The following is a 56149-nucleotide window of genomic DNA, read 5'->3' on the forward strand; positions in this document are numbered from 1 at the left end:
CGCGCCCGCCCCGGGCGGCCGGGCCGAGCGCCGGCGCGCCGCTCAGGGCCGTGGCCGGCGCCGCACGGGCGGCCGGGCCGCGGCCGGTCCCCGGCCCAAGGAACCGGCGGCGGTGGTCCTCGCCCGGTTCCTCGGCGAGCTGTGCATCACCCTCGGCCTGGTGATGCTGCTCTTCGTCTCGTACCAGCTCTGGTGGACCAACGTGCAGGCCGACGCGGCCGCGAACGGGGCCCGCAACCAGCTGGAGGAGCAGTTCGACGCCGGTGCGGCCCCGGGTGCCCCGGCGCCGGGACAGCCGGCGCCGGATCCGGCCAAACCGGAGGTCTTCGAGCCCGGCAAGGGCTTCGCGATCATCTACCTGCCGAAGCTCGGCCAGAAGTTCCCGATCGCCGAGGGCACCGCGAAGGGCCCGGTGCTCGACAAGGGCCTGGTCGGGCACTACACCGGCAGCGGCATGCCGGCCGACAAGGCGGGCAACTTCGCGCTGGCCGCGCACCGCAACACCCACGGCGAGCCGTTCCGGCGGATCAACCAGCTCGGCAAGGGCGACAAGATCGTGGTGGAGACGGCGACCGCGTACTACACCTACGAGATCACCGGGGGCATCCCGGAGACCCCGCCGTCCAACGTGAGCGTGATCAAGCCCGTCCCGAACGGCGCCGGGTTCGGCGCGCCCGGTCGGTACATCACGCTGACCACCTGCACACCGGAGTTCAGCTCCAAGTACCGGCTGATCGTGTTTGGCAAGATGATCGAGGAACGGCCGCGCAGCCAGGGCAAGCCGGCCGCCCTCACGGGAGGCTGACCGCGGACCGGGGACCGACGACAAGGGGAGAGACGTGACCCAGGGGACCGAGCCGGCGGCCGGGGAGGCCGTCCCGTCGTCCGAGCCGGAGCCCGGCGGCGGACCCGGACCGGGCCGTCGGCGCGGTGGCCGGGGGCTGGCCGTCCTGGGCGTCGTCGGCGAGCTGCTGATCACCCTGGGGCTGGTGCTCGGCCTGTTCGTCGCGTACTCGCTCTGGTGGACCGACGTGCTGGCGAACCGCTCCGCCACCGCGGCCTCCGACCAGCTGCGCGAGTCCTGGGCGTCCGGCGCTCCGGCCGCTCCCCCGTCCGCCGGCGCGGCGGCCCCGGGCGGCGTACCGTCCGCCGCGGCCGGGACGGGCTTCGCGGCGGGGGACGGCATCGGCTTCCTGCACGTCCCGGCGATGGGCCGGGACTACCAGGTGCTGATCCGGATGGGCACCGACACGGCCACCCTCGCCGAGGGCGTCGCCGGGGTGTACGAGCAGCCGTACCGCTCGGCGATGCCCTGGGACGCGTCCGGCAACTTCGCGCTGGCCGCGCACCGGGACGGGCACGGGGCGAAGTTCCACGAGCTCGACGCCGTCGGCAAGGGCGACGCGATCGTCGTCGAGACCCGCGACAAGTGGTACGTCTACCGGGTCGACAGCACCCTGCCGGAGACGTCCAAGTACGACACCGGCATCGTCGCGCCGGTGCCGAAGGGCTCCGGCTACACCGCGCCGGGCCGGTACATCACGCTGACCACCTGCACCCCGGTCTACACCTCGCGCTACCGGATGGCGGTCTGGGGGAGCCTGGTGCGGGTGGACGACATGGACGCCGCGCGCACCCCGCCCGCCGAGCTGCGGAAGCACTGAGGCCACCCGGGGCGTGTCGGGGCGCCCTGGCGGGCCCGTGGGGGCCCGTGGGGCCTCAGGAACCCCCAGGGGCACCCCAGAGCACCCCAGGAGCCCGCGCGGTGCCGCGAGAACACCAGAGGGCCCGTCGACGTGTCGTCGACGGCCCCTCTGGCGTTGTGCCGGGAACAACTCAGCCGGGCGGTCCGGTCGGTCCGGCCCCGAGGGGCTCAGAACCAGGGGAACCAGGGCGGCCTAGTTGTTGTTGGGCCCCCCTTTGGTGTTGGTGGGGGTGGGGGGAAAGCCGGGGAAGCCGGGGGGTGGCTCGCTCCCTTTGGGCGGATCCGCCGGCCTGGTCATCAGCCCGACCGAGGTGTTCGGGTCCACCTGGGCCCCGGCCTGCGGGTTGGAGGCGACCACCGTGGCGTTCGGGTCCTGCGGACCCTGGACGACGGTGTACTGCAGGCCCATGCCCTGGAGGGTCTTGATGGCCTCCTTGAGCTGGACGTTCTGCAGCGGCGGGACGGAGACCTTGTCCGGCGCCTTGAAGACGGTCAGCACGATCTTGGTGCCGGCCGGCTGCTTGCCGCCGGCCGGGTTCTGCGAGGCGACCGTGTTGATCTTGGAGGGATCGTTGGTCGGCTGGGTCTTCGAGGAGTCCACCTGGAAGCCCGCGCCGGCCAGCGCGGCCTCTGCGGCCTCCTTCTGCTGGCCGACCACGCTCGGCACGTTGATCTTGGCCTTGCCCTGGGAGACGGTCAGCTTGACCGGGGCGGTCGGGTCGGCGCCGCCGGAGGCCGGGTCCTGGGCGGTGACCTGGTCCAGCGGGGCGTTGTCGTCGTCCTTGTACTCGGTCGTGACGTTGGTGAAGCCGGCGTCGGTGAGCGCCTTGACGGCCTGCTCCTTGGACTTGCCGACCACGCTGGGCACGTTGGACTTGGCCGGGCCGGAGGACAGCTGCACGGTGATCGTGGCGGTCTCGGCGACCTGGCTGCTGGCGGCCGGGGTCTGCGTGCAGACCTGGTCCTTCTTCACGTTGGCGTCCGGGCAGGCGAGCTTCTCGCCCTCGGTGACCACCAGCTTGGGGCCGACCTGGGCGAGGGCGGCCTTCGCCTCGGCCAGGGTCTTGCCGACCAGGTTGGGCGCCGTGACCTTCGGGGGCTCCTTCTTGGCGTCGCCCTTGCCGTTGAACATCGCCTGGGCGACGAAGAAGGTGCCGACCAGGACCAGCACGGCGGCGACCGCCAGCACGATCCAGGAGGTGCTGCTCTTCTTCGGCGGCTCCTCGCCGCGCCGGCCGCCACCGCGGCCGTAGCCGTCGTCGTAGCCGTCGTTGCCACCGCCGCCGGGGGCACCGGCGTAGGTCTGGCCGTAGCCGTCGTCGTAGCCGGGCTGCGGCTGGCCGGGGTAACCGCCCGGGGCGGCCTGCGGCAGGACGGTGGTCGGACCGCCGGGGCCCTGCTGCGGCAGCAGGTTGGTCTGGCCGTACGGGTCGTGCTGCGGGTAGCCGTTCTGGTCGTAGCCGTACCCGGCGGCGCCCATGCCGTAGGCGGCGGCCTGCTGGGCGGCGGCCACCGGCAGTCCGTCGAGGAAGCGCTCGATGTCGTCGCGCATCTCGTCGGCGCTCTGGTAGCGGTAGTCGCGGTCCTTGGCGAGCGCCTTGAGCACGATCGCGTCGACCTCGGGGCGCACCTCGGGGTCGAAGACGGACGGCGGCTGCGCCTCCTCCCGCACGTGCTGGTAGGCGACCGCGACGGGGGAGTCGCCGATGAACGGCGGCCGGACGGTGAGCAGCTCGTAGAGCAGGCAGCCGGTGGAGTAGAGGTCGGAGCGGGCGTCCACCTGCTCGCCCTTGGCCTGCTCCGGGGAGAGGTACTGGGCGGTGCCGATGACGGCGGAGGTCTGCGTCATCGTCATGCCGGAGTCGCCCATCGCCCGGGCGATGCCGAAGTCCATCACCTTGACGTTGCCCTGGCGGGTGAGCATGACGTTGGCGGGCTTGATGTCGCGGTGCACGATGCCGGCCCGGTGCGAGTACTCCAGGGCCTGCAGGATGCCGATGGTCATCTCCAGCGCCCGCTCCGGCAGCAGCCGGCGGCCGGAGTGCAGCAGCTCGCGCAGCGTGGACCCCTCGACGTACTCCATCACGATGTACGGGATGGAGATGCCGTCGATGTAGTCCTCGCCGGTGTCGTACACGGCGACGATCGCGGGGTGGTTCAGGGACGCCGCGGACTGTGCCTCGCGACGGAAGCGGGCCTGGAAGGACGGATCACGGGCCATGTCGGCCCGGAGCGTCTTCACAGCGACGGAGCGGCCGAGTCGGGTGTCATGGGCGAGGTACACCTCGGCCATGCCGCCGCGTCCGAGGACGCCGCCGAGCTCGTACCTGCCGCCGAGGCGACGAGGCTCTTCCATAGTTCCGACCCTCTCCCTCACACGCCGGTGAGGTTGTGACGTAGGTGTCCCCGCACGCTCCGTGTGACGCCGTCCGGGCCCCGGGTGGTTCTGCGGTCAGGACCGGTTCGGCATCGCGCGGACGGCAGCGGGTACACCCGCTGCTGCGGACACGCTACCGGTCGGACCGCACCGGACCCGAGTCGACCGCAGGCCGATATCAGACCGGTATCCGGACGTGGCTCCCGATCGTGACATTTCCCTCACCCGCGGGCCCCGCCGTCACTTCCCGAGGACGGCCTGCATCACCGACTTGGCGATCGGCGCGGCGAGCCGGCCGCCGCTGATGCCGTCGCGGTTGTTGGAGCCGTCCTCGACGACCACCGCGACCGCGACCGTGCGGCCGTCGGGGGCCTTGGCGTACGAGGTGAACCAGGCGAACGGCAGGCCCGCGTTGCCCTCGCCGTGCTGGGCGGTACCGGTCTTGCCGCCGACGGAGAGGCCCGGGATCTTGGCGTTCTTGCCGGTGCCGTTCTCGACCACCGAGACCATCAGGTCCTGCAGCTTCTGCGCGGTGGCCGGGCTGATCGGCTGGGAGAACTGCTTCTCGGTGTGCTTGGAGATGGTGGTCAGCGAGGCCGAGCGCTCCTCGGCGACCAGGTACGGCTGCATCAGCGAGCCGTTGTTGGCGATCGCCGCGGAGACCATCGCCATCTGCAGCGGGGTGGCCTGGGTGTCGTGCTGGCCGATGGCGTCCTGGGCGGTGCCGTCCGGGGTCGAGTTGGACGGGTAGACGCTCTTCTCGGAGCGGATCGGGGTGTCCACGGTGCTGTTGAAGCCGAACTTCTCGGCCTGCACCCGCATCTTGTCCCTGCCGAGGTCGGCGCCGATCTTGGCGAAGACCGTGTTGCAGGACTGGTCCATGCCGGACTTCAGCGTGGCGTTGGCGCACTGCTCCCGGTCGGACTCGTTCTTCAGCACGAAGTTGGTGCCCGGCAGGGTGTACGGCTCCGGGGTCGAGGTCTGGTCGTCGATGTTCTGGTAGAGGCCGTTCTCGAACGCCGCCGACGCGGTGACCAGCTTGAAGGTGGAGCCGGGCGGATAGGTCTCGCGCAGCGCCCGGTTGAGCATCGGCTTGTTCGGGTCGGCGAGGAGGTCGGTCCAGGCCTTGGTGTCCGAGGACTCGTTGCCGGCGAAGGAGGCCGGGTCGTAGGACGGCGTGGAGACCAGGGCGAGGATCGCGCCGGTCTTCGGGTCGAGCGCGACGACCGCGCCCTTCTTGTTGCCGAGCCCCTCGAAGGCCGCCTTCTGGGCCTTGGAGTTGATCGTGGTGACGACGTCGCCGCCGCGCTTCTGCTCGCCGGTCAGCATGTCCAGGGTGTTGCGGAAGAACAGCCGGTCGTCGCTGCCGGAGAGGATGCCGTCCTCCAGTTGCTCCAGCTGGGTGGCGCCGAAGGCCTGCGAGGAGTAGCCGGTCACCGGGGCGTACATCTGGGGGTCGGTCCAGGAGCGCTTGTACTTGTAGCGCAGGCCGTTCACGAAGGTGGACTGGGTGATCGGCTGGCCGTCGACGATGATGTTGCCGCGCGGGTAGGCGTAGCGGTCGTAGACCTGGCGCTTGTTGTACTTGTTGCTCGCCCAGGCGTCGGCCTGGACGCCCTGGACCCAGTTGGTGCGCACCATGAGGGCCAGGATCAGCACGAGGCAGAAGATCGAGACCCGGCGGATCGGCTTGTTCACGAGGCGGTGCCCCCCTGGATCTCGGGTGTCGGGGTGGGTTCCACCCCGGGTCGGCGGGCGTTGTCGCTGATCTTCAGCAGGATCGCGACCAGCGCCCAGTTGGCCACCACCGACGAGCCGCCCTGGGCGAGGAACGGCATGGTCATACCGGTCAGCGGGATCAGGCCGGTGACACCGCCGGCGACCACGAAGACCTGCAGCGCCATCGCCGAGGAGAGGCCGACGGCGAAGAGCTTGCCGAACGGGTCGCGGGCGGCGACGGCGGTGCGCAGGCCGCGCTGGATCAGCAGGGCGTAGAGCATGAAGATCGCCATCATGCCGGTGAGGCCGAGCTCCTCGCCGAAGGAGCCGAGGATGAAGTCGCTCTTGGCGGCGAAGTCGATCAGCCAGGAGCGGCCCTGGCCGAGGCCGGAGCCGGTCACCCCGCCGGAGCCGAACGACATCAGCGCCTGGCCGATCTGCTCGGTGGCCCCCACCGGGTGCTTCGGCTCGAAGGCGGCCATCGGGTTGAGCCAGGCGTCGATGCGGACCTTGACGTGGCTGGCGGTGGAGGCCACCGCGACCGCGCCGCCGACCGACATCAGCAGACCGAAGACGATCCAGCTGGTCCGCTCGGTGGCGACGTAGAGCATCACCACGAAGAGGCCGAAGTACAGGAAGGACGAGCCGAGGTCGTTCTCGAAGATCAGGATCAGCAGGCTGAGCAGCCAGATCACGATGATCGGGCCGAGGTCGCGGCCGCGCGGCAGGTACAGGCCCATGAAGCGGCGGCTGGCCAGCGCCAGGGCGTCCCGCTTGACCATCAGGTAGCCGGCGAAGAACACCGTCAGGATGATCTTGGCGAACTCGCCGGGCTGGATCGAGAAGGCGCCCATCCGGATCCAGATCTTGGCGCCGAGGTCCTCCTTGCGCTCCGGGAAGAACGCCGGGGCGGCGAGCAGCACCAGGGCCACCGCCATCGAGATGTAGGTGTAGCGCTGGAGGACCCGGTGGTCCTTCAGGAAGACCATCACCACGATGAAGAACGCGATGCCGAGACCCGACCACATCAGCTGGTTGGCGGCGGCCGGGAAGTTGTTGTGCAGCAGCGGACCGGCCTTGTCGAGCCGCCAGATCATCACCACGCCGAGCCCGTTCAGCAGGGTGGCGATGGGCAGCATCAGCGGGTCCGCGTACGGCGCGAACTTCCGCATCAGCAGGTGCGCGATCAGCGCGAGGGCGCCCATGCCCAGGCCGTAGCCGAGCATGCCGGCGGGCAGCGAGCCGTCCATCGACAGGCCCACGTTGGCGTACGCCAGGACCGGCAGCAGCACCGCGAAGGCCAGCATCGCCAGCTCGGTGTTGCGCCGGTTCGGCGTCGCCTGCGGCGAGATGGTGGTGTTGCGGCGGCGCCGGGCCGACGCGCGGTCGGCCGGCACGCCGGCCGACCGGCTGTTCGGGTCGCTGCTCACATCGAAGGTACTCATGCTCCCGCCTCGCTCCGCTCGGCAGGGGCGTACGCCCGTACGCGCCTCTCGACAGTCTGTTCGCTTCGCTCTCTCACGTGGTAGCCGCTCCCTGACGGCCGGCGGACCCGCGCCGGGCGGGTCTCTGTCGGGTCGCGTCCGTCACTTCGGACAGGAGTCGGCGCGCTGCCGCTCGTCGTCGGTCAGACCGGGCAGGTCGCTCTGCGGGGCGGCCGGGGCCGCGGCGCCCTGGCTGGGCACGACGGGGGCCGGGGTGGTGCTCGGCGTGCTCGGGGTCGGGGTGCCGCCGGGGACGCCGGCCGCCGGGCCCCGGCCGGTCGCGGACGGGCTGGGCATCGTGGTGGCCGCCACGAACCCGGCGTGGGTGGCCACCGTTCCGGCGGCCGACTGGGTCGGCTGGGTCGGTTGGGCCGACTGGCCGGTCGCCGGGGCGCCGCCCTGGGCGGGCGGGTTGGCGGCGGAGGCCCGGACGTCGGAGACCTTCCGGCAGAACGCGGCCTGCTCGCCCAGCTTCTTCACCTTGTCGTCGGCGTCGCCGAGGCTGCTCGCCGCGATGGTGTTGGCGACGAGGGTGCGCTGGTCCTGCGGGAGGAACTTGAGTTCGATGTCCTTGTGCGGGGTGTGCACCGAGGACAGGCTCAGGCCCGCCAGGCTCTGGTTCACGCCCTGGTAGACCGCGACGTGGTCGCCCTCGGCGCCGACGTAGTACTGGCTCTGGGTCCACTGGTAGCCGAAGAAGCCGCCCGCGCCGAGCAGGCCCACGGTGACCAGGCCGATCAGCGAGAAGGTCAGCGCCCGGTTCCGCCGCTTGGGCCGGGGCGCCTCGTCGTCGTAGTCCTCGGTCCCGTAGACCGAGGGCTCGGCGCCGCCCTCCGGGTAGCCGCCGCCGTAGCCCTTGGCCGGGCCGAAGCCGCCGTCGGGGTGACCGGCGCCGTAGCCCTCGGCGGGGCCGAAGGCGCCCTGCGGGCCGCGGCCCAGGCCGGCGGCGCGGCCGGCCGGGGTGTCGCGGATCGACTGGTCGGCGGCGGCCGAGGACGGCGGGGTCTCGGCGACCGCGCCGACCACCACCGGCACGTCGTTGAACTGGCCGCTCAGGGTGTCCGTGGCGCCGACGTCGAGGACGTCAGCGACGATGCAGGTGATGTTGTCCGGGCCACCGCCGCGCAGCGCGAGCTGGATCAGCTCCTGCACGGTCTGCTCGGGCGCGTAGTAGCTGCCCAGGGTGTCCTGGAGGGTCTGATGGCTGACCGGCCCGGAGAGGCCGTCGGAGCAGATCAGGTAGCGGTCGCCGGCCCGGACCTCGCGGATCGACAGGTCGGGCTCGACCTGGCCGCGGCCGTCCAGCGCGCGCATCAGCAGCGAGCGCTGCGGGTGCGTCTCGGCCTCCTCGGGCGTGATCCGGCCCTCGTCGACCAGCCGCTGCACCCAGGTGTGGTCCTGGGTGATCTGCACCAGGGCGCCGTCCCGCAGCAGGTAGGCGCGGGAGTCGCCGACGTGGACCAGGCCCATCCGCTGGCCGGTCCAGAGCATCGCGGTGAGGGTGCAGCCCATGCCTTCGAGCTGCGGGTCCTCCTCGACCATCTGCCGGAGCCGGTCATTGGCGCCCTGGACCGCGTCGCCGAGCAGGGTCAGCAGATCGGCGCCCGGCACGTCCTCGTCCAGTCGGACGATCGAGCCGAGCACCTCGGAGGACGCGACCTCGCCGGCCGCCGCGCCGCCCATGCCGTCGGCCACGGCCAGCAGCCGCGGGCCGGCATAGCCGGAGTCCTCGTTCCCCTCCCGGATCAGTCCCTTGTGGGAGCCGGCGGCGAAGCGCAGCACCAGGGTCATGCGAGCTGCGCCCCCCTCTGGGTCATGGACGGGATGCTGTCCCTCATGCGCTACTACTTCCGCAGTTCGATGACGGTCCTGCCGATACGGATCGGCATGCCCGGCTGGAGCGGGGTCGGCGCGGTCAGGCGCTGACGGTCCAGATAGGTGCCGTTGGTGGAGCCTAGATCCTCCACCGTCCACTGCCCAGTCTGGTCGGGATAGATCCTGGCATGCCGGGAGGACGCGTAGTCGTCGTCCAGCACGATGGTGGAGTCGTGCGCGCGGCCCAGCGTGATGGTCTGGCCCTGCAGCGCGACGGTGGTGCCGGCCAGCGAGCCCTGCACGACGACCAGTTGGGTCGGGGCGCCGCGGCGGCGCCCGCCGCCCTGGGTCGGCGGACCGCCGGCCGGCGGCTGGCCCTGCGGGGCGCGCCCGGCGGGCCCGGCCGCGGGCGCCGCCGGGGTGGCGGCACCGCCCCGGCGGGAGGCCCGGGGGTTCACCCTGGTTCCGAAGAGGTCGCTGCGGATCACCTGGACCGCGACGATCACGAACAGCCACAGCACGGCCAGGAATCCCAGCCGCATGACCGTGAGGGTCAGTTCTGACATAACCGCGCCCGCTCTACCCTTCGACCTGTCGGTAGACGATGGTGGTGGAGCCCACGACGATTCGAGAGCCGTCGCGGAGCGTAGCGCGCTGGGTGTGCTGTCCGTCCACCACGATGCCGTTGGTCGACCCCAGGTCCAGCACCATCGAGGGCGTACCGGGGCGGATCTCGGCGTGCTTGCGGGAGACCCCGGGGTCGTCGATGCGGACGTCAGCCTCGGTGGAACGGCCGAGCACACAGGCGTTCCCGGAGATCTGGTGGCGGGCGCCGTTCACCTCGATCCAGCGCCGGACCGCGGTGCCGTGGCCGGCGCCCGGGAAGGGGCGCACATTGCCGGCGGCGGTCGCGGGCGGCCCGGCCGGAACGGCGGGGGGCGCGGCCGGCGGCGGCGGGGGCGGGGCGTACTGGGCGGCGCCGCCCTGCTGCCAGGGCGCGCCGGGGGCCGGGGCGGCCGGCGGGCGGCCGTAGCCGGGCTGGGTCGGCTGCGCGGGGGCCTGCTGCTGCGGCTCCTCCGCGGCGAGGGTGCGGCTGCGCACCCGGTACAGGCCGGTGTCGAGGTCGTCGGCCTTCTCCAGGTTCACCTGGAGCGGGCCCATGAAGGTGTACCGCTGGGCCTCCGCGTACTCGCGGACCATGCCGGCGAGTTCGGTGCCCAACTGCCCGGAGTAGGGGCTCAGCCGCTCGTGGTCGTGCGGGCTGAGCTCGACGATGAAGTCGTTGGGCACGACGGTCCGGTCGCGGTTCCAGATGCTCGCGTTGTTGTCGCACTCGCGCTGCAGCGCGCCGGCGATCTCCACGGGCTGGACCTCGGACTTGAACACCTTCGCGAAGGTGCCGTTGACGAGACCCTCGAGTCGCTGCTCGAACTTCTTCAGCACTCCCATGGGGCACCCCCTTCCAGGGTTCGTTCGCCTGCCTGCCGACCGGATTCCGGGCGGAGCCGGTCACGCCTACTTGCGGTACTTCCGTACTGATCGTATCCACGCCGGGGCCATCCGTACGGTTCCCGGACCACGTGGTGCCCGGGGGTGGGCTCGGACACACAGGGTGACGCATACGGGAGGCGGCATGCCAGGGTTACCCGCCCGGCGGGCCCGCCATCCCTCGCTCGCCTGTTCGCCGGGCATCCGTTCGGATGCGCTCCGCCTCCTCGGGGAACGGATTCGGAGGTGACCCGCAGGTCGTGCTACTGTTTTCCATGTCGGAAGGGGCGCCCACCGGGTGGCCCGATCGAAGAACCGCGAAGGCCACATGGTACCGAGCGGATCGGCTGGTCGACCGGCAAGCGGTGAAAACACCCATGCGCGGGTGGCGGAATAGGCAGACGCGCTGGATTCAGGTTCCAGTGCCCGAAAGGGCGTGGGGGTTCAACTCCCCCCTCGCGCACAGCGAAGCCCCGCAGATCTTCGGATCTGCGGGGCTTTCTCGTTCTCCGGTACGCCTCGCGGCGCCGGTGCGGCTCTCGGCGCTCCCGGGGCCCGCCGGGTCAGGAGGACGGGGCCGGGAGGTCGGCGCGGACCTCGAAGCCGCCGTCCGCGGTCGGGCCGGCGGTGAGCGAGCCGCCGAGCAACTGTGCGCGTTCGCGCAGGCCGACCAGGCCGTGGCCGCCGCCCGGCAGGATCTGGGCGGGGCCGACCGGCGGGGCGTCGTTGCGCACCTCGACCCGCAGCCGCCGGCCCCGGGCCCGGATCCGGACGTGCACGGCGGCCTGCGGCGCGTACTTGCTGATGTTGGTGAGCGCCTCCTGGACGGTGCGGTACGCGGCCCGCTCGACCGCCTCCGGCCAGGGGCGGTCGCCCGGGAGGAGTTCGGTGTCGGCGGCCAGCCCGCTCTCCTCGATCAGCCGGGGCAGATCGGCCAGCCGCGGCTGCGGGGCCAGCGGGGTGCCGGTCCGCGGCCCGCCGGCCCGCAGCACACCGACCATCTGCCGCAGCTCCTCCAGGGTGCGCACGGACAGCTCGCGGATGGTCGCCGCGACGGCCGAGGCCGCCGCGTCCCGGGTGGACACCTGGAGCGCGCCCGCCTGGATGCTGATCAGGCTGACCTGGTGCGAGACCACGTCGTGCATCTCCCGGGCGAGCCGGCCGCGCTCCTCGCTGAGCACCCGCTCGGCCAGCAGCCGGCTCTCCCGCTCCTGCCCCCGGGTGAGCTCGTCCAGCCGGGCCGCCAGCTCGCGCCTGGTCCGGGAGAGCAGACCGGTGGCGGCCGGGCCGGCCGCCAGCATCACCGACTGGATCGCGTACAGCGCGGTGTCCCGGGTCGGTTCGAAGGACTGCTCGGAGAGCGGCCAGTGGAAGAACTCCACCAGGGCGAAGAGCGAGGCGCAGGGCACCACCACCCGGGGGTTCGGGCGCTCGGCGGCCACCGTGTAGACGGCCGTTATCGGGGCGAGCCAGATGTCGTCGAGGTAGCTGCCCGGCATGGTCAGCAGCAGCACGGTGACCGGGAAGCGCCGCCGCCACAGCAGCGCGACGGCGGCCAGCACCGACAGCAGGGTCTGCCAGAGCGGGGCGCCGCGGGCCACCAGGGCGGCGTCCACCAGGGAGTAGAGGGCGGGCAGCAGGATCATCAGCCAGGGCGCGGTGAACGCGGCCGGCAGCCGTCGTGCGGGAGAGGAGTCGCTCATGCCCCGTCGCTCGGCTTCGGGCGGACCAGCCCGGCCCGGTGGGCGATGACGGCCGCCTGGACCCGGTTGGCGGCGCCGAGCTTGCCGAGGATCGCGCTGATGTGGTCCTTGACCGTGCCGGTGCCGAGGAACAGCCGGTCGGCGATCTCGGCGTTGGACAGGCCCTCGCCCAGCAGCGCCAGCACGTCCAGCTCGCGGCCGGTCAGCGTACGGGCCAGGGTGGCCGCCTCGGCGTCCGGCCCGCCGCCGTCCACGTAGCCGCCGATCACGGTGCGGGTCACGGTCGGGGAGAGGATGTTGCCGCCCGCCGCGAGCACCCGGACGGCGTGCACCAGCTGGTCCGGGGCGGTGTCCTTGAGGAGGAAGCCGGAGGCGCCGGCCCGCAGCGCGGTACCGATGTACTCCTCGGTGTCGAAGGTGGTCAGCATCGCCACGGCCGGCGGATCGGGCAGCGCCCGCAGCCGGCGGAGTACCGAGATGCCGTCCAGGTCGGGCATCCGGATGTCGAGCAGCACCACGTGCGGACGCAGCCGCCGGACGTACTCCTCGGTCTGCGTGCCCGAGCAGTCGCCAACCACCTCCAGGTCGGGGGCGGAGCCGACGATGAGGCCCAGCCCGGACCGGACCAGGATCTCGTCGTCCACGATCAGCACGCGGGTGGTGGTGATGGTCCCTCCTCGGTTCGGCGGCCGGGCCTGGGCCGGTCCGCATGACTGGAACTGAGAGTAGGGCCTGACCGGCGGCTTCGCCGGGCCCGGCCTCCCACGGCGACCCCCGCCGAACGGCGGGGGTGTGAATCCGCTACCTGGTTCACGCGATTCTCACCGTGGGTGGGGAACCATGGAATTGGCTGCCGCTCATTCGGCCCGCCGGCCGAGGTGGGCGTCCGGCCGGGCCGTCTGCGGATGCGACCCACCACCTGATCGTTTGGAATTGAGCTGTGTCGTCCACTGTGAAGCCGGAGCCGTCCACCTCCCCCATCGGATCCGGGTCCCGGTCCGGCGCCCTCATGGCGCGCTGGCGTCCGCGGGCCGCGGCGGCGACCGTCTGGTACCTGCGGCTGATCGCCCTGCTGAACCTCGTCGCCGTCCTCTCGGTTCCGTTCCGGGACCAGATCAGGACGCACAACGAGGGCGAGTACTTCACCCCCTACCTGATGACCACCGGGCTGAGCTTCGCGGTGCTCTCGGTCTTCCTGGCGATCGCGATGCGGCGCCGCAAGCGGGCCGCGTGGATCTTCAACACGGCGCTGGCCGGCCTGTTCGCGGTGCTCTACCTGATCGCCATGACGCTGCTCGACGGCTTCGACAAGCACCCGCTGAACTACTTCTCCATCGTGCTGACCTGGGGTTTCGTGCTGGCGCTGCTGGTCGGCCGGAAGGAGTTCACCTCCAAGGGCGACAGCTCCAACCCGAAGACCGCCGCCGCCGCCTTCGTGCTCAGCCTGGGCCTCGGCGGCGTGATCGGCGCGGCCCTGGTGGCCATGACCAACGAGCTGCACGGCGCCGCCGACTTCTGGGACATGTTCCGCTACTCGGTCGGCCGGATGATCACCATCGACCCCAGCGAGCACCTGCGCTCCGTCATCGCCGCGCCGACCTGGGTGAACGCGGTCATCAACGTGATGGGCGGAGTGTTCCTCCTGCTGGTCGGGTACGCGGCCTTCCGCAGCCCGCGGGACACCGAGCTGCTCACCGCCGCCGACGAGCAGCGGCTGCGGGGGCTGCTGGAGAAGCAGGGCGACCGGGACTCGCTGGGCTACTTCGCGCTCCGCCGGGACAAGGCGGTGATGTTCTCGCCGAGCGGCAAGGCGGCGGTCACCTACCGGGTGGTCGGCGGCGTCTCGCTGGCCTCCGGCGACCCGATCGGCGACCCCGAGGCCTGGCCCGGCGCCATCGACGCCTGGCTGGCCGAGGCGCGCGAGCACGCCTGGGCGCCGGCGGTGATGGGCGCCTCCGAGGAGGCCGGCGTGATCTACGCCCGGCACGGTCTCGACGCGCTGGAGCTGGGCGACGAGGCGATCGTCGAGCTGGACGAGTTCTCGCTGGACGGCCGCGCGATGCGGGTGGTGCGGCAGGCGTACAACCGGGTCAAGCGGGCCGGGTACACGGTGCGGATCCGCCGGCACGAGGAGATCCCCGAGTACGAGATGGCCGAGCTGGTGGCCAAGGCCGACCAGTGGCGCGACGGCGCGACCGAGCGCGGCTTCTCGATGGCGCTGGGCCGGCTCGGCGACCCGGGCGACGGTCGCTGCGTGATGCTGGAGTGCCACGACGCCGAGGGCGAGCTGAAGGCCCTGCTCAGCTTCGTGCCGTGGGGCGCGGACGGGCTCTCGCTGGACCTCATGCGCCGGGCCAGGGACACCGAGAACGGCCTGATGGAGTTCATGGTGATCGAACTCCTGCAGCGGTCCCGTGAGGTGAATCTGGCCAGGGTCTCGCTGAACTTCGCAATGTTCCGTTCCGTTTTCGAGCGCGGCTCGAAGCTCGGCGCGGGGCCGGTACTGCGGCTCTGGCGTTCCGTTCTGGGCTTCTTCTCGCGCTGGTGGCAGATCGAATCGCTCTACCGGGCAAACGCCAAGTACCGGCCGATCTGGGAGCCGCGTTATCTGCTGTTCGAGAAGAGCAGCGAGATTCCGCGGATCGGCATCGCCAGTGCCCGGGCCGAGGGCTTCATCACCGTACCGAGCCTGCCCGCCCTGTTCCGTCGTCGGCACCAGGGACCGCCCGCCGCGGCGCCCCGGGTGCCGGTGGCGGCACGGGACGGGAAGGGGTAGCCCTCCGCCGGGGGGCGGAGGGGGCCAGTCGGCCGGATGGGGGGATTTCCTGGTGACTTCTCCCCCTTGAGGATGACTCGGATCCGCACAAATGCCGATGTGGATTCGTTAACCGGCTTCTAATGTGGGGGTAGTCGGGAAGGCGCTTGCGCCAACGGGGATTTGGAGAACCGGTTGTGATGCGGAGGACCCACGCGGGGGGCGTGCGGAAGGGGCCGTTGGCAATTGCCGGAGAGGCCGCTGCCGCCGAGTGGGGAACGCTGTTCGGGACGGTCCGGGAGCAGGTGGCGCGCAAGAAGTTCGCGGCCGTTCCGTTGGCCACCGCGGCGACCTGTCTGATCCTGCTGTTCAGCGTCGTCCAGCACCTGCCGGGCGGCGAGCACTTCGTCACCCGGATCGGGGTGGTGAAGGCGGCGCTGCCGCTGGAGGTCTCGCTGCTGCGCACGCCGCTGTCGCTGTACGTGCCCGCCCTGGACCTGCCGGTGTGGGGGGCACTGGCGCAGGTCTTCGTGGTCTTCGGCATCGCCGAGCTGGTGCTCGGCCGGCGGCTGACCCTGGTGGTGGCCTACACCTGCACGCTCGCCGGGACGCTGTTCGCCCGGGTCGGGGTGGCGATCGGGCCGGACCACCTCTTCGGCTTCCCGAAGTGGGTCGCGCACGTCCGGGACACCGGTCCGTCGGCCGCGGTGGTGGCACTGGCGATCTGCATCGCGTTCCGCTGCCGGGCCTGGTTCACGGCCGGGCTGGTCGTGGCGCTGATGGTGGGCGAGGCGGTCGTGCTGCCGAACCTGGCCGGGATGGAGCACGTGGTCGCGGTCCTCGCGGCGCTGCTGATCGCGGTCTCGGTGGAGGTGTTCGGGGACTTCTGGCCGCGGGTGCTGGCCGGGGTCGGGGCGGCGGCCGTGGTGGCCACCGCCACCGCCTCGCTGGAGGCCGCGGCCGACGTCCGCCGCCGCACGCCGGTCGGCGCGGCCGTGCCGTAGCAGGCGGGGAGATCGAGGGGAGCCCGCGGACCGGACGGTCCGCGGGCTCTTCGGTTCAGGGCGCCTCGGTTCAGATCGGCAGTTCGAACCAGACGACCTTGCCGACCGCCTTGCGGGCGGTGCCCCAGCGTTCGGCCAGCTTGGTGACCAGGGTGAGTCCGCGCCCGGTCTCGCCGAGCTGTTCGGCGGGCTCCAGGGACGGCAGGTTGTGGTTGTCGTCGCTGACCTCGACCAGCAGTTTGTCCACCCGGATCAGCTGGAGCTGGACCCGGTCCCGGGCCACCCGGACGGCGTTCGTGACCAGCTCGCTGACCAGCAGCACGACGGTGTCGCCGATCGACTCCAGGTCCCAGGCGGCCAGCTGCTCGCGGACCAGGGCGCGGGCCCGGCCGACCTCGCGGTGGTCGACGGTGAGGTCCCAGGTGGCGACCTCGCTCGGCGGGACGCCGTCGAAGCGGGCCACCAGCAGCGCGACGTCGTCCTTCCGGTCGTCCGAGTGCAGCCGGTCCAGGACCACGTCGCAGGCCTGCTCCGGGCTCTGCCGGGGGTCGATCAGATTGCCGCAGAGCGCGGCCAGCCCGGCTCCTATGTCCCCGCCCCGGACCTCGACCAGGCCGTCGGTGCAGAGCACCAGCATCGAGCCGTCCGAGACGTCGATGGTCTTGGCGACGAACGGCACCCCGCCGACGCCGATCGGGGCGCCGGCCGGGATCTCCAGCAGCTCGCCGGTGCCGTCCGGGTGGACCAGGACCGGCGGGACGTGGCCGGCGCTGGCCAGCTCGCAGGTCCGGTTGATCGGGTCGTAGACCGCGTACAGGCAGGTGGCGAGGTGGTCGTCGCCGAGCTTGTGGGCCAGGTTGTCCAGATGGCGCAGCAGCTGGCCGGGCGGCAGGTCGAGGGCGGCCAGGGTCTGCATCGCGGTGCGGAAGCGGCCCATCGCGGCGGCCGAGTGCAGGCCGTGGCCCATCACGTCGCCGACCACCAGGGCGACCCGGCTGCCGGGCAGCTGGATGGCGTCGAACCAGTCGCCGCCGACCTCGGCCCGGGAGTCGCCGGGCAGGTAGCGGTGGGCGATCTGGACGCCGGGGATCTGCGGCGGGCGGGTCGGGATCATCGACCGCTGGAGGGTGATGGCGACCCGGGACTCGGCCCGGTGCAGCCGGGCGTTGTCCAGCGAGAGCGCGGCCCGGGCGGCCAGCTCCTTGAGGGTGGCGGCGTCGCCCTCGTCGAACGGGGCGCGGTCGGGGAGCCGGAGCAGTTTGAGGATGCCGAGCACGGTGCCGCGGGCGGAGAGCGGCACCACCAGCATCGAGCGGCCGGCGACCACCGCGGCGAGCTCGGGGCCGCCGAGCGCGGCGGCGTAGTCGACCGCGACGTCCCGGGTGACCACCGGGACCAGCACCGGCTGGTTCAGCTGGAGGGCCATCCCGGGCGGGGTGCGGCGGGGCATGGCGACCAGGGCGCCCTCGGGGAGGACATGGTCCCACTGGCCGGTGGACTCGTTGCAGGCCAGCGCGACCCGGCGGAGCATCGTGTCGTCGTCCGGGCGGGCCGCAGGCAGCTCGGAGTCGGAGATCAGGCCGTCGACGAGGTCGACGCAGGCGAAGTCGGCGACCCGGGGGACCAGCACCCGGCACAGCTCGTGGGCGGTGAAGCCGAGGTCGAGGGTGGTGCCGACCTTGCCGCCGACCTCGTTGAGCAGGGCCAGCTGCTCGCCGGCGTGGCCGTTGGTCAGGAACGGGCCGAACCGGCCGGCCGGCGGCCCGGGCGGGGGCGGTACGACGGGGACGGCGGCCGGTACGGCGGAGGCGGGGACGCCGGCCGGTACGGCCGACTCGCCGGGGTGGAGCCGAGGTCCGTGGGCGGACGGGCCGACGGCGGTCTGCTCGATGGTGGTGCCTCCTCTCGGCGTGGCCGGGACGCCGCCGCCCGCGCGCTCGGCGCCGGGGCGTTCGGGGCGGCCGGCCCGGTCCGTGGCGGCCGGTGCGACCGCGGCCTCGCGCTGGGCGGGCAGCTGGGCGGGCAGCGGGGCGGCCGGTCGGCGACCGGGCGCGGACTGCTCGGGCTGCGGCGGCGGGCCGAGCCGGGTGGTGCGCTGCTGCGCGGTCGGGTAGCGGCGGCCGATCCGGGCCGCGACGTGGGCGGTCCCGGTCGCCGGGTCGGCCGGGCGGAGCGGCAGCACGGTGGTCGGGTCCAGCCGCAGGGCGGGCAGCCCGGACCGGGTGAGCGCGGCGAGCAGCGGCCCGCGGCGCTCGGCGGAGCCGGGCAGGACGGCGGCGAGCGGTTCGGGGACCGGCGCGCCGGCGGCGGTCAGCGCGGCGGAGAGCCGGTGGAAGCCGCCCGGCGCGCCGGGGGCGGCGGCGAACGGCAGCAGCCGCTCGCCGAGCGCCAGCCGGGGGCCGGCGGAGCGCAGCGGGCGGGCGTCGGCGGGCAGGGCCAGCAGCCGGCCGCCCCGGCCGTCCACCGGGTAGGCCCACCAGAGCACGTCCCGCGGGTGTTCCTCGCGGTCGACCACGGGCAGCCGGCCCGCCCAGGCGGTGCCGTCGGCGGTCAGCTCGGCGAGGGTGGCGAAGGTGTCGCGGCGGTGGACGGCGGGCGGGGGCGCGGCCGGTCCGGGCGCGCCGCGCGGCTCGGCGGCGGGCAGCAGGCCGGCGGCCGGGCGGTCGTGGACGGCCTCCGCGCGGTGTCCGAACAGCTCCTCGGCGGCGCGGCTCCACTGGGCGATCCGCCCGTCGCGGTCGACCAGCACGACGGCGAGCCGGACCAGGGCGACCACCCCCGGGGGCCGGTCGTCCGGTGCGGTGCCGGGCCCCGGACCGGGGCCCGTCGGACGCGGTGTGGAGTTGGGATCGTCCACCATGGATTCGGTCTGCTCCCGCCTGGCCGCCACGCCTGAAGCGGCTGATTCTCCGGAGGAAGGCACGCTGTGCGGATACCAGCGAAGCACGGACCGGCCGGGAGTCGATAGCGAAACGGGGAGATTCCTCGGTATCAGTTGCGTGTCGCGGGCCGCGCGCCGTTCCGCGCTCCCCGTCCACCCCGCGGCTGGGCCGCGCGCGGGCGGTAGGGTCGCAGGACGGGCCCGCCGGCCCCGCACCGGACAGCACGAGACGGAGGCCAGAGGTGACCGCGCAGATCCCCGTCCGCTGGACGGATCCGCAGCAGGGCGAGCTGGAGGAGCGGGTCGAGGCCGCCGAGCTCGCCTGGCTCACCATGGACGTCGACGTGCGGACCCTGCGGGTGGAGATCGACAACTTCGCGCTGATCCACCACCAGCTGCTCGGCCCGCTGTACGCCCGACTGGACGAGCTGGACGCGCTGCTGGCCGAGGCGGTGGCCGCCCGCACCGGGCTCCCGGAGGACCTCAGGCGGGCCCACGAGGCGCGGCAGCGGGTGGACGACATGCCGGACCTGGACGCGCTGTTCGACAGCGTCCGGGCGCAGGAGGAGGCCCCGCCGCCGCCGGCCGCGCCCGCCCGGGTGCGGCCCGGCCGGGACGCCCAGCGGATCTACCGCGAGCTGGTCCGCCGGGCCCACCCGGACCTGTCCACCGACCCGGCCGAGCAGGAGCGCCGCGCGGTGTTCCTGGCCCGGGTCAACGAGGCCTACGCGTACGGCGACACCGGCGCGCTGGAGGCGCTGGCCGCCGAGTGGTCCACCGCGCCCGAGGCGGCGCCCGCGCCCGACTCCCCCGACCGGCTCGGCTGGCTGCGCCGCCGGCTGGAGTGGCTGACCGGGCGGATCGGCGAGCTCGCCACCGAGCAGGTCCGGCTGGAGCGCAGCGCGATGGGCGAGCTGCTCGCGCTCGCCCCGCAGGACCCGGACGGGCTGCTCGCCGAGCTGGCCGAGCAACTGCTGGCCAAGGCCGCCGGCCAGCAGGCGGAGCTGGAACGGCTGCTCGACGGCCGCCCGGTGGGGGACAATGGCGGCGCCGATCCCGACGCCCAGGAGAACCAGACGATGTTCGCGCAGATCCCCACCATCGACGCCGCCGCCGTGCCCGCCGACGCCGCCCTGCTGGACGTCCGGGAGCAGGACGAGTGGGACGCCGGGCACGTGGCCGGCGCGCTGCACATCCCGATCGGCGAGGTGGTCGCGCGGATCGGCGAGCTGCCGGACGAGAAGCTGTACGTGCTCTGCCGGGTCGGCGGGCGCTCCGCGCAGGTCGTCCAGTACCTGGTGCAGAACGGCCGGGACGCGGTCAACGTGGACGGCGGGATGTACGCCTGGGACGGCGCCGGCCGTCCGATGGTGGGCAGCGGCGGGCAGGACGCCTTCGTCCTGTAGCCCGGGTCGACGGCGGGGCGGACCGGCGGGGCGGACCGGCGGGGCGGACCGGCCGGGAGCCGGGGGGCTCCGCCGGGCCCGGGGAGTAGGGCAGGATGGGCGCGCGACCGGGCCGGCGCGGTGCCGGCCCCACCCTTCCCCGGGGGATTCCATGGCCGAGAGCACGGACCCGCCGCCCGTCCGCCGGGCCTGGTCGGCGCCCGCGCGGGTCGTCCTGGGCGCGTCCGCCGCGCTGCTGATCACGGCGACCGGGCTCTTCCTCGGCGCGGTCTTCCTGCACGTGGCGCCCGCCAATCCGCTGTCCCGGCAGTACCGGGAGCAGGTCGACGGCCTGATCTACCCGGAGTTCGAGCAGAACTGGAAGCTGTTCGCGCCCAATCCGCTGCAGCAGAACGTCGCGGTGGACGCCCGGGTGCGCACCGCGTCGGCGGACGGCGAGGCGCGGGTCCACGACTGGGTCGGGCTGACCGCGCAGGACATCGCCGCGATCCGGGGCAATCCGGCGCCGAGCCACGCCGACCAGAACCTGCTGCGCCGCGCCTGGGACTTCTACGACGGCTCGCACAGCGCCCAGGACGAGTCGGCGACCAATCCGCGCGGCCGGCTGGCCGAGGAGTACCTGAAGCGGATCGCGGTGCAGCGGATCGGTGCCAGCGTGGACGGGCGGCCGGTGGTGGGGGTCGAGCTGCGGGTGACCAGTACGACGGTCGCGCCGCCGGCCTGGGACGACGAGGCGGCGCCGCCCGCGCCGAAGGTGCGTGAGCTGCCCTGGTGGCCGGTGAAGGACGAGGACCTGCGGGGGCTGCGGTGACCGGGTCGGTGCCCGGCGGCGTCACCCCGGCCGATGTCACCCAGCCCGATGTCGTCCCGGCCGATGTCGCCCCGGCCGGTGCCGAGGAGTGGTCGCCCGCCGGGATCCCCCGGCAGCCCGGCTCCCCGGAGGCGGGCGACGCCCCCGCCGGTGCGCCGCGGCCGGACCCGGCCGAGCTCGCCGGGCGGGCGGTCGCGGTGTTCACCGGGCGGGTGCTCGGCCGGTACCAGGCGGCGGCGGTGCGGATCGGCTTCGGGCTGGTCTGGCTGGCCTACCTGCTGCGGGAGTGGCCCAACCGGCGGCTGCTGTACGGCGACACCTCGCCCTGGTCGACCGAGCTGGCCCGGCAGCTGCTGGCCGACAACCGGGCGCTCACCGTGCTGCCCTGGTTCGGCGGGCGGCTCTGGTTCGAGCTGGTCTACCACCTGGCGGTGCTGGCCGCGCTGGCCGTGCTGCTGGGCTGGCGGACCAGGGCGAGCACGGTGCTGTTCCTGATCACCGTGCTGTCACTGCAGAACCGCAACGTCTTCCTCGGGGACGGCGGGGACAACATCGTCCACCTGATGGCGATCTACCTGGTCTTCACCCGGTGCGCCGAGGTGTGGTCGCTGGACGCCCGCCGGAAGGCCCCGGGGCGGACCGGGGTGCTGCTCTGGGCGGTGCTCGGGGCGCTGCTGCTGGTCTGTCAGCTGGGCGGCTTCGCCGGGACGAGCCTGGACTGGTCGGCGCCGGTGTTCCCGTACGTCGGCTGGGCGCCGCTGTTCTGGGGGCTCTGGGCGGTGGCCGGGCTCCGGTGGCTGGTGGACCGGGTGGCCCCTGGGGGCGAGGCCCGGGCGGTGCTGGACGCGCTGGCGACCATGGTGCACAACTGCGCGATGCTGGTGATCGCCGTCGAGGTGGTGCTGATCTACGCCACGGCCGGCTGGTACAAGGTGCAGGGCTCGCGCTGGCAGGACGGCACCGCGCTGTACTACCCGCTGCACCTGGACTACTTCACGCCCTGGCCGGCGCTGTCCGGGCTGGTCGGCGGGGCGCTGCTGCCGGTGTTCCTGATCACCTACGGGACGGTGCTGCTCCAGGTGGGCTTCCCGTTCACGCTGGTCGACCGGAGGGTCAAGAACGCGCTGCTGGTGGTGATGATGGCCGAGCACGTCGGGATCGCGGTGCTGCTGGGGCTGCCGGTGTTCTCGCTGGCGATGGTCGCGGCGGACGCGGTGTTCCTGCCGACCGCGGCGCTGTGCTGGGCCGGGGCGCGGGTCGCGCGGATCCGGCCGCGGAGGGCACCACTAAGCTGACCGCTATGTCCTGGTTCGCCGCGCTTCGAGACACCGCGCGAACCGGACTGACCGTCGACCGGGCGCTCACCGACCCCAAACGGGCGGTGCGCGGAGCGGTCGCCGTCGCCCTGGTGCTCTTCCCGACCCTGGCCCTCTTCGACGCCCGGCTCGCCACCTCGGCCGCGATGGGCGCGTTCATCGCCGGCACCGCGACCTTCCAGCGCAGCTTCCGCCCCCGGGCCACGCTCGCCGTCGCCGCCGGGATCGGACTGGGCGTCAGCACCTTCCTCGGCTACCTCGCGGTCGGGGTGTCCGGGGCCTTCTCGGTGCTGCTCGCGGTCTGGGCGTTCGGCGCCGGGCTCGCCTGGGCGACCGGGCCGACCGCCGGGGTGGTCGCCGCCAACACCGTCTCGGTGATGCTGATCGTCGTCCAGCTGCCGGTCAGCCCGCTCACCGCGCTCGGCCACGGGCTGGTCTGCGCGCTCGGCGGTGCGGTGCAGGCGCTGGTCATCACCGTCTGGCCGATCGGCAGCTGGACCGCCCAGCGCGCGGCGCTCGCCGACACCTACGCCGAACTCGCCGACTACGCCCGGCGGCTGCGCCAGGACCCCACCGCGCACATCGACCCGGCCCCGTTCATGACCGCCCGGCACGCCGCCGCGCTGACCCCCTGGCAGGACCGGCACCGGCCGCCCGAACTGCGCGGCCTGCGCGGCCTCGCCGAGCGGATCCGGCCCACCCTGGCGGCGATCGCCGACCCCAAGGTCGGCGCCCCCGCGGAGGGCCCGGAACGCGACCGGGCCCGGGAGGTGCTGGCCGCCGCCGCCGAGGCGATGGACGCGCTGGCCCGGGCGATCCGCAGCGGCGACCCGCTCCGCCTCCCGGCCTCCGCGCCGGCCCTCACCCTGGTGGCCCGGACCGAGGGCCCGGAGCTGCGCGGCCCCGCCCGCCGCGCCGCGCGCCGGCTGGCCGGGCTGCTCCGCGGCGCCGCCGACGCGCTCGACCGGGGCGCCGAGGACACCATCGACACCCCGGTCGTCCAGCCCGGCGGGGCGCTGCGCAAACCGCCGCTGTTCCGGATGCTGCCGACGGCGCTGCGCGCGGTGCGACGCCAGTTCCGGCCGCGCTCGGCGGTCTTCCAGCACGCCGTCCGGCTGGCCGGGGTGGTCACCGCCGCCTACCTGCTGGCCCGGGTGGCCGGCTTCGGGCACGGCTACTGGGCGCCGATGACCGCCGCGATGGTGATGCGGCCGGACTTCGCGCAGACCTACAGCCGGGGCGTGGCCCGGCTGGCCGGGACGGTGGCCGGGGTGGCGGCCTCCACCCTGGTGGTGCAGCTGGCCAGGCCCGGCGAGTGGGTACTGGCCGTGCTCGCGGTGGTCTCGATCGGCGGCGCCTACCTGACCTTCCGCACCGGCTACGCGGTGATCACCGCCTGCATCTCCTCCTACGTGGTCTTCCTGCTCGGGCTCCAGACGGGGAACCCGCTGGTCACCGCGGTGGAGCGGGTCGGTCTCACGCTGCTCGGCGGCTCGGTCGCGCTGCTCGTCTACGCGCTCTTCCCCACCTGGCAGACCGCCCGGCTCGGCGAACGGCTGGCCGAGTGGCTGGCCGCCGCCGGGCGGTACACGGCCGAGGCGCTCGCCGTCTACGAGCGGCCGGCCGCCCCGCGCGGACGGGCGGTGCGCACGGCGCTGCTGGACTCCCGGGAGGCGCGCTCGGAGCTGCTCCAGGCGATGGAGCGGGCCGACGCCGAGCCCGGTCGGCACGCCTCCGGGCTGCCCGGGGTGAGCCGCCGCCAGCTGGACCGGGCCCGGGCGGCGGTCGGCCACCTCGGGCGGGTCGCCGTCCTGCTGGAGGCCCATCTGCCCGGTCCGGACGCCGACCCGGTGCCGGGGGCGGCCGAGTTCGCCGAGGAGCTGCGGCTGGCCACCGCGCTGGCGGCGGGCGCGCTGCTGACCGGGCGGCCGGTGGAGTTCGGCGCCGTCCGGGAGGCCCAGGAGCGGCTGGAGCGACGGCTCGCCGAGGCACCGCCGGGGGTGCAGCGGGACGTCGTACGGGCCGGGACCAGGCTGCTGCTCCAGGCGCTGAAGGACCTGGAACGGGCGCTGCGAGGCGGCGGTACGGCGGCCGCCGCCGAGCGGCGCGAGCCGGAACCCACCGGGCGCTGAACCGTCCGGGACGCTGAGCCGGGCGCCCCCGTGGTCCCTCTGCGTCGGACGGCCCGGTGAGCCGGCCCCGGCCGGGATGGCAGAGTGGGCGGGATGAACGAGGAACTGCTGCGCGCCTGGCGGACCGGCGCCGAGGAGCCGGGGGCGGTCCTGCTGGACGGCTTCCACCCGCTGAAGCACGCGCTGCGGTTCGGCGGCGCCGTCCGGCAGGTGCTGACCGCCGACCGGGCCGCGCTGCTGGCGCTCGCCGCCGAGCTGGCCCCGGACGTCGCCCCGGCGCTGGACGCGCTGGCCGTCGAGCTCCCGGAGGCCGCGCTGCGGACGCTCGCCCCCCGGCTGCACCCGACCGGGGTGATCGCCCTGGCCGTACGGCCCACCGCCGCGGCCAACCGCGCCGCGCTGGCCGACCGCCCCCGGCCGGGGCCGGTCGTGCTGCTGGAGAACCCGCGCAACCTGGGCAACGTCGGCGCGGTGATCCGGCTGGCGGCCGGCTTCGGCGCCGCCGGCGTGGTCACCACCGGCGAGCTCGACCCCTGGCACCCGGCCGTGCTCCGCGGCAGCGCGGGCCTGCACTTCGCCACCGCCGTCGAGCGGCTGACCCTGGCCGAGCTGCCGGCCGGCCCGCTCCACGTACTGGACCCGGAGGGCACCGACATCCGGGCGACGGCCTTCCCGGACGACGCGGTGCTCGCCTTCGGCACCGAGCGGCACGGCGTCTCGGCGGAGCTGCGGGCGCGGGCCGACGAGCTGGTCGCCGTGCCGATGCGGCCCGGGGTCTCCAGCTTCAACCTGGCGACCAGCGTGGCGATGGGGCTCTTCCACTGGATGTCGGGCCGCCCGCCCGGCGGGCCGGCCTGAGCCGGTTGCCGGGCGGGGCGGGCAGCCCGATATCGGTCAGGAGAAGAGCCGCTGCCAGGTGTCCGGGCCGGGGTACCCGTCGGCCTCGGTGCCGCGCCAGCCCTGGGCGCGCTGGAACGCCTCGGTGGCCCGCCGGTCCGACTCGCTCCAGCTCGGGCCCGGACCCTCGGTGTAGGCGGCGCCGAAGCCCTTGCGGACCAGTTGCTCGCCGAGCTGCCGGACCTGCTCGTCGACCGCGCCCGGACCGAAGCCGCCCGCGCCGGGGAAGGCCGGGGCGCCGGTGCCGGGCGTCACCGGCGGGGGCGGCAGCGCGGCGCCGCCGTCGATGTTCCGGCCCTTGCCGTTGACCAGGTAGTCCCAGGTGTCCTTGCCCGGGATGCCGTCCGCCTCGCTGCCGCGCCAGCCCTGGGCGAGCTGGAACGCCTCGGTGGCCCGGCGGTCCGACTCGCTCCAGCGCGGGCCCGGACCCTCGGTGTAGAACCGGCCGCCACCGCGCTCCACCAGCATCCGGCCGAGCCTGGTGACGTAGGCGTTGTCGGCGCCCGGGCCGAACTTGTCGGCCCCCGGGAAGGCCGCCGACGCGGCGCCGTCGCTGCTGCTCCCGCCGGGCGAGAGCGCCTTGAGGCGGTACGGCAGGTAGGTGGCCGAGTGGGACCAGTAGGCGTACGGGGTCGCGCGCTTGGTGGTGCCGGGGGAGGTCTGCTCGTACGCCAGGTAGCGGGTGCGGGTGGCGTCCGTCCAGCCGCCGAAGAGGGTGACGTGCGAGCCGCCCCGCGGGCTGGCCGGGTCGTTGTGGAGGAGGATGTCGCCCGGCTGGAGGTCGGCCTTGGTGATCCGCTCGGCGAAGTCCGGCAGGGTCCAGGTGGTCTGGCTGCTGCCGAGCCCCCAGGCCATCGAGACGAAGCCGGAGCAGTCCTGGCGGTACCCGTCCGACCAGTAGCGGCTCATGCTGTACGGGACCTTCTGGTCCACCCAGCGCTGCGCCCGCTCGATGATCGCGGCCCGGGTGACCGGCTGGGCGGCGGCGCCCGGGGCGGCGGACCGGGCGTCGGGGGACTCGCCGTGCAGGCCGCCGACCTCGCCCTGCGGGGTGTCGGTGTGCGGGGTGGCCGGGCCTCCGGGGGTCGGGGGCGCAGCCGGGGCCGCGGTCGCGCCGGCCGCTCCGCCGCCGAGGGCGGTACCGACGGCGGCCACCAGGACGGCGGCCCGGCGGCGGACGCTGCGGGCCGCGGCGTGGCCGCCCTCGTGCACCGGTGCGGCGTGCAGCCGGGCTCGGCGGCGGGCGCCGCAGCCCCCGCATATGCAGTCCTCGTCCGGTTCGACCTCGTCGAACTCCCACAACGGGGCCGGTTGATCGGTTCGGGTCATCCTCCGCCTCTTCCTCCCGGTGGGGACGGTGTGGTCAGGCCGCTGACGGCGTGACAGCACGGTCCTTCCTTCCCGGGGCGACAGCGTGTGTCATCCGGACCAAAGTCCCAAAGCGGACGCCCGGTCGGCGCGGTGGGCTGCTCCGGGCGGGTGACGACCGTTCGGTGCCCGGGCGTGGCGCGGGGTCGGGCGGGACGGTAGGGCCGGTGGTCGAGGTGGCGGTCCGTCGGCCTGTCCGGCCGTCAGCTGACGGGCCTTTCGGGCGGTGCTCCGGGGCGGCGTGCTCCGGGTGGCGTGCTCAGGCGGGAGGCCGGACGGCGGGCGGGTTGGCGGGCGAGTACTCCGGGTCGGTCCAGGTGAGCGGGGTGGCGTCGGCCAGTTCGACGACGCCGGTGACGGTCAGCTCGACCACCCGTTCGGCGCCCGGCAGGCCCGCGGCGGCCGGGTCGGACCAGTCGGTCCTGGCCTCGCCGGTGACCAGCAGCGCGCCGCCGGTCTCCCAGTCCGGGACGAGCAGCCCGGCCCGCGGGTCGACCTCCAGATTGCCCAGGGTCATGAACATGTTGTTGCCCGGGTAGTCGGGCCAGCGCAGCCGGTCCGGTCCGAGGACCCGCAGGAAGCCCGGGTTCCCGCCGCGGTGCGAGGCGTCCGTCCGGCCGTCCGGGCCGACGGTGGCGACGAAGAAGGTGTCGGCGGTGCTCACCAGCAGCTGCTGGGCGGTGCTCAGCGCCGGGCCGGCGGCCACCCGGCGCGGGGCGCCGGCCTCCGGGCGGTCCACCGGGTGGCGGCGCTGGATGTACTTCGGGCAGTTGGCGTACACCTGGTCGGCGTCGATCACCAGGCCGCCCCGGCCGTCCGGCGTGGAGCGGCCGTTGACCCGCATCCGGCGCCGGCCGGCCGGGTCCAGCGCGATGGTGCCGACCTCGGCGGGGCCGGCCAGGGCGGCGGCCAGCGGGTCGGCCTCGGCCGGGCGGGCGGCGACCGTCACGGTCCGCTCGTCGGCGGCCCGCAGGAAGCCGGCCGGGCCGCTGAGCTGGGTGGCCCAGAGCCGGCCGTCGGCGTCGGCCGCGCCGATCACCAGGACGCGCCGTTCGGTGAGGAAGCGGGCGGCCACGGGCGGGACGGTGCTGCCGACGGCGCGTCCGGAGTGGTCGGCCCGGTCCGTCCGGCCGGCCCGGGCCTGCACGGCCCGTTCACCGGGGTGGTAGGGCGTGGTGCGGGCGGTCATGACGGGTCCTCCCTCGGGCCTGGCGGTACGTCCAGGGGGTGTTTGCAAAGTCCCGGCAGGACTTTGCAAAGTGTTTCCAGGAAGCGAGTTTCTAGAAGAAGCCGCAGGTCGGGGCGGACTTGGTGGGGGCCTCGGCGCCGGTCCCGTCGACGCCCGCCGGGGTGTAGATCTCCAGCCGGATGCCGTCGGGGTCGGTGAAGAAGATCCCGCCGGAGGCCGCGCCCTCGCCGTGCGGGACGACGCCGTCGTAGGCGAAGGAGGCGCCCAGCTCGCGCAGCAGCGCCTCGGCGGCGCGGACCTCGTCGAGCGAGTCGACCTGGAAGGAGAGGTGGTGCAGGCCCGGGGCGGCGGTGGCGAAGGCGCCCTCGCTCTGCTGCCAGAGGGTGAGGACGGGGCGGCCGTCGCGGCCGAGGAAGGCGTAGCGGTGCTCCGGGTCGGTGCCCTCCGCGACCAGCTCAAGGCCGAGGACGCGCCGGTAGAAGGCCGTGGAGCGGGCCAGGTCGGTGACGTTCAGGCCCACGTGGCCGGTCTGCGGGGTGCTGCTGATGGTGCCGGACATGCCTGATCACTCCCGTGGTCAGGGCGCCTCGGGGCGCCGCTGGCTAACCGTTGCCAACGACGTTAGTGGTTATGCTCGAAGGAGGTCAACCAGTACTGGCGGTTTCAATGGTTAGATTTCGCAGGCATGGCTGTGCCATGACAAGGGTGTTCGAGGGTGGTGCGAAGGAGTCGGCGCGCGGGCGCCGGGCCGCGGTGCGGCTACTCCCACTCCCAGCGGGCGCCGATGTGGCCCGGCTGCTGGTCGGGGGCGAGCACGTGGGCGCTGGCCGAGGCGCCGATCCAGAGCTGCTCGCGGCGGCGGTCGACGTCCGCGCCCGGGTCGCGGTCGTACCGCTCGCAGTGCACCGGCACGGTCGCCGGGTCGAAGTGGACCTGGAGCACGTACTCGCGCACCGGGGTGGCGAAGCGGCGGCTGTACTCGGTCGTCTCGGCCCCGCCCGAGGGGATCTCCACCTCGTACTCGAAGACGGTGCTGTCCCCGAGCCCCAGCGGGCGGTCCAGCATCACCTCGCCGACGATCAGGCCGGCGTCCGGGCGGCGGCGCACCCGGCCGAGCCGGCCGTGCCGGACGCCGGTGATCTCCGGGCAGCCGGTCGCCTCCTCGTCGGCCTTGTGCACCACCAGGCAGCGGGTGACCCCGGACACGGTGGCCCGGACGACCTGGCGCATCCGCAGCAGGTTGCCGCGCCGGTCGGCGCCCACGTAGTACGAGTCGTGGACCGAGAGGCGCTCCAGCTCGCCGGCCGGCGGGGCGTCCAGTTCGGCGAAGACGTCGGCGATCTCCTGCTCGCCCGGCCAGACGTCCTCAAGACGCAGGTGGCTGGCGCCGGCGCTGGCCGCCCAGCGGCCGCGCGGGCGCGGCGGGCCGAGCAGCGCGGACAGCGTGGAGTGCGGGAGGCCGAGCAGCTCCTCCAGCAGGTGGACGGCGCGCAGCGAGCTGGCGCGCTCGGGCTGGCTGCGGCCGCGGCGCCAGTAACTCAGCGTCGTGACACTGACCCTGACGCCTCGTTGGGCCAGCGCGGCGCGGATCCGGTCCAGGCTGAGGCCGCTGGCCTCGATCGCCACGTGCAGGGTGTCGGCGAAGCCGCCGGTCGGGCTCGGGCGCCCGGGCGTCGGGGCCGGCGACAGCGGCGGAACGGGCGGCCGGGGCGCGGACGCGGACGCGGGCATGGGCATGTCCGGACGCGGCCCGACCAGTCTGAGTCGTGCGTCCTGGGGATGCTGTGAGGCCATGTGGTTACCTTCCCCACCGAGCGGGTTCGGCAGACCCGGTGCGGCGCCGGAACGCGCCGTCAACGGCCTCGCCGAGCTGTGGGGAACCCTATGCACGGTCGAGAGGGTACGTCATCACTCGTGCGTATGACAGTGGTCACGAGACGGGGGCCACAGGGTTATCGATCTTGAAACAGTGCGGAAACAGACCGGCCGGTTCCCGGCGGGGCGGTGCGTCCGGGGCCCGGTCCGGCGGCTTCCGGCCAGGCCCCCCGCCGCGGGGGCCCGACGTAGACTCGGGGACCGGCCGAGAGCGATGGGAGCGTCGATGACCGAGCGGACAGCAGACCCGCGGGACCCGCGCCCGCTGCTCGGAGAGCCGCTCGCGCTCGACCTGCTCAACACGCGGTGGGCCGGCACACCGGTCAACGACCTGCTCGCCGAGCCGGACGGCCACGGGATCTGGCTCTCCTCGGCCGGGCTGGCCGACCGCTGCCCGGCGGACCGGGCCGCGCTGGAAGCCCTCCTGGAGGCCCGGGAGGCGCTGGCGGCGGCCGTCCGGGAGCTGGACGCGGGCGGACCGCCCGGGGCCGGTGCGCTGGCCGGGCTGGACGCCGTGCTGCGGCACGGGCGGGTCCGGCGGGCCGCCTCGGCGACCGGACCGGTGGACCGGGTCGAGGTGGACGAGCCCGGGCGGCTGGCCGCCTGGCTGGCGGTGGACGACTTCCTGGGGCTGCTGGCCCAGGGGCCGGACCGGATCAAGAAGTGCGCGCACGACGCCTGCATCCTGCACTTCTTCGACACCTCGCAGAACGGCCGGCGCCGCTGGTGCCGGATGGCCGTCTGCGGGAACCGCGCCAAGGCGGCCCGGCACTACGAGAAGGCCAAGAGCTAGCCCCAGGGGGGTGAGCTCCTCCCCCTGGGGCCGTGCGCGGGCGGGTCAGGCCTCGCCGAGCCACTCGGTGAGCGCGGCGCGCAGTTCGCCGGCGCCCGGGTCGACGGCGGCCCAGGCGGCGTAGCCGTCCGGGCGGATCAGCAGCACGGTGTCGCGCAGCTTGCCGTGCGGATCGGCCGGGGCGGCGGTGACCAGCTGGTCCGCCCACGGGTCGGCGGCCGCCACCTCGTCATTGCTGACCAGCACGAACCGCCCCGCCCGCAGGGCCTCGTACAGCCGCTGCGGCGCGGCGGGCTCGCCCTCGCGGGGCGGCTCCAGGGCGGTCAGCCGCAGGTCCGGGACGCGCTTGCCGACCAGCGGGTGGGCCTCCTTGGGGGCCGGGTAGGCGATGCCGATGCCGGAGACGGTGCGGGCGCCGCGGTCCACCACGGCGTCGACCCGCCCGGCGACCTGGACCAGCGCGCCGCGCAGCGCCCGGGTGGCGGCGGACTGGGCGACCGCGACCCGGATCATCGCGCCGGAGGCGCGCAGCGCGGCCCGGCCGACCGGGTGCCGCTCGGTCTGGTAGGTGTCGAGCAGCGCGTCGGTGGCCCGGTCGCTGAGGACGGCGGCGAGCTTCCAGGAGAGGTTGGCGGCGTCCTGGAGGCCGGTGTTCATGCCCAGGCCGCCGGCCGGGGAGTGGCAGTGGGCCGCGTCGCCGGCCAGGAACACCCGCCCGGAGCGGTAGCTGGGGACCTGCCGCTCGTCGCTGTGGAAGGTGGAGCTCCAGCGGACGTCGTGCAGGCCGTAGTCCTCGCCGAGGGCGCGGCGGGTGATGTCGGCGAGCAGGTCGAGTCCGGGCGCGGCGCCGTCCGGCAGCTGCTCGGCGCGGTCCCAGGCGAGCACCCGGTACCAGCCGTCGCCGAACGGCACCAGCAGCGCGAAGCCGTTCTCGTCGGCGCCGGCGGCGGTGCCGTCCTCGGGCTCGCGCTCCAGGCGGACGTCCGCGAGCAGCACCGAGTCGACCACCGACTCGCCGGGGAAGGGCAGGCCGAGCAGGTCGCGGACGGTGGAGTGGACGCCGTCGGCGCCGACCGCGTAGCGGGCCCGGTGGGTGGTGGTGGCGCCGTCCAGGACGGTCTCGACGGTGACACCCTCGGTGTCCTGCCGCAGGCCGGTGACCTCGGCGCCGCGCAGGATCGTCGCACCGGCCTTCACCGCCCGGTCGTGGAGCAGTTGCTCGGTGCGGTACTGCGGGGTCAGCAGGACGAACGGGAAGCGGCTCGGCAGGTGGCCGAGGTCGACCCGGACCCGGTTGAAGGCCTTCAGCGAGTCGACCGGGCGGCCGGTGGCGATGAGTTCGTCGGCGAGGCCGCGGGCGTCGAGGAGTTCGAGGGTGCGGGCGTGCACGGCGAAGGCCCGGGTGAGGGTGGACTCGGTGGCGCGCTTCTCCAGCACGGTGACGCCCAGTCCGGCGGCGGCGAGGTCGCCGGCCAGCAGCAGTCCGGTCGGTCCGGCGCCGACCACGATGACGTCGGTGACGGTCTGCTTCTCGGTCATGTATCGGCTCCCGGTGCTCGAACAGAGGCTGGACGCCGTCTGTGGCGCCTCCCCGGCCTCCATCATCGCTGCCCGGGAGCGGCGTTGTGAATCTCCGGTCCCCGGCGCGTGGCCGGGGACCGGAGGTACGGTGCCCGGCCACGCGCCGCGGCGGGCGCGGGACCCGACCCGGCCCGGAGGCGAGCGGGCGATTAACTGTGGCGGCGGATCTCCACCGTGCGGAACCGGTTGGCGACGAAGGCGCCGTCGCAGTAGGCGGAGTTGGCGGCCGGGTTGGCGCCGGTGCCGTGCAGGTCGGAGAAGGCGGCGGTCTGGTTGGCGTACACCCCGCCGGTGAGGTTGAGGGAGAGCGAGACGCCGGAGTCGAGGGCGGCCTCGACCAGGGCGGCCTCGACCTCGGGGGAGGTGGTGTAGGCGGCGGCGCTCATCGCGCCCTGGGTGCGGACCGTGTCGCGCAGCAGCTCGACGGCGGCCGCGGTGTTCTCGACCGCGACGGCGAAGGAGACCGGGCCGAAGCACTCGCTGCGGAACACCGCCCGGTCGTCCGGCTTGTCGGCGTCCAGCTTGACCAGCGCCGGCGTGCGGACGGTCGCGCCGGGGAACTCCGCGTGCTCCACCGCCCGCGGGGCGAGGGCGAGTTCGCCGTACTCGCCGCCGGCCGCGGCGGCCGAGCGCTGGAGCACGCCCGGGTTGACCACGGCGCCGAGGACGGCCGTCGCGCGGGCGTCGTCGGAGAGCAGGCCCTCGACGGCGGCGGCGAGGTCGCGGACCACCTCGTCGTAGGACTTGGCGCCCTGGTCGGTGTCGATGCCGGTGCGCGGGATCAGCAGGTTCTGCGGGGTGGTGCACATCTGGCCGCTGTACAGCGAGAGCGAGAAGGCCAGGTTGTTCAGCATGCCCTTGTAGTCGCCGGTGGAGTCGACGACGACGCTGTTGACGCCCGCCTTCTCGGTGTAGACCTCGGCCTGCCGGGCGTTCTCCTCCAGCCAGTCGCCGAAGGCGGTGGAGCCGGTGTAGTCGATCAGCTTGATCTCGGGGCGGACGGCCAGGGTGCGGGCCACCGTGCCGCCCTCGTGCTCGGCGGCCAGGCAGACCACGTTGGGGTCGAAGCCGGCCTCGGCGAGCACCTCGCGGGCGATCCGGACGGTGAGCGCCAGCGGGAGGACGGCCCGCGGGTGCGGCTTGACCAGCACCGGGTTGCCGGTGGCCAGCGAGGCGAACAGGCCGGGGAAGCCGTTCCAGGTGGGGAAGGTGTTGCAGCCGATCAGCAGCGCCAGGCCGCGCGGGACGACGGTGAACTCCTTGGTCATCACCAGCGGGTCGCGCTTGCCCTGCGGCTTGGTCCAGCCGGCGCTCTCCGGCAGCCGGGTCTGCTCGGCGTACGCGTAGGCGACGGCCTCCAGGCCGCGGTCCTGGGCGTGCGGGCCGCCGGCCTGGAAGGCCATCGCGTGGGCCTGGCCGGTGGTGTGCATGACCGCGTGGGCGAACTCGTGGGAGCGCGCGTTGATCCGGGCCAGGATCTCCAGGGCGACCGCGGCACGGGTGAGCGGGCCGGCCGCGGCCCAGGCCGGGCGGGCGGCGGACAGCGCGGCGATCAGGGCGTCCGGCCCGGCGTGCGGGTAGCCGATGCCCAGCTCGACGCCGTACGGGGAGGCCTCGCCGCCGACCAGGTCGCCGTCGGCGGGGTGGCCGGGCAGCTCGAACGGCCGGTTCAGCAGCGACTCGAAGGCAGCCTTGCCGTCCGCGGCGGCGCTCTCGCCGTAGGCCTTCGGGAACTCGGGGTAGGGCGACCAGTAGTCGCGCTTGGCGGCGGCGTCGACCGCGGCCTCCAGGGTGGCCCGGTGGCGTTCGACGAGCTCGGCGACGAGGGGGTGGGTGACCGCTGCGGACATGGTGTGCGCTCCTCAGAGGGGAGGACGGGACACGTCACAGGGTAACCGAACGATCGGTCGGCTCAAGAGGGCGAACGGGATCGGAGTGCCGGAGCGTGCGGAGGTGGCCGGAAACGGCGGAGGGCGCGTCCGTCGCGGACGCGCCCCCGGGGCCGTGGGAATCGGGCCGTGGGAATCGGGCCGTGGGGCCCGGGCAGTGGGGCCCGGGCAGTGGGGCCCGGGCAGTGGGGCCCGGGCCGGTCTACGGGATGCCCAGCTCGAAGATCACGTACCCGCCGTACCAGCCGGAGGCGACCGCCCCGGTGCCCAGCACCGCCGCCAGCACCGGCCAGCTCAGCTTCCGCATCGCCACCGCGAGCGCGATGAGCAGCGGGAAGGCCGGCAGCAGGTAGCGCGAGGTGTTGCCGAAGATGCCCAGGCTGCCGAGCACCGAGACGAGGGTGGCCAGGGTGTAGGCGGTCAGCACCAGCGGCGGGCGCAGCCGCACCAGCAGCACGATCAGCACCGGCAGGCTCAGCACGATCAGCGTCGCCAGCAGGTCGGCCGTGTGGTAGGCGAAGGGGTAGTCGTTGCGGCCCAGCAGCACGCCGCGGATCGCGGCCCAGGTGCCGTGTCCCCAGTCGAAGTAGTGCAGCCAGGCGTCGTGCTGGAGGGTGAAGTAGCCGCCCCACTCGCCCATCCGCCAGCCCACCCAGCCGACGTAGCCGAGCAGCCCGACCGGGGCCAGCAGCATCGCGGTCAGCGGGCGCGCCACCCCGCTCTCCCTCCGGTACAGCTCCACCAGCGCGGCCAGGCCGACCGCGCCGATCAGCGCCGCCGAGGTGGGCCGGTTGAGGCCCGCGACCAGGGTGAGCACCCCGGCCGTCACCCACTGCTTGGTCATCACGCAGTAGCAGGACCAGGCGGCCAGCGCGATGAACAGCGAGTCCGAGTAGAGCGCCCACTCGGCGCCCGAGCCCGGGGCGATCGCCCACAGTCCGGCCGCGATCACGCCCGCGCGCGGCCCGGCCATCCGGTCCACCACGGCGTAGATGCCGGCCGCGGCGACCAGCGAGGCGGTCACCGAGACGATCATCCCGGCGCCGTACAGGCCGAACGGGGTCACCTCCGAGACCAGCCGCATCAGGCCCGGGTAGAGCGGGAAGAAGGCGGCCGAGTTCTGCTCGACGGTGAACCCCGGGGAACCGTTCGGGACGGCCACCAGCGCCGGGTGGTAGCCGAACTGGGCGACCTGCTGGTACCACCAGCCGTCCCAGCTGGCCAGCACGTCCCAGGGGTTGGCGCCGCCGCCGAAGCGCGGGTGCTTCTTGAGGTAGTCCCCGGAGAAGGAGAGCAGCTTCATGAAGACGGTGAAGCCGACCAGCTTCAGGACGGCGTAGCACCACACGGCCGGGCCGAAGCGCAGGGCGAGCCCGCGGGCCCGCTCGCGCCAGTCGACGGCGGGCTCGGCCGCCGATTCGTCGCTGCGCTGTTCGGGCAGATCGGATTCGACTGCCGATATTGCGCTCATACGACTTCCCCACCTGCTCGGCCATGGACGGATCGTCCGCCGAGTCTAGGGCGTGCCGTTGGGCTTCGGGCTGGACCGGGGCACCCGGGCGCGGCCGGGGTGGGGCGGGCGGGGATACTCGGAGAATGGCCGATCACACCACGCGCACCGCCTACACCGTGGAGTCCCTGCTCGCGGTGACCGTCGACGTGTTCAACGAGCGCGGCTACGACGGCACCTCGATGGAGGACCTGTCGCGCGCGGCCGGAATCTCGAAGTCCTCGATCTACCACCACGTCCGCGGCAAGGAGGAACTGCTCCGGCTGGCCGTCGGGCGGGCGCTGGACGGGCTGTTCGGGATCCTGGCCGAGCCGGACGCGGTCGAGGGGCCGACGGTGGAGCGGTTGGAGCACGTCGTACGGCGGACCGCCGAGGTGCTGCTGGCGGAGCTGCCCTACGTCACCCTGCTGCTGCGGGTACGCGGCAACACGGCCACCGAGCAGTGGGCGCTGGAGCGCCGCCGGGACTTCGACCACCAGGTGGCCGAGCTGGTGCGGGCCGCCGTCGCGGACGGCGCGCTGCGGGCGGACGTCGAGCCGCGGCTGGCCACCCGGCTGCTCTTCGGCATGATCAACTCGATCGTGGAGTGGTACCGGCCGGGTCTCAAGGGCGCCGACGGCGTCGCGGACGCGGTCGTCCACCTGGCCTTCGACGGCCTCCGGGCCCGGTAGCGGACCTGCCCTGACAAGGCACGACTAGTCGGGCGGCACCTGGTCCGTCTCCTCGAAGACCAGCATGGTCCGGGTGCCCAGCACCTGCGGGATCGACTGGATGCGGTTGAGCACGAGGTCCCGCAGGGCGTGGTTGTCGGCGGTGTGCACCAGCAGCATGACGTCGAAGTCACCGCCCATCAGCGCGATGTGCGCGACCCCCGGCAGGGCCAGCAGCTGCTCGCGCACCGTCCGCCAGGAGTTCTGCACGATCTTCAGGGTGATGTACGCGGACGCGCCCTGACCTGCCCGTTCGTGGTCCACCCGGGCGGTGAAGCCGCGAATCACGCCGTCCTCGACCATCCTGGAGATCCGGGCGTACGCGTTCGCCCGGGACACGTGCACCCGCTCGGCCACCGAGCGGATGGAGGCGCGACCGTCCTGCTGCAGCAGCCGCAGGATCGCCCGGTCGACCCGGTCGAGTCTGGACGTCTGTTCAGCCGACATGACCCCCCACCCCCAACGATTGGACGCACTGCCACCAGTCGACGCCCATCCGGGCCGAATGTCCACCACCTTCGCACGCTTCTGGTCAAGATGAACAGACGACCGAACAATCGGTAGGGAGCCCCCACCACCCCCGGAGGTGCCCGAGATGACCGTTCTCGACCACAGACACCACACGGCGGTACCCGGTTGGCTGCCCGGGGCCACCGCCCCCCGCACCGACCCGTCCCCGCTGCTCCCGGACCCCGCTCCCGTCCGCGTGCTCGGTACCCCCGCGCTGGAGAAGTGCGACCCCGCGCTGCTCCGCGAGCTGTACCGCCGGCTGGTCGTCGGCCGCCGGTACAACCAGCAGGCCACCACCCTGACCAAGCAGGGCCGGCTCGCCGTCTACCCGGCCTCGACCGGGCAGGAGGCCTGCCAGGTCGCCGCCGCGCTGGTGCTCGGCGAGCGCGACTGGCTGTTCCCCAGCTACCGCGACACCCTGGCCGTGGTCTCCCGCGGGGTGGACCCGCTGGAGGCGCTCACCCTGCTGCGCGGCAACGCCCACACCGGCTACGACCCCCGGGCCAGCCGGACCGCGCCGCTCTGCACCCCGCTGGCCACCCAGGGCCCGCACGCCGTCGGGCTGGCGCACGCCGCCCGGCTGAGCGGCGAGCCGGTGGTCGCGCTGGCGATGCTCGGCGACGGCGGCACCAGCGAGGGCGACTTCCACGAGGCGCTGAACTTCGCCGCCGTGCTCCAGGCACCGGTGGTCTTCCTGGTCCAGAACAACGGGTACGCGATCTCCGTCCCGCTCAGCGCGCAGTCCGCCGCCCCGACCCTGGCGCACAAGGCCGTCGGCTACGGGATGCCCGGCCGGCTGGTCGACGGCAACGACGCGCCCGCCGTGCACGGGGTGCTGGCCGAGGCGGTCGAGCGGGCCAGGACCGGTGGCGGCCCGACCCTGGTCGAGGCGCTCACCTACCGGGTCGAGGCGCACACCAACGCCGACGACGCCACCCGCTACCGGACCGAGACCGAGGTCGCGGCCTGGCGGGAGCACGACCCGATAGCGCTGATGGAGCGCGCGCTGCGCGAGCTCGGCGTGCTGGACGACGCCCTGGTCCAGGGGGCGGCCGAGGAGGCGGAGGCGCTCGCGGCCCGGATGCGCGCCGAGTTCCACGCCGACCCGGAGCTCGACCCGATGTCGCTGTTCGCCCATGTGTACGCCGAGCCGACCCAGCAACTGCGCGAGCAGGCGGCGCGGTTGGCCGAGGAGCTGGCCGCCGAGGCCGAGGTGCAGCACTGATGACGACCGCTGTCTCCCCCGCCGTCTCCGGCCGCACCGCCAGCATGGCGCAGGCGCTCAACGCGGCCCTGCGCGACGCCATGCGCGAGGACCCGACGGTGCACATGCTCGGCGAGGACGTCGGCGCGCTCGGCGGTGTCTTCCGGATCACCGACGGGCTGACCGCCGAGTTCGGCCCGGACCGCTGCCTGGACACCCCGCTCGCCGAGGCGGGCATCCTCGGCACCGCCGTCGGCATGGCCATGTACGGGCTGCGGCCGGTGGTCGAGATGCAGTTCGACGCCTTCGCCTACCCGGCGCTGGAGCAGCTCTTCTCGCACGTCGCCAAGATGCGCAACCGCACCGCCGGCCGGCTGCCGCTGCCGATCACAGTCCGGATCCCGTACGGCGGCGGCATCGGCGGCGTCGAGCACCACAGCGACGCCTCCGAGGCGTACTACGCCTCCACCCCGGGCCTGCACGTGGTCACCCCGGCCACGGTGGCCGACGCCTACGGGCTGCTGCGGGCCTCGATCGCCTCGGACGACCCGGTGGTCTTCCTGGAGCCCAAGCGGATGTACTGGGGGAAGGCCGAGTTCGACCCGGCCGCCCCGGTCGAGCCGATCGGCCGGGCCGTGCTCCGCCGGACCGGCACCTCCGCCGTGCTGATCACCTACGGCCCCTCGCTGCCGGTCTGCCTGGAGGCGGCCGAGGCGGCCAGGGCCGAGGGCTGGGACCTCGCGGTGCTCGACCTGCGCACCCTCGTCCCGTTCGACGACGAGACGGTCTGCCGGGTGGTGCGCTCGCTGGGCCGCGCCGTGGTGGTGCACGAGGCGGGCGGCTTCGGCGGCACCGGCGCGGAGATCGCCGCCCGGGTCACCGAGCGCTGCTTCCACCACCTGGCCGCGCCCGTGCTGCGGGTCACCGGCTTCGACATCCCGTACCCGCCGCCGATGCTGGAGCACCACCACCTGCCCGGGGTGGACCGGATCCTGGACGCGGTCGCCCGGCTCCAGTGGGAGGACTGAGGATGATGCCCGTCGTGCGCGAGTTCACCCTGCCCGACCTCGGTGAGGGACTCACCGAGGCGGAGGTCGTGCGCTGGCTGGTCGAGGTCGGCGAGGTGATCGCGGTCGACCAGCCGGTGGTGGAGGTGGAGACCGCCAAGGCGGTGGTCGAGGTGCCCTGCCCGTACGGCGGGGTGGTGACCGCGCTGTTCGGCGCGGTGGGTGAGGAGGTCGCGGTCGGCGCGCCGCTGGTGACGGTCGCGGTGTCGCCGGGCGAGGGCGCGCGGCCGCTCGCGGCGGTGCCGGCCGGGGAGCGGGCGGCGGAGGTGGAGCGGCCGCTGGTCGGGTACGGGGTCGCCGAACCGAGCCGCAGTGGCCGGCGGCGCCGGGTCGGGGGCGGGGCGGCGGTGGCCGTCGCCCCGGCTCCGTCGGCGCCTGTTGCTCCGGTCGCGCCCGTCGCTCCGGCGGTGATCTCGCCGCTGGTGCGGCGGCTGGCCCGGGAGCAGGGCGTCGACCTGGCGGTCGTCACCGGTAGCGGGCCGGACGGGCTGATCATGCGGGCGGACGTCGAACGCGCGGTCGCGGCCAAGGTCTCCGCGCCGGTGGCCGCGCCGGTGGCCGCGCCGGTGGCCGCGCCGATGGCCGCCCCGGTGGGCGTGGTGCCCGCCGAGGCCGGGCAGGTCGTCCCGCTGCGCGGGCTGCGCAAGGCGGTGGCGGAGAAGCTCGGCCGCAGCCACCGGGAGATCCCCGCCGCGACCTGCTGGGTGGACGTCGACGCCACCGAACTCATGTCGCTGCGGCGGCAGTTGAACGCCACTCCGGGGCCGAAGGTGAGCGTGCTGGCGCTGCTGGCCCGGATCTGCACGGTCGGTCTTGAGCGCTTCCCCGAGCTCAACTCCAGTGTCACCGAGGATGGTTCGGGCATCCTGCGGCACTCCGCGGTGCACCTGGGCTTCGCGGCCCAGGGCGAGCGCGGTCTGGTCGTCCCGGTGGTGCGGGACGCCCAGCGTCTCACCACCGAGCAACTCGGCGTGGAGCTGGGCCGGTTGACCGAGGCGGCGCGGACCGGGGCGATCGCCCCGGCCGAGCTGACCGGCGGGACGTTCACCCTGAACAACTACGGGGTGTTCGGAGTGGACGGCTCCACCCCGATCCTCAACCACCCGGAGGCGGCGATGCTCGGGGTGGGCCGGATCGTCGCCAAACCCTGGGTCCACCAGGGGGAGTTGGCGGTGCGCGAGGTGACCCAGCTGTCGTTCACCTTCGACCACCGGGTCTGCGACGGCGGCACCGCGGGCGGGTTCCTGCGGTTCGTGGCGGACTGCGTCGAACAGCCGGGCGTGCTGTTGCGGCAGCTCTGAGCGCCCGCGACGGGCAGCCCGTGGTCGCCCTGGGTGGTGGAGCCACCACCCGGGGCGATCGCGGAGCGGTGAGAGTAGCGCGTCCGGAGGGCGGGTGTCCGGGCTTCGCGCGATTTGTCGGATGAGCACTTCGGCCGTGCCACGCTTCCTGGGCGTCAGCAGAGACAAGCCAGGTGGTGGCGAAGGCCGGCCGGAGGCGAAACGATTCTCTTGGGTACTCGAAACGCTGCGGTGAAGTCCCGCAGAACACTTCTGGTCCGTACCGGACACGGCTCGGCGGCGGCCTCGGCCGTACCCGGCCTGCCGGACGTGGTGCTCGATGCGGTGACGGACGCCGCGCCGGACCCTGTGGTGGACATGGTGCCGCCGGTCCCGCCGGACCTGCCGCCGGTGACCGGGCCGGTGCTGCCCGGGCCGCTGGTGCTCGGACCGGTGGCGCCCGTGGTGCCGGTGCAGTCCGTCCGGCCGGCGATCCCCGCGCCGCCGTCGGTGCCGCCGTCCGTGCCGCCCGTCGTGCCGCCGCGGCCCGTGGAGCCGCCCGCCGTTCCGCCCGTCGCGCCGCCCGCCGTGCCGGTGGCCGTACCGGTGACCGCCGGACCCGCGATCGAGCCGCTGTTCACCAGCGCGCCCGGTCTCAACTGGGCCGGTCCGGGGGACCAGTGGTCCCGTGCCTGGGCGCTGCGCACCCTCGGTGGTACCGACTCACCGCCCGCGTCCCCGTCCGCCGACGCGCCGGATCCCGCGCCGGAACCCGCGCCCGCGCCGGATCTCCGCGCGGACGCCGAACAGCCGCCCACCGCACGGGACATCGAGCTGATCCGGACCAGCCTGGCGGTGGTCGAGCCGGTCGCCGACCGGGCCACCGCGCACTTCTACGCGCTGATCTTCCTCGGCCACCCCGAGATCCGGGCGCTCTTCCCGGCCGCCATGGACGTCCAGCGCGACCGCCTCTTCCGCGCCCTGCTGACGGCGGCCCGCAGCGCCGGGGACCCGGACGGTCTGCGCGCCTACCTGAGCGCGCTGGGCCGCGGCCACCGCCGGTACGGCACCCTCACCGACCACTACGGCCCGGTCGGCGAGTGCCTGGTGGCGGCGCTGGCCAAGTACGCGGGCAGCCGGTGGAACGCCGAGACCGAACGCGCCTGGCGCCGGGTCTACCGGCTGGTCTCCTCGATCATGATCGAGGCCGCCGAGGAGTCCGCCCGCACCTCGCCGCCCTGGTGGCAGGGCGAGGTGGTGGCGCACGAGCGCCGCACCCCGGACCTCGCCGTGCTCACCGTCCGGCCGGACCAGGCCTACCCGTACCGCGCCGGGCAGTACACCAGTCTGGAGACGCCCTGGTGGCCGCGGGTCTGGCGGCACTTCTCGTTCGCCTCGGCGCCCCGGCCGGACGGTCTGCTGACCTTCCACGTCAAGGCGGTGCAGGCGGGCTGGGTGAGCAACGCCCTGGTGCACCGGGCCGCGCCCGGGGACGTGCTGCGGCTCGGTCCGGCGGCCGGCGGGATGACCCTGGACCACGCCGCCGGCACCGACCTGCTGCTGGTCGGCGGCGGCACCGGGATCGCGCCGCTGCGGGCGCTGGTCGAGGAGCTCGCCGAGCACGGCGCGGCGGGCCGCGCCGTGGAGGTGTTCCACGGGGCCCGGACACCCGCCGAGCTGTACGAGCTGGCGGGGTTGCGCGAGTTGGCGGGGCGGCACCGCTGGCTGACCGTGCGCGGGGTGCTGTCCGGTCCCGGCGCGGGGACGGCCGAGGCCGCCGCCGCGGCCCTGCTCGCGGGTGAACTCCCCGAAGCGGTGGCCCGGTTCGGCCCGTGGACCGGACGGACGGCGTACCTGGCCGGCCCGCCCGCGATGGTCCGGCGGGCGAGCGGGGTGCTGCTGCGGTCCGGGGTGCCGGCCGAGCGGATCCGGCACGACCTGGTCGGTGACCTGGCCGCGCCGTGAGCCGTGAGCCGCGGGCCGCGAGCCGTGAGCCGTGAGCCGTGAGCGGCGTCAGGCGAGGTCGGGGGCGAGCAGGGCGCGGACGCCCTCGATGTTGGCGGCCAGGTACGCCCGCAGGCTGGGCGGCACCACGTTGACGGAGGTGACCCCCTCACGGGTGAACGGGATCCGGACCACCTCGTAGGCGCCGTTGGGCTCGTCCACCTCGGGGCCGTGCCGCCGGTCGAGGTCCATCGAGGCCAGCCGGCAGACGAAGAAGTGCTGCACCTTGACCCCGTGCGGGTGGAGCGGGGTGCCGTCGTCGTGGTGTGTGTGGCTGATGGTGTCCACGAAGGCGGGCACCACGTCGACGACCTTGCCGCCGAGCTCCTCGTCGACCTCGCGGTGCAGGGCCTCGACCACGGTGCGGTCGTCCCGCTCGACGCCGCCGCCGGGGGTGATCCAGTACGGGTGCGGGGAGCCGGGGCGGGTGCGCCTGATCATGATCATCGAGGCCGGTCCGTACGGGTCGTTCGGGTCGACCTCCAGCACGATCGCCCGGGCGGTGCGTTTGACGACGGGGCGGGGTGGGGTGCGCATGGCGACCTCCGGGGCTGGAGCGTTGTGCGGGAGTCTCCCGCAGCCCGGAGCAGCCGAAACGCCCCCGCCCCGGGTGCGTCCGTCCGGGCGGGTCGGTGCGGGCGGGTCGGTCGGGGCGTCCGCGCTCAGTCGTCGTCGAGGGCGAGGCTCAGGCCCCAGGAGACCAGGCTGATGATCAGCGCGCCGAACAGCGCGGACCAGAAGCCGTCGACGTGGAAGTCGAGATCGAGCTTGTCCGAGGCCCATGAGGTGAGCCAGAGCATCAGCGCGTTCACCACGAAGGTGAACAGGCCCAGGGTGAGGATGAACAGGGGGAGGGAGAACAACTGCACCACCGGCTTGATCAGCCAGTTGACCACGCCGAAGACCAGTGCCACGGCGACCACCGTGAGCGTCTTGTGCTGCCAGTCGTCCCCGGTGAGCGTGATCCCGGCGACGATCCAGGCGGCGACCCAGATGGCCGCCGCGTTGATCAGTGTCTTGATGACGAAACCCTTCATGGGGCCAGCGTCCCAGGTCGGTCAAGGGGTGACGGCCCGCGCGGACGGCGTGGTGGTGTTGAATGCCGGTGGTTCGAGGCCCGTACGTCGAGGCCCGTACGAGGAGGAGTGCTCCCGATGAAGCTGTTCCGGCTGGACCACCTGGACGCCGAGCGCGCCGCCAACGACGGTGCGTACCTGCGGTTCCTGCGCGAGCCGCGGATGTCGGCGGGCCTCTACGCGCTCTCCCCCGGCGACACCGACACCCAGACCGCGCACGCCCAGGACGAGATCTACCAGGTGATCAGCGGCCGGGCCGAGCTGACCGTCGGGGACGAGACCGCCGCGGTGGGCCGGGGCACCGTCGTCTACGTGCCGGCCGGGACGCCGCACCGGTTCCACCACATCACCGAGGAACTGCGGGTGCTGGTGGTGTTCTCGCCGCCCGAGGACTGACACCCAAGGCCCGCGGACGGCCCCGGGACGGCGCGGAGCGGCCGGTTAGGGTCGGGGCATGAGCCTGAGCCTGACCGAAGAACTCTGGACGGCGATCGAGCCGGTCTACGCCGAGATCCTCGCCCACCCCTTCCTCGCCGGCCTCACCGACGGCACCCTGCCGCGCGAGGCGTTCCGCCACTTCGTCGTGCAGGACTCGCACTACCTGCGCGACTACGCCCGCGCGCTGGCCGTCTGCGCGGCCAAGGCGCCCGGCGAGGAGGAGGTCCGGGCCTTCGCCGACGACGCGATCGGCGCGCTGGCCGCCGAGCAGGGCATGCACGCCGAGTTCCTGGACGCCTTCGGCGACACCGCCGAGCAGGCCGCCGCCGAGCCGGTGCTGCCGACCACCCGCGCGTACACCAGCTACCTGCTCGCCACCGTCTACGGCGGCTCCTTCGCGGAGGCGGTCGGCGCCGTGCTGCCCTGCTACTGGATCTACGCCCGGGTCGGCGAGCGGCTGCTCGCCGAGGGCTCCCCCGACCCGCTCTACGCGAAGTGGATCTCCACCTACGGCGACGAGGCGTTCCAGTCCGTGGTGCGCCGGGTGCTGGCGCTGACCGACCGGCTCGGCGAGGAGATCTCCCCCGCCGAACGGCGCCGGGTGGTCGAGCACTTCGTGACCACCTCGCGGTACGAGTGGATGTTCTGGGACGCCGCCTGGCGCCGGGAGACCTGGCCGGTCTGAGGCCCGTGACCAGGGTCGTTCCCCGAGGCCGGGGCAGGGGTTCACCCGGGGTCCGGGCTCGGGGTGATCTCCGGGTTCTCTCGGGGCCGTTGGGCCTCGTTCCGTCCCTTCTGCCCCCGTACGATCGAAGTATCGAAAGCGAGCGGGATGCGGCACCGGACGGCAGCCGACCCCAAGGGGAGAGAAGGAACGGACATGGCTGAGCTCTGGAAGTCGCTGCCCTCGTGGGTGCGGAACATCGTCGTGCCGGTGCTGGTGCTGATCCTGGCCTGGAACCTGCTGGTGTTCGTCTTCGGCGTGGTCGGCGCGCTGCTGGCCTTCGCCGTCAAGGCGCTGGTGGTGGTCGGTATCGCCGCCGCCGTGGTGATCCTGGTGAAGAAGGCCGCCAGGAACTGACCGGACGTCCCCCGACGCCCGCGTCCCCTCCCCAGGGGCGCGGGCGTCGGGCGTTCTGCGGTTCTGCGGTGCTGCGGGCCGTCAGGCGGGTGCGGGCAGGCGCGGGGGCCGGGCGGCGGTCTCGCGCAGGAAGGCGTCCAGGTCCCGGTGCGGCCGCCAGCCCGCGGCGCGGGCCCGGGCGAGGTCCAGCACCACGCCGCGGGACAGCTGGTCCACCGCGTACGGGGTCAGCCCGGGGAGCCGCCCGGTGCGGGCGGCCAGCCGGGCCAGCGGGGCCGGCACGTGGTGGATCCGGGCGGCCACCCCGTGCGCGGCCAGCACCGCGCGGACCACCTCATCGCGCCGGTAGGGGCGGGCGTCGGCGATGTTGTAGGCCACCGGCGTCCACGGGCGGTCGCCGGTGCGGCCCGCGCCGACCGCCGACAGGCAGGCGTCGGCGAGGTTCTGCACGGCGGTGAGGCTGAGCGGCACGTCACCGCCGGGCAGCAGCAGCCGGCCGTGCCGGACCCGCTCCAGCAGCCGGGGCACCAGATGCGGGTCGCCGGGGCCGTACACGGCGCGCGGGCGCAGCACGACGGCGCCCGCGGCGAGCGCGAGCCGTTCACCGGCGGCCTTGGTGCGCCCGTACGCGTTGAGGTGGCCGGACTCGGTGGGGTGGTCCTCCTGGACGGGGCGGACGGGCCCGCCGCCCGTCCGGGGGTCGTAGACGCTGGCGCTGGAGACCCAGACGAGCGGGCGGTCCCCGGCGGCGCGCAGCAGGCGCTCGGTGCCGGCGACGTTGACGGCGTGCTGGGCGGCCTCGGCCTCGGCGCCCCGGGGCAGGTCGGCCACGGCGGCGGCGCAGTGCACGATCGCGTCGGCGCCGGTGAAGTCCGGCTCCCCGGCGGTGGCGTCCCAGCGGACGTGCCGGCCGGCCGGGCCGGGGCGGCGGCCGTGGCAGAGCACCTCGTGGCCGGCGGCGACGGCGGCCCGGACGACGTGCGAGCCGCAGAAGCCGCTCGCGCCGGTGACGGCGATCCGCATCGGGTCTCCTCAGAAGGTGGCGTTCAGGCGGGGACGGGGCGGCGGGTGGCGCGCAGGGTGAGTTCGGCCCAGCCGGGCAGCGCGGCCCGCCGGTCGACCCGGGCGCCGACGACCACCGGCCGGTACGGCGCGAGCGCCAGCAGCAGCTCGGCGAGCAGGGCGCGGGCCACCCCGGCGCCGGGGCAGGCGTGCGGGCCGGCTCCGAAGGGAGCCGGGGCGGCGGCCGGCCCGGTGGCGGGCTCCGGCCGGTGCGCCCCGGCGGCGTGCCGGGCGACCAGGATCAGCCGGTCGCCGGCCCGGATCCGCCGCCCGGCCAGCACGGCGTCGGCGGCGGCCACCCGGGGGAGCAGCGGCGAGGGCGCGGTGAGCCCGAGCAGTTCGGCGGCCAGCGCCCGCGCGCCGAGCGCGTCGGCCGCGGGCCAGAGTCCGGCGTCCGCGCACCACGCGGCGGCCCGGCGGAGCGCGGCGACGCTGGTGTTGACGGCGGCGACCGCGACCATGGCGTCCCGGGGGTCGGGCAGCAGCGCGGCCAGTTCGGCGGCGAGGTCGGCGGCCAGCCGGGCGGCGCCGGGCGGTCGCGGGCGGGGCAGGTGGTCGCGGGCGGCGGCCTTGGCGGCCTCGGCGGCGGCGTCGGCCAGGGCGCCCGGGCAGGCCGTCGACCCGGTCAGCGCGGCGGCCGTCACACCGGCCAACTCCCGGGCCAGGGAGACGATGTCGAGGCCGCCGTCGGCGAGTTCCGGGATCCGGGCGGTGAGGACGGCCTGCCAGCGCGGCCGGAGCCGGTGCACCGCCGCGGCGTCCAGCTCGACCGCCAACGCGCGGCGGGCGGTGCGGTGTTCGGCACCGTCCTGGTCGAACAGCAGTCCACCGGCGGTGAGTTCGGCGGCGGCGCCGCCGGTGGTGCCGGGCGCGGTGCGGTCCAGCGGGATCCGGGTGAGCGCCTCGCGGTAGGCCTCGGCGCCGTGCACCAGGACGGTGCGGCCGAGCCGGGCGACCGGGCGGCGGCGGGTGGCGGCGAGCAGGGCGAACAGCAGCGGGTGGCTGCGCAGGTAGACCCGGCGGTCCCGGCGGCGGGCGGCCCGGTGCCGGGCGGGCTCGGGGGCGGTCTCCCGGAGGGTCGGCCGGTCCCCCACGGAGGTGTCGCGGCTCATCCGGACAGCTCCCGGGCGCACCGGGCGGCGGCGGCCGCGCGGTCCGGTTTGCGGGAGCGCCCGGCCAGCGGCACCGGGCCGAACAGCACGGCGTCCGGGCGGGCCGAGCCCATCCGGTCCAGCGGTCCGGCCAGCGCCCCGCGCAGCCGTCGCGGGTCGGTGCCGAGCGAGGGCTGGACGAGGGCGACCAGCCGTTCGTCGCCGTCGCCGTCCGGGACGCCGACCAGGACGGCGAGTTCGACGCCCGGCAGGTGCAGGGTCGGCTCGTACAGGCCCGGGTAGATGTTCTCGGCGCCGCGCAGCACCATGTCCTTGAGCCGGCCGGCGAGCACGATCCGGCCGCCCTGGTCGAGCGTGGCGCGGTCGCCGGTGCGCACCCAGGGGTCGGGTTCCTCGCCGAGGTAGCGGTGCCGGGCGCCCGGGCCGCCGAGCAGCAGTTCGCCGTCCGGCCCGAGGTCGGTGCGCACGCCCGGCAGCGGGGCGCCGACCAGATCGCCCGGCGCGGTGAAGGCGCTCTTCTCGGCCTCCTCGACGGCCGCCGCCGGGAACAGTTCGGTGAGCGCGTAGACGCCCCAGGCCTGCTCGGCCCCGGCCTGCTTGACCCGGCGGAGCAGGGCGGCGTCGGCGGGCGCCGAACCGGTCCAGACCCGGCCGGTGAACCGGGCCCCGGCACCGAGCGCGGCCCGCAGCTGCGGCGGGGTGAGGTAGGTGTGCGCCGGGGCGAGCCGGTCGAGCTGGCGGGCCAGCGCGGCCGGGTCGCGGGCCGGCAGGGCGACCGCGGCACCGGCGGTCAGCGCGGGGACCAGCACGAAGAAGGTGCCGCCCAGGACGACCGAGCCGGGTCGCGGGTCGACCAGCTCGGTGACGGTGCGCAGCCCCTCGGCCAGGCCGCTGCGGGAGTGCACCACGGCGCGCGGGCGGGCGGTGGTCCCGGAGGTGAAGACGATGACGGCGTCGGCGTCGCGGCCCGGTTTGTCGGAGCCGGGGATCCGCGGTACCGAGGCGCCGAACCGTCCGGTGCGCAGCCGGGGCGCGCAGCCGGGCAGCCGGCGGCCGAGGGTGGCGACCGGGCCGAGCGCGGCCAGGCGGGGCAGGGCGAGGTCGGCGTGCCGGGCGAGCGGCCTGGCCCAGCCGGCCACCGCCTGGGCGGCGGCGTCGGCGAGCACCAGCTCCGGCCGGGCCAGGGCGAGCCGGGCGGCCAGGACGTCGGGGCCGGCGGTCGGGTCGAGGACGGCGATCCGCAGGCCGAGCCGGTGGGCGGCGAGCATCACGGCGAGCGCGCGCGGGCCGGGGCGGACGGCGACGCCGAGGGTGGCGCCCTCGTCGAGGCCGCGGGCGCGCAGGGCGACGGCGTAGCTGTCGGCGAGGGCGGCGAGTTCGCCGCGGCGGATCCGGACGCGGGTCCCGCCGAGCCTGGTCCGGGCCAGCACGGCGGGGCGGTCGGGGTGCAGGGTGCGCAGGGAGTGGGCGAGCCGGTCGAGCACGGGGTGTCCTCGGGTAGCGGTGAGCCTGGTGGTCCGGTGGAGGTCAGCGGTCAGCGGTCAGCGGGGGTCAGCGGACGTCGACGGCGCGCGCGCCGGCCCCGCGGTCCAGGTACCAGCGGGCGGTGCCGACCACCCCGTAGGCGCGGATCCGGCGGGTGGAGTTCTGCACCACCATGTCGCGGCGGTGCACGATCGCCGTGGTGTGCCGGCGGACGCGGTTGATGAACAGCCGGTCGGTGGGCGAGGGCCGGCGCGGCATGCCGCCGACCGCCCGGTACAGCTCGGCGGTGATCGCCATGTTGTTGCCCGCGTGCATCCGGTACGGCGTCAGGTAGCCGTGCCGGCGCCGGTGCGCGGGCCGGATCCGGCCGAAGAACGCGCCGAGCGCGACCAGGACCAGGAAGACGGCTCGCCCGACCGGTCCGTGCTCGTCCCGGCGGGCGGTGACCCGGCCGCAGACCAGTCCGCCGCAGTCGAGCAGGGCGGCCCGGGCGGCGGCCGTCCAGCCGGGGGCGGGCAGGCAGTCGGCGTCGGTGCGGGCGAGCAGGGTGGCGCCCCGGGCGGCGGCGTGCCGGAACGCGGTGTCGACCGCGGAGCCGACGCCCTTCTCCGGCTCGACCAGCACCTCGACGGGGAACGGCGCCCGCTCGGCGAAGGCGCGGACGGCGGCGACGGTGCCGTCGGTGGAGCCGTTGTCCGCGACCAGCAGGGTGAACTCCCGGTCCCGCTGGGCGGCGAGGGCGTTCAGGGTGCCGGTGATCCGGGCCTCCTCCTGGTAGGCGGGGACGATCACCCACAGCGCGGTCACGACGCCTCCCAGACCATCGTCATCAGGCTGACGCCGCCGCCGAGCCCGATCATCAGCACCTTGTCGCCCGATGCCAACTCATCGCGTATTCGGTCGAGTTGGACGCCTATCGTGGCGCTGGCGACATTGCCGAGCTCGGGCACGGTCACCACCAGCTTCTCCTCCGGCACCCCGGTGGCCTCGACGAACCGCTCCAGATAGGGGACGGTCACCTGGTGCACCAGCACCCGGGCGTAGTCGTCCCAGCCGAGGCCGGTGCGGGCGGCCACCCGGGTCAGGATGTCCAGGCCGATCTTCTCGAAGACGCCGCGCAACTCCGTGCCGCCGCCGCGGAAGTAGCTGTACTCGTCGCCGCGCGGGTGGCGCGAGCCGCCGCCCGGGATACCGCCGGTCTCCCAGTGCTGGGAGGCGGTCTCGGTCTCCACGTCGAGGATGCCGCCGCGCTCCACGGCCTCCACCACCACGGCCGCGCCCGCGTCGCCGAAGGTGTAGCCGGCGAAGCCCGCGCGGAACTGCTCCGCGCCGCTCGGATCCCGGCGCATCGCCCGGCTGGGCGTCTCCCCGGTGACCACCAGGGCCCGCCGGGCGCGGCCGGCCAGGATCATCGAGCGGGCCAGGTCGATCCCGTTGAGGAAGCTGTTGCAGGCGTTGCTGACGTCCAACGCGTGGGCACGGGAGCCGAGTTCGGCCTGGACCAGATGGGCGGTGGCGGGTTCGGCGACGTCCCGGGTGGCGGAGGCGAAGAGCAGCAGGTCCAGGTCGAGCGGGTCCAGCCCGCGGGCGGCCAGGGCGCGCCGGGCGGCGCCGAGCGCCAGGGTGGAGGCGTACTCGTCGTCGGCCGCGAAGTGCCGGGTGACGATGCCGGTGGCCTTCTCGAAGGTGCGCTCCGGCAGACGCAGTCGGCCGCCGGCGGTGATCTCGTCCTGGAGCTGCTGGGAGGTCAGTCGGCGGGCGGGGAGCTGGGCTCCGACGGCGGTGATGCCGATCCGCGCGGTGGCTGCTGGCTGCATGCCCCCATCGTCCTGCGGAGGCGGTGGCGCCCGCCTGAGTACGGGTACTCAGGCGGGCGCCACCGGGCTACCCAGACCGGGTCAGTCCTCCTCGCGCTCCGCGTCCGCCGGAGCTACCAGAGCCTCCGGGGCCTCCGCGTCCTCCGGGTCGTCCGCGCGGGTGCCGGGGAGGCGGCCGGCGGGCACCGCGTCCACCGGCACCCGGACGGCGATCCGCGCGGAGGCCGCCGGGGCGGCGTCGGCCCGGCCAGTACCCGCGGAGCCCGCGCCGGCCGCCGGCGCGGCGTCCGGGCCGACGGTGGACAGCAGCTGCCGGGCCAGCCCGAGCCCGGTGCCGCCCATCGCGAGCGCCTTGGCGAACATCTCGCCCATCCCGTCGGCCCCGTTGAGCAGCACCATGTGCTCGACGTTGCCGAAGGAGTCTGCGGCCGCCCGGACGATCTGCGGCCACTTCTCCGCCAACTCCTGGGCCACCACGGCGTCCTGGTTCTCGGCCAGGGCGTCCGCCCGGGCCTTGATGCCCTCCGCCCGGGCCAGCGCGATCGCCCGCGCCGCGGCGGCGTCGGCCAGACCGCGCGCCTCCACCGAGGACGCCTCCGCCCGCCCGGTGGCCGTGGTCGCCTCGGCCTCCGCCAGACCGCGCAGCCGGGTGGCCTCCGCGTCCGCCTCGGCCGCGATCCGCACCCGGCTGGCCTCGGCCGCCGCCGCCAGCTCGGTCTCCCGGGCCTGCGCCTGGGCGGCGGAGATCCGGGCGTCGCGGGCCGCCTCGGCGCTGGTGCGGGTGTCGTACGCGCGGGCGTCCGCGGGCTTGCGCACGTCGATCTGGAGCTGCTGCTCCTTGCGCTGCGCCTCCAGCTCGGCGACCCGGGTCTCCTCGACCACCACCTGCTGCCGGGAGGCGGCGTCGGCGAGCGGTCCGGCCTGCCGGGCGCGGGCGGTCGCGGTGTCCATCTCGGCCTGGTACGAGGACTGTTGGATCTCGCTGTTGCGGGTCGCCTCGGCCTTGCGGGCGGCGGCCTCCTGCTCGGCCTCGGTGGCCAGCCGGTCCGCCTCGGCCTGCGCGATCCGGGCGTCCCGCTGGACGGCGGCGGCGTGCGGGATGGCGAGGTTCTTGATGTAGCCGGTGGGGTCGATGATCTCCTGGATCTGCAGGGTGTCGATGATCAGCCCGAGCTTCTCCATCTCCAGCCCGGAGGCGGCCCGGGTCTCGCCGGTGAGCCGCTCGCGGTCGCGGATCATGTCCTCGACGGTGAGGCCGCCGACGATCGAGCGCAGGTGGCCGGCGAAGACGTTGTGGACGCGCTGGCTGATGAGTTTCTGCTGGTCCAGGAAGCGGCGGGCGGCGTTGGCGATCGAGACGTCGTCGTCGCCGACCTTGAAGATCACCACGCCCTTGACCCGGACCGGGATGCCCTGCGTGGTGACGCACTCGACGTTCAGTTCGGCCTCGTTGAGGTCCAGCGAGAGCCGCCGGACCCCCTGCAGGCCCGGTGTGACGAAGGTCCCCCGGCCGGTGACGATCCGGAAGCCCAGACCGTCGCCGACCCCCTCGGTGCGGTGGCGGGAACCGGAGATGATCAGTGCCTCGTTCGGCTCGGCCACCCGCCACATGAGTTTGAAGAGCGTGATCCCGACGATCAGTACCGCGGCGACCGCCCCGGCGATGATGTAGACCATGGTTCAACTCCCCCTTCCGGCGCAGGAGATGCGCCGAAACGGATTGTCCGCCCGGGTCGATCGCAGGGAAAGGGAGGTGACATGACGGGCCGTCACAAGGTCGTCACGGGACGGTCCGCGGACCGTCACGGGCGGCGCGGCCGGCGGCCCCGCCACGGGCTCGGCCGCAGGTCACAGGCGGCGCGCCCGGCCCGTCACGGACCGATCGGCGCCACGTACACCGTCCTCGGCGGTTGGTACTCGATCACCACCACCGGCGTCCCCACCACCAGCCGGTCCCCCGGAACGGCCAGGTAGGCGAGGAACGCCTCGGCGCCCTGACGCGCCGGGACGTGCACCATCACCTCGCCGACCAGCCCCGCGCCAACCGCCCCGGTCACCCGCCCCGTGCTCCCGACCACGCCGGCCTCCCTCGACCCGTCCGCTCCGCGTCCGCTCCGAGGCCAGTCTGCCCGGCCGGACGCCTCCGTGCCCGTCGTTCACCGTCCGGACCTCGCCGTTCTCCCGCGGGGACCCCCTCTGGACCTCCGGCGATCGGCTCGCTACGGTGTTGGACGTCATGCGCGGGCAACACCGCCTGCGGACGCGGGAGCTCGGAGCACCGGGCTGAGAGGGCGCTGAACGGTACGTCGAGGACGGACCGGAGGCTGCGTCGACCGCAGGAACCTGACCGGGTAATGCCGGCGTAGGGAGTTGAAGGTCGTATGACCACCTTTGAGGCACAGCCGCAGTCTGCCCAGTCGCCGTCCGACCGCAGCGGCGCCGTGACCAGCGCCGGCACCGGCTACCCCACCCCGGCCTGGCGCAAGGCCTACCGCGAAGGGTCCCGCCCCGACCTCCGCGTCCCGTACCGCGAGGTCGTGCTCACCAACGAGAAGACCGTCCCGCTGTACGACACCTCCGGTCCGTACACCGACCCGGCCTACGAGCCCGACGTCCGGCGCGGCCTGCCCGCGCTGCGCGACCCGTGGATCCGTCAGCGCGGCGACGTCGAGGAGTACGACGGCCGCGAGGCGCGCCCCGAGGACGACGGCATCAAGCACACCTCGCCGCGCGGCGGGAACCTGCGCAACCTCGACGCGGTCTTCCCCGGCCGTCCGCGCCGCCCGCTGCGCGGCCGCGGCGGCGTCGCGGTCACCCAACTCGCCTACGCCAAGCGCGGCGTGGTGACCCCCGAGATGGAGTTCGTCGCCCTGCGCGAGGGCCTGGCGCCCGAGTACGTCCGCGACGAGGTGGCCCGCGGCCGCGCCGTCATCCCGGTCAACGTGAACCACCCCGAGGTCGAGCCGGCGATCATCGGCACCAACTTCCTGGTGAAGATCAACGCCAACATCGGCAACTCCGCGGTCACCTCCTCGATCGAGGAGGAGGTGGAGAAGATGACCTGGGCCACCCGCTGGGGCGCCGACACCGTCATGGACCTCTCCACCGGCCGCAACATCCACACCACCCGCGAGTGGATCCTGCGCAACTCCCCCGTGCCGATCGGCACGGTGCCGCTCTACCAGGCGCTGGAGAAGGTCGACGGCCGGGCCGAGGACCTGAGCTGGGAGGTCTACCGCGACACCATCGTCGAGCAGTGCGAGCAGGGCGTCGACTACATGACCGTGCACGCTGGCGTGCTGCTGCGCTACGTGCCGCTGACCGCCCGCCGCAAGACCGGCATCGTCTCGCGCGGCGGCTCGATCATGGCCGCCTGGTGCCTGGCGCACCACCGGGAGAACTTCCTCTACACCAACTTCGAGGAGCTCTGCGACATCCTCGCGAGCTACGACGTCACCTTCTCGCTCGGTGACGGCCTGCGCCCCGGCTCGATCGCCGACGCCAACGACGAGGCGCAGTTCGCCGAGCTCCAGACCCTGGGCGAGCTGGGCCGGATCGCCCGCGCCAAGGACGTCCAGGTGATGATCGAGGGCCCGGGCCACGTCCCGATGAACAAGATCAGGGAGAACATGGATCTCCAGAAGGAGATCTGCGACGAGGCCCCCTTCTACACCCTGGGCCCGCTCACCACCGACGTCGCGCCCGGCTACGACCACATCACCTCGGGCATCGGCGCCGCGATGATCGCCTGGTGGGGCACCGCGATGCTCTGCTACGTCACGCCCAAGGAGCACCTGGGCCTGCCCAACCGGGACGACGTGAAGACCGGCGTCATCACCTACAAGATCGCCGCACACGCCGCCGACCTCGCCAAGGGCCACCCCGGCGCCCAGGACTGGGACGACGCCCTGTCCGACGCCCGCTTCGAGTTCCGCTGGGAGGACCAGTTCAACCTGGCCCTCGACCCCGAGACGGCCCGCGAGTTCCACGACGAGACCCTGCCCGCCGAGCCGGCCAAGACCGCCCACTTCTGCTCGATGTGCGGTCCGAAGTTCTGCTCGATGAAGATCTCCCAGAAGATCCGCGACGAACACGGCGACGGCTCCAGCGCCGTGGCCACCGAGTTCGACGCCGAGGCCCTGGCCGGCATGCAGGCCAAGTCCGCAGAGTTCGCCGCCCAGGGCAACCGGGTCTACCTCCCGCTGGCGGACTGAGCCCGTCCAGCGGAGCGGTGGGGTCGCCCCGCGACCCGTGGGGGGAGCCGCGGGTCGGCCCCGCCGTGGTCGGGGCCCGGAAACCGCAGGTGCCCCGGACGGCGGAGGCCGTCCGGGGCACCTGCGTGCCGGGTCAGTCCTGGGCCTGGGTGCGGCGGCGCTTGGCGTAGAAGACCGACCCGGCGCCGAGCAGCACCAGGGCGCCGGCGGTGCCGAACATGGCGCCGGAGTTGCCGGCCCCGGTCGAGGCGAGGGTGGTGCTGGTCGGGGCGGTGGCGTCGACGGCCTTGGTGGCGGTCGTGGTGGCGGCCTGGTTCCCGGAGTACGCCGCCGCGACGACCTTGGTGCCGGCGGGCACGGTCGCGGTCGGCGTGGTGGTCGGGGTGGTGACCGGGACGGCGGCCGGCGCGGTCGTCGGGGTCGCGACCGGGGTGGAGGTCGCCGTCGCGGTCGGCGTGGCGGTCGGGGCCGGGGTGGTCTCGGTCGGCGTCGGCTGGGGGGTGGGCGTGGCGCGGTAGGTGTCGACCTCGACCAGTTCCTTGCTGATGATGTCGATCGGCCCCTGGTCGGTGTCCGGCAGGAGCGACATCCAGGTGGAGAAAGAGGTCCCCGGTCCGGTCACGTCGCCGAGGGACAGCCGTGCCTTGTAGTGGTGGCTCTCGCCCTTGCCGAGACCACCGGCCACCGGCGGCAGCTGCCAGACGTTGCCCGAGCCCGGAACCGCGACCCAGGTGCCGTCCGGCTGCTGCACGTCCAGCTTGAGGGGGACGCGGGTGTCGGGGAACTTCAGCGTCGGGGTGATCGGAGCGGTGATCGCCGCCCCGTTGTTGGTCAGGACGAGGTCGGTCTCGAAGGGCTTCTTGAAGGAGACGGTGGTCCCGGAGGACGTGAACCGCTGGACCAGGGCCCCGGTGGGGGCGGCGATCGGCAGGTTGATCGGCGCGCTGTTGGTGCTGTTGTCCCGGTCGTTCTGCAGCGTGACCTTCACGGCGGTGTTGTCCGCGGGCAGGGCGGCCCGCACCTGGACGGTGACCGCCCAGCTGTAGGTGGTGTGGGCCGGGACGGTGAAGGTCCTGGACGTCATGCCGTTCTTGGGCAGGACGTAGCCCGTGAAGCCGTTGCTCCCGAAACCACGGAGGCCGTAGGTCTCCGGGCCCGAGATCTCCTTGGCGCTGAACTCGATCCAGTTCAAGCTGTTCGTGGGGGTGCCCACGGGGGCGACGGAGACCGTCGGGTGGTACTGCTGCTCCTCGTCGGAGTTGTTGGTGACGGTCAGCTTCATGGCCGCGCCCTCGCCACCGCGGGTGATCGGGGCCTGTCCCGGGGCCGTCTCCAGGGTGGCGGCCAGGGGCTTGGCGGCGTTCTCGTCCGCCTTCGCGGCCGGAGCGGCG

Annotated in this window: 46 protein-coding genes and 1 tRNA gene (1 of these 47 cut by a window edge); 20 read left to right on the forward strand and 27 right to left on the reverse strand. The window is 74.3% G+C overall.

Features of this window, described 5'->3' with window-relative positions; all coding sequences use genetic code 11:
* Together ACFP3U_RS29325 and ACFP3U_RS29330 are read left to right on the forward strand one after the other, a co-directional pair.
* Positions 1-805, forward strand: an 805-nt coding sequence (locus ACFP3U_RS29325; RefSeq protein ID WP_380228733.1) for a class E sortase, incomplete at its 5' end; no start/stop codon positions are given.
* Positions 806-839: 34 nt separating this feature from the next.
* Positions 840-1664, forward strand: a complete 825-nt coding sequence (locus tag ACFP3U_RS29330) for a class E sortase (protein ID WP_380228734.1) — start codon at positions 840-842, stop codon at positions 1662-1664.
* 234 nt (positions 1665-1898) lie between these two features.
* Here ACFP3U_RS29330 and pknB read toward each other — a convergent pair whose 3' ends face one another.
* From pknB to ACFP3U_RS29360, 6 genes are all read right to left on the reverse strand, one after another.
* On the reverse strand, positions 1899-4061 hold the full coding sequence (gene pknB / locus ACFP3U_RS29335; RefSeq protein ID WP_380228735.1) for a Stk1 family PASTA domain-containing Ser/Thr kinase: 2163 nt from the start codon (positions 4059-4061) through the stop codon (positions 1899-1901).
* 261 nt (positions 4062-4322) lie between these two features.
* Positions 4323-5780, reverse strand: coding sequence for a peptidoglycan D,D-transpeptidase FtsI family protein (locus tag ACFP3U_RS29340; protein WP_380228736.1), 1458 nt, complete (start codon positions 5778-5780; stop codon positions 4323-4325).
* Positions 5777-7246, reverse strand: coding sequence for an FtsW/RodA/SpoVE family cell cycle protein (locus ACFP3U_RS29345; RefSeq protein WP_380228737.1), 1470 nt, complete (start codon positions 7244-7246; stop codon positions 5777-5779). Before ACFP3U_RS29345 ends, ACFP3U_RS29340 begins: the two co-directional genes overlap by 4 nt.
* 141 nt (positions 7247-7387) lie before the next feature.
* Complete coding sequence (locus tag ACFP3U_RS29350; protein ID WP_380228738.1) at positions 7388-9076, reverse strand: PP2C family protein-serine/threonine phosphatase; 1689 nt, start codon at positions 9074-9076, stop codon at positions 7388-7390.
* A 53-nt stretch (positions 9077-9129) separates the two neighbouring features.
* Positions 9130-9666: an FHA domain-containing protein FhaB/FipA gene (locus ACFP3U_RS29355; RefSeq protein WP_380228739.1), complete on the reverse strand. Its 537-nt coding sequence runs from the start codon at positions 9664-9666 to the stop codon at positions 9130-9132.
* A gap of 13 nt (positions 9667-9679) precedes the next feature.
* Entirely contained in the window at positions 9680-10549 is an 870-nt protein-coding gene (locus ACFP3U_RS29360) for an FhaA domain-containing protein (protein WP_380228740.1), read from the reverse strand.
* 418 nt (positions 10550-10967) lie between these two features.
* On the opposite strand from ACFP3U_RS29360, the gene ACFP3U_RS29365 reads away from it, so the two are divergent.
* Positions 10968-11051 (forward strand) — tRNA-Leu (locus ACFP3U_RS29365).
* Between the two features lie 100 nt (positions 11052-11151).
* Here the strand turns inward: ACFP3U_RS29365 and ACFP3U_RS29370 are convergent.
* Positions 11152-12291, reverse strand: coding sequence for a sensor histidine kinase (locus tag ACFP3U_RS29370; protein WP_380228741.1), 1140 nt, complete (start codon positions 12289-12291; stop codon positions 11152-11154).
* A complete protein-coding gene (locus ACFP3U_RS29375) occupies positions 12288-12938 on the reverse strand; it encodes a response regulator (protein WP_380228780.1) in 651 nt (216 codons plus the stop codon). The genes ACFP3U_RS29370 and ACFP3U_RS29375 overlap by 4 nt, the downstream gene beginning before the upstream one ends.
* A gap of 362 nt (positions 12939-13300) precedes the next feature.
* Between ACFP3U_RS29375 and ACFP3U_RS29380 the strand changes: the two genes are divergently transcribed.
* On the forward strand, positions 13301-15067 hold the full coding sequence (locus tag ACFP3U_RS29380) for a phosphatidylglycerol lysyltransferase domain-containing protein (RefSeq protein ID WP_380228781.1): 1767 nt from the start codon (positions 13301-13303) through the stop codon (positions 15065-15067).
* Positions 15068-15285: 218 nt separating this feature from the next.
* A complete protein-coding gene (locus tag ACFP3U_RS29385) occupies positions 15286-16050 on the forward strand; it encodes a hypothetical protein (RefSeq protein ID WP_380228742.1) in 765 nt (254 codons plus the stop codon).
* A 70-nt stretch (positions 16051-16120) separates the two neighbouring features.
* On the opposite strand, the gene ACFP3U_RS29390 is transcribed toward ACFP3U_RS29385, so the two are convergent.
* A complete protein-coding gene (locus ACFP3U_RS29390) occupies positions 16121-18910 on the reverse strand; it encodes an ATP-binding SpoIIE family protein phosphatase (protein ID WP_380228743.1) in 2790 nt (929 codons plus the stop codon).
* Between the two features lie 263 nt (positions 18911-19173).
* On the opposite strand from ACFP3U_RS29390, the gene ACFP3U_RS29395 reads away from it, so the two are divergent.
* The 5 genes from ACFP3U_RS29395 to ACFP3U_RS29415 all read left to right on the forward strand — a co-directional run bounded on the left by ACFP3U_RS29395 (position 19174) and on the right by ACFP3U_RS29415 (position 25454).
* Positions 19174-20337 carry a rhodanese-like domain-containing protein gene (locus tag ACFP3U_RS29395; protein ID WP_380228744.1) on the forward strand — a complete coding sequence of 388 codons (1164 nt, stop codon included), beginning with the start codon at positions 19174-19176 and terminating at the stop codon, positions 20335-20337.
* 151 nt (positions 20338-20488) lie between these two features.
* Entirely contained in the window at positions 20489-21148 is a 660-nt protein-coding gene (locus tag ACFP3U_RS29400) for a DUF5819 family protein (RefSeq protein WP_380228745.1), read from the forward strand.
* Entirely contained in the window at positions 21145-22443 is a 1299-nt protein-coding gene (locus ACFP3U_RS29405) for an HTTM domain-containing protein (RefSeq protein ID WP_380228746.1), read from the forward strand. Before ACFP3U_RS29400 ends, ACFP3U_RS29405 begins: the two co-directional genes overlap by 4 nt.
* A 5-nt stretch (positions 22444-22448) precedes the next feature.
* Entirely contained in the window at positions 22449-24596 is a 2148-nt protein-coding gene (locus ACFP3U_RS29410) for an FUSC family protein (RefSeq protein ID WP_380228747.1), read from the forward strand.
* A gap of 93 nt (positions 24597-24689) precedes the next feature.
* Positions 24690-25454: a TrmH family RNA methyltransferase gene (locus tag ACFP3U_RS29415; protein WP_380228748.1), complete on the forward strand. Its 765-nt coding sequence runs from the start codon at positions 24690-24692 to the stop codon at positions 25452-25454.
* Positions 25455-25490: 36 nt separating this feature from the next.
* On the opposite strand, the gene ACFP3U_RS29420 is transcribed toward ACFP3U_RS29415, so the two are convergent.
* The 4 genes from ACFP3U_RS29420 to ACFP3U_RS29435 all read right to left on the reverse strand — a co-directional run bounded on the left by ACFP3U_RS29420 (position 25491) and on the right by ACFP3U_RS29435 (position 29781).
* On the reverse strand, positions 25491-26822 hold the full coding sequence (locus ACFP3U_RS29420; protein WP_380228749.1) for a peptidoglycan-binding protein: 1332 nt from the start codon (positions 26820-26822) through the stop codon (positions 25491-25493).
* Positions 26823-27120: 298 nt separating this feature from the next.
* Positions 27121-28050, reverse strand: a complete 930-nt coding sequence (locus ACFP3U_RS29425) for a pyridoxamine 5'-phosphate oxidase family protein (protein ID WP_380228750.1) — start codon at positions 28048-28050, stop codon at positions 27121-27123.
* A gap of 91 nt (positions 28051-28141) precedes the next feature.
* A complete protein-coding gene (locus ACFP3U_RS29430) occupies positions 28142-28609 on the reverse strand; it encodes a VOC family protein (RefSeq protein ID WP_380228751.1) in 468 nt (155 codons plus the stop codon).
* Between the two features lie 200 nt (positions 28610-28809).
* Positions 28810-29781 (reverse strand): hypothetical protein, encoded by a 972-nt coding sequence (locus tag ACFP3U_RS29435; RefSeq protein ID WP_380228752.1) that lies wholly within the window; start codon positions 29779-29781, stop codon positions 28810-28812.
* Positions 29782-30151: 370 nt separating this feature from the next.
* Between ACFP3U_RS29435 and ACFP3U_RS29440 the strand changes: the two genes are divergently transcribed.
* Positions 30152-30718: a CGNR zinc finger domain-containing protein gene (locus ACFP3U_RS29440; RefSeq protein ID WP_380228753.1), complete on the forward strand. Its 567-nt coding sequence runs from the start codon at positions 30152-30154 to the stop codon at positions 30716-30718.
* A gap of 45 nt (positions 30719-30763) precedes the next feature.
* On the opposite strand, the gene ACFP3U_RS29445 is transcribed toward ACFP3U_RS29440, so the two are convergent.
* The 3 genes from ACFP3U_RS29445 to ACFP3U_RS29455 all read right to left on the reverse strand — a co-directional run bounded on the left by ACFP3U_RS29445 (position 30764) and on the right by ACFP3U_RS29455 (position 35659).
* Positions 30764-32257: an FAD-dependent monooxygenase gene (locus tag ACFP3U_RS29445; RefSeq protein ID WP_380228754.1), complete on the reverse strand. Its 1494-nt coding sequence runs from the start codon at positions 32255-32257 to the stop codon at positions 30764-30766.
* A gap of 191 nt (positions 32258-32448) precedes the next feature.
* Entirely contained in the window at positions 32449-34149 is a 1701-nt protein-coding gene (gene paaN / locus ACFP3U_RS29450) for a phenylacetic acid degradation protein PaaN (protein WP_380228755.1), read from the reverse strand.
* Between the two features lie 241 nt (positions 34150-34390).
* Positions 34391-35659 (reverse strand): hypothetical protein, encoded by a 1269-nt coding sequence (locus ACFP3U_RS29455; RefSeq protein WP_380228756.1) that lies wholly within the window; start codon positions 35657-35659, stop codon positions 34391-34393.
* Positions 35660-35784: 125 nt separating this feature from the next.
* On the opposite strand from ACFP3U_RS29455, the gene ACFP3U_RS29460 reads away from it, so the two are divergent.
* Entirely contained in the window at positions 35785-36369 is a 585-nt protein-coding gene (locus ACFP3U_RS29460) for a TetR/AcrR family transcriptional regulator (protein WP_380228757.1), read from the forward strand.
* 24 nt (positions 36370-36393) lie between these two features.
* Here the strand turns inward: ACFP3U_RS29460 and ACFP3U_RS29465 are convergent, their stop codons facing one another.
* On the reverse strand, positions 36394-36855 hold the full coding sequence (locus ACFP3U_RS29465; RefSeq protein ID WP_380228758.1) for an Lrp/AsnC family transcriptional regulator: 462 nt from the start codon (positions 36853-36855) through the stop codon (positions 36394-36396).
* A 148-nt stretch (positions 36856-37003) separates the two neighbouring features.
* Here ACFP3U_RS29465 and pdhA point away from each other — a divergent pair, with 148 nt between their 5' ends.
* The 4 genes from pdhA to ACFP3U_RS29485 all read left to right on the forward strand — a co-directional run bounded on the left by pdhA (position 37004) and on the right by ACFP3U_RS29485 (position 42434).
* The gene (gene pdhA / locus ACFP3U_RS29470) at positions 37004-38143 is read left to right on the forward strand and encodes a pyruvate dehydrogenase (acetyl-transferring) E1 component subunit alpha (protein WP_380228759.1); all 1140 of its coding nucleotides are present in this window, start codon (positions 37004-37006) and stop codon (positions 38141-38143) included.
* Entirely contained in the window at positions 38140-39150 is a 1011-nt protein-coding gene (locus ACFP3U_RS29475) for an alpha-ketoacid dehydrogenase subunit beta (protein ID WP_380228782.1), read from the forward strand. Before pdhA ends, ACFP3U_RS29475 begins: the two co-directional genes overlap by 4 nt.
* Before the next feature lie 5 nt (positions 39151-39155).
* On the forward strand, positions 39156-40490 hold the full coding sequence (locus tag ACFP3U_RS29480) for a dihydrolipoamide acetyltransferase family protein (RefSeq protein ID WP_380228783.1): 1335 nt from the start codon (positions 39156-39158) through the stop codon (positions 40488-40490).
* Between the two features lie 231 nt (positions 40491-40721).
* Positions 40722-42434, forward strand: coding sequence for a globin domain-containing protein (locus ACFP3U_RS29485; RefSeq protein ID WP_380228760.1), 1713 nt, complete (start codon positions 40722-40724; stop codon positions 42432-42434).
* A gap of 48 nt (positions 42435-42482) precedes the next feature.
* On the opposite strand, the gene ACFP3U_RS29490 is transcribed toward ACFP3U_RS29485, so the two are convergent.
* Entirely contained in the window at positions 42483-43010 is a 528-nt protein-coding gene (locus ACFP3U_RS29490; protein WP_380228761.1) for an NUDIX domain-containing protein, read from the reverse strand.
* Between the two features lie 125 nt (positions 43011-43135).
* Positions 43136-43510, reverse strand: a complete 375-nt coding sequence (locus tag ACFP3U_RS29495; protein WP_380228762.1) for a phage holin family protein — start codon at positions 43508-43510, stop codon at positions 43136-43138.
* Positions 43511-43627: 117 nt separating this feature from the next.
* Here ACFP3U_RS29495 and ACFP3U_RS29500 point away from each other — a divergent pair, with 117 nt between their 5' ends.
* From ACFP3U_RS29500 to ACFP3U_RS29510, 3 genes are all read left to right on the forward strand, one after another.
* The gene (locus ACFP3U_RS29500; protein ID WP_350542999.1) at positions 43628-43945 is read left to right on the forward strand and encodes a cupin domain-containing protein; all 318 of its coding nucleotides are present in this window, start codon (positions 43628-43630) and stop codon (positions 43943-43945) included.
* A 58-nt stretch (positions 43946-44003) separates the two neighbouring features.
* Complete coding sequence (tenA, locus tag ACFP3U_RS29505) at positions 44004-44672, forward strand: thiaminase II (RefSeq protein WP_380228763.1); 669 nt, start codon at positions 44004-44006, stop codon at positions 44670-44672.
* Positions 44673-44867: 195 nt separating this feature from the next.
* Positions 44868-45068, forward strand: a complete 201-nt coding sequence (locus ACFP3U_RS29510; protein ID WP_380228764.1) for a DUF5326 family protein — start codon at positions 44868-44870, stop codon at positions 45066-45068.
* Positions 45069-45149: 81 nt separating this feature from the next.
* On the opposite strand, the gene ACFP3U_RS29515 is transcribed toward ACFP3U_RS29510, so the two are convergent.
* The 7 genes from ACFP3U_RS29515 to ACFP3U_RS29545 form a co-directional block, all read right to left on the reverse strand.
* Positions 45150-46091, reverse strand: coding sequence for an NAD-dependent epimerase/dehydratase family protein (locus tag ACFP3U_RS29515; RefSeq protein WP_380228765.1), 942 nt, complete (start codon positions 46089-46091; stop codon positions 45150-45152).
* A 23-nt stretch (positions 46092-46114) separates the two neighbouring features.
* On the reverse strand, positions 46115-47242 hold the full coding sequence (locus ACFP3U_RS29520; protein WP_380228766.1) for a cytochrome P450 family protein: 1128 nt from the start codon (positions 47240-47242) through the stop codon (positions 46115-46117).
* Positions 47239-48726 (reverse strand): class I adenylate-forming enzyme family protein, encoded by a 1488-nt coding sequence (locus ACFP3U_RS29525; RefSeq protein WP_380228767.1) that lies wholly within the window; start codon positions 48724-48726, stop codon positions 47239-47241. The genes ACFP3U_RS29520 and ACFP3U_RS29525 overlap by 4 nt, the downstream gene beginning before the upstream one ends.
* A gap of 67 nt (positions 48727-48793) precedes the next feature.
* On the reverse strand, positions 48794-49534 hold the full coding sequence (locus tag ACFP3U_RS29530; protein ID WP_380228768.1) for a glycosyltransferase: 741 nt from the start codon (positions 49532-49534) through the stop codon (positions 48794-48796).
* Entirely contained in the window at positions 49531-50544 is a 1014-nt protein-coding gene (locus tag ACFP3U_RS29535; protein ID WP_380228769.1) for a 3-oxoacyl-ACP synthase III family protein, read from the reverse strand. The genes ACFP3U_RS29530 and ACFP3U_RS29535 overlap by 4 nt, the downstream gene beginning before the upstream one ends.
* Before the next feature lie 81 nt (positions 50545-50625).
* Positions 50626-52221 (reverse strand): flotillin family protein, encoded by a 1596-nt coding sequence (locus ACFP3U_RS29540; protein WP_380228770.1) that lies wholly within the window; start codon positions 52219-52221, stop codon positions 50626-50628.
* A 194-nt stretch (positions 52222-52415) separates the two neighbouring features.
* Positions 52416-52622, reverse strand: coding sequence for a hypothetical protein (locus ACFP3U_RS29545; protein WP_380228771.1), 207 nt, complete (start codon positions 52620-52622; stop codon positions 52416-52418).
* A gap of 303 nt (positions 52623-52925) precedes the next feature.
* Here ACFP3U_RS29545 and thiC point away from each other — a divergent pair, with 303 nt between their 5' ends.
* On the forward strand, positions 52926-54758 hold the full coding sequence (thiC, locus tag ACFP3U_RS29550) for a phosphomethylpyrimidine synthase ThiC (RefSeq protein WP_380228772.1): 1833 nt from the start codon (positions 52926-52928) through the stop codon (positions 54756-54758).
* Between the two features lie 133 nt (positions 54759-54891).
* Here the strand turns inward: thiC and ACFP3U_RS29555 are convergent, their stop codons facing one another.
* A protein-coding gene (locus ACFP3U_RS29555; RefSeq protein WP_380228773.1) for an LPXTG cell wall anchor domain-containing protein crosses the window boundary here: on the reverse strand, positions 54892-56149 show its 3' portion. The gene runs 137 nt beyond the window's last position; 1258 of the gene's 1395 nt are visible here — the last part of the coding sequence; its start codon lies off the right edge, out of view — the gene reads right to left on this strand; it ends in the stop codon at positions 54892-54894.

It is taken from the genome of Kitasatospora misakiensis (assembly GCF_042656005.1).
Taxonomy (GTDB): Bacteria; Actinomycetota; Actinomycetes; order Streptomycetales; family Streptomycetaceae; genus Kitasatospora; species Kitasatospora misakiensis.

What these genes read in the sequence shown, in the direction of transcription:
- ACFP3U_RS29415 (WP_380228748.1), top strand. Translation starts at nt 24,690, where the DNA reads ATGAACGAGGAACTGCTGCGCGCCTGGCGGACCGGCGCCGAGGAGCCG.
- ACFP3U_RS29360 (WP_380228740.1), bottom strand. Translation starts at nt 10,549, where the DNA reads ATGGGAGTGCTGAAGAAGTTCGAGCAGCGACTCGAGGGTCTCGTCAAC.
- pdhA (WP_380228759.1), top strand. Translation starts at nt 37,004, where the DNA reads ATGACCGTTCTCGACCACAGACACCACACGGCGGTACCCGGTTGGCTG.
- paaN (WP_380228755.1), bottom strand. Translation starts at nt 34,149, where the DNA reads ATGTCCGCAGCGGTCACCCACCCCCTCGTCGCCGAGCTCGTCGAACGC.
- ACFP3U_RS29345 (WP_380228737.1), bottom strand. Translation starts at nt 7,246, where the DNA reads ATGAGTACCTTCGATGTGAGCAGCGACCCGAACAGCCGGTCGGCCGGC.
- ACFP3U_RS29455 (WP_380228756.1), bottom strand. Translation starts at nt 35,659, where the DNA reads ATGAGCGCAATATCGGCAGTCGAATCCGATCTGCCCGAACAGCGCAGC.
- ACFP3U_RS29410 (WP_380228747.1), top strand. Translation starts at nt 22,449, where the DNA reads ATGTCCTGGTTCGCCGCGCTTCGAGACACCGCGCGAACCGGACTGACC.
- ACFP3U_RS29515 (WP_380228765.1), bottom strand. Translation starts at nt 46,091, where the DNA reads ATGCGGATCGCCGTCACCGGCGCGAGCGGCTTCTGCGGCTCGCACGTC.
- ACFP3U_RS29350 (WP_380228738.1), bottom strand. Translation starts at nt 9,076, where the DNA reads ATGACCCTGGTGCTGCGCTTCGCCGCCGGCTCCCACAAGGGACTGATC.
- pknB (WP_380228735.1), bottom strand. Translation starts at nt 4,061, where the DNA reads ATGGAAGAGCCTCGTCGCCTCGGCGGCAGGTACGAGCTCGGCGGCGTC.
- ACFP3U_RS29465 (WP_380228758.1), bottom strand. Translation starts at nt 36,855, where the DNA reads ATGTCGGCTGAACAGACGTCCAGACTCGACCGGGTCGACCGGGCGATC.
- ACFP3U_RS29400 (WP_380228745.1), top strand. Translation starts at nt 20,489, where the DNA reads ATGGCCGAGAGCACGGACCCGCCGCCCGTCCGCCGGGCCTGGTCGGCG.
- ACFP3U_RS29495 (WP_380228762.1), bottom strand. Translation starts at nt 43,510, where the DNA reads ATGAAGGGTTTCGTCATCAAGACACTGATCAACGCGGCGGCCATCTGG.
- thiC (WP_380228772.1), top strand. Translation starts at nt 52,926, where the DNA reads ATGACCACCTTTGAGGCACAGCCGCAGTCTGCCCAGTCGCCGTCCGAC.
- ACFP3U_RS29425 (WP_380228750.1), bottom strand. Translation starts at nt 28,050, where the DNA reads ATGACCGCCCGCACCACGCCCTACCACCCCGGTGAACGGGCCGTGCAG.
- ACFP3U_RS29500 (WP_350542999.1), top strand. Translation starts at nt 43,628, where the DNA reads ATGAAGCTGTTCCGGCTGGACCACCTGGACGCCGAGCGCGCCGCCAAC.
- ACFP3U_RS29435 (WP_380228752.1), bottom strand. Translation starts at nt 29,781, where the DNA reads ATGCCCGCGTCCGCGTCCGCGCCCCGGCCGCCCGTTCCGCCGCTGTCG.
- ACFP3U_RS29490 (WP_380228761.1), bottom strand. Translation starts at nt 43,010, where the DNA reads ATGCGCACCCCACCCCGCCCCGTCGTCAAACGCACCGCCCGGGCGATC.
- ACFP3U_RS29380 (WP_380228781.1), top strand. Translation starts at nt 13,301, where the DNA reads ATGGCGCGCTGGCGTCCGCGGGCCGCGGCGGCGACCGTCTGGTACCTG.
- ACFP3U_RS29355 (WP_380228739.1), bottom strand. Translation starts at nt 9,666, where the DNA reads ATGTCAGAACTGACCCTCACGGTCATGCGGCTGGGATTCCTGGCCGTG.
- ACFP3U_RS29370 (WP_380228741.1), bottom strand. Translation starts at nt 12,291, where the DNA reads ATGAGCGACTCCTCTCCCGCACGACGGCTGCCGGCCGCGTTCACCGCG.
- ACFP3U_RS29460 (WP_380228757.1), top strand. Translation starts at nt 35,785, where the DNA reads ATGGCCGATCACACCACGCGCACCGCCTACACCGTGGAGTCCCTGCTC.
- ACFP3U_RS29480 (WP_380228783.1), top strand. Translation starts at nt 39,156, where the DNA reads ATGCCCGTCGTGCGCGAGTTCACCCTGCCCGACCTCGGTGAGGGACTC.
- ACFP3U_RS29420 (WP_380228749.1), bottom strand. Translation starts at nt 26,822, where the DNA reads ATGACCCGAACCGATCAACCGGCCCCGTTGTGGGAGTTCGACGAGGTC.
- tenA (WP_380228763.1), top strand. Translation starts at nt 44,004, where the DNA reads ATGAGCCTGAGCCTGACCGAAGAACTCTGGACGGCGATCGAGCCGGTC.
- ACFP3U_RS29430 (WP_380228751.1), bottom strand. Translation starts at nt 28,609, where the DNA reads ATGTCCGGCACCATCAGCAGCACCCCGCAGACCGGCCACGTGGGCCTG.
- ACFP3U_RS29535 (WP_380228769.1), bottom strand. Translation starts at nt 50,544, where the DNA reads ATGCAGCCAGCAGCCACCGCGCGGATCGGCATCACCGCCGTCGGAGCC.
- ACFP3U_RS29540 (WP_380228770.1), bottom strand. Translation starts at nt 52,221, where the DNA reads ATGGTCTACATCATCGCCGGGGCGGTCGCCGCGGTACTGATCGTCGGG.
- ACFP3U_RS29390 (WP_380228743.1), bottom strand. Translation starts at nt 18,910, where the DNA reads ATGGTGGACGATCCCAACTCCACACCGCGTCCGACGGGCCCCGGTCCG.
- ACFP3U_RS29520 (WP_380228766.1), bottom strand. Translation starts at nt 47,242, where the DNA reads ATGAGCCGCGACACCTCCGTGGGGGACCGGCCGACCCTCCGGGAGACC.
- ACFP3U_RS29510 (WP_380228764.1), top strand. Translation starts at nt 44,868, where the DNA reads ATGGCTGAGCTCTGGAAGTCGCTGCCCTCGTGGGTGCGGAACATCGTC.
- ACFP3U_RS29445 (WP_380228754.1), bottom strand. Translation starts at nt 32,257, where the DNA reads ATGACCGAGAAGCAGACCGTCACCGACGTCATCGTGGTCGGCGCCGGA.
- ACFP3U_RS29440 (WP_380228753.1), top strand. Translation starts at nt 30,152, where the DNA reads ATGACCGAGCGGACAGCAGACCCGCGGGACCCGCGCCCGCTGCTCGGA.